Origin of the sequence: Legionella maceachernii (assembly GCF_900167045.1) — a bacterium.
GTDB classification, from domain to species: Bacteria; Pseudomonadota; Gammaproteobacteria; order Legionellales; family Legionellaceae; genus Tatlockia; species Tatlockia maceachernii.
In genome coordinates, this window is sequence record NZ_FUXJ01000020.1 from 1 (window position 1) to 57,671 (window position 57,671).

The following is a 57,671-nucleotide window of genomic DNA, read 5'->3' on the forward strand; positions in this document are numbered from 1 at the left end:
CTCCTAAGAGCTCATCCGGTATTAGCATGAGTTTCCCCATGTTATCCCAAACTTTAAGGCATATTCCTACGCGTTACTCACCCGTTCGCCACTCGCCACCCATCTAGTAAACTAGACCGTGCTGCCGTTCGACTTGCATGTGTTAAGCATGCCGCCAGCGTTCAATCTGAGCCAGGATCAAACTCTTCAGTTCAATTCCTGTGCTAGATCTCTCTAGCTTCTTTACTTCTTTCTTTTGCACTTCAATCACTCAAAGCGCCCACACAGTTTGTCTTCTATCTTCTTAATGAACCCGCCCCGTAGGCGTGATGCGTATTCTACTCATCCCTATCTCCTTGTCAAACACTTTTCGATTTTTTTTCAAAAAGACTTTGATCAGCCTGCTTTTTTCAAGCGCACCTTGGCTATTCTTCGTTTTCCAATTTGGAGGATGTACGAATGATCGGCGGAAAGGCTAATTGTTGTATCTACAATTCGCTCACCGTCGAGTTTTACAGCACCTTGATTAATTAATCTTATAGACTCTGATGTGCTTTTAGTCAAGTTAAGCTGTTTTAAAAGTTGGGCAATCGTCATATTTTCATCATAAGGAACAGTTTGCTCGGCCAAATCATCCGGAATTTCACCCTTCTGAAAGCGCTCAATGAACGCTTGATGGGCGGTTTCAGCTTGCTCCTTATTATGGAAACGGGTGATAATCTCTTTGGCAAAGTCAATTTTTACATCACGAGGATTAAATCCTTCTGTCACCGCTTTCTTGATTAAAGCAATATCTTTGGCTGATTTAAAACTCAATAAATCGATATAACGCCACATGAGCTCATCCGATATCGACATGAGTTTGCCAAACATTGAGTCGGCACTCTCGCTGATCCCTATGTAGTTATTGAGGGATTTAGACATTTTTTTAATGCCATCTAACCCTTCTATTAAGGGAGTCATCATCACTACCTGTGGTTCTTGCCCATAGTGCTTTTGTAATTCTCGCCCCATGAGAAGATTAAACTTCTGATCGGTGCCACCCAATTCTACATCTGCTTGTAAGGCCACAGAATCATAACCTTGCACTAGTGGATAAAGAAATTCATGGATGGCGATGGGCTGTCCCGAAGTGTAGCGCTTATTAAAATCATCTCGCTCTAACATTCTTGCTACTGTGGAAGTGGCTGCTAAGCGAATTAAATCAGCAGCACTTTTATTTCTCATCCATTCTGAGTTGAATCGAACGGTGGTTTTTTCTTTATCTAGAATTTTAAAAACTTGTTCTTGATAAGTCTTTGCATTCGCAATGACTTCTTCAGGAGAGAGCGGCATACGCGTCACATTTTTTCCTGTAGGGTCGCCAATCATGGCAGTAAAATCGCCAATAAGAAAAATCACTTTATGGCCAAATTGCTGAAATTGTCTTAATTTATTGAGCAGTACAGTGTGACCTAAATGCAGATCAGGCGCAGTCGGATCGAACCCTGCTTTGATCATTAAAGGCTGACTTTTAGACAACTTCTTTTCTAGTCCATCTTCGGGCAATATCTCTTCACATCCTCGAAGTAACTCATCGCATACTGACTCTTCAACTATCATGACAACAAAACCTTAATTTTAATGATTGACCTAACATCTTACAGCGGGTATCTTAGCCCGGTTATTCTATTCTCGCTAGAGGATAGAAAGAAGTTTAAAAACTTCTAGGTGGTAATGACTAGTCTTGGCTGTTTCATCAATCGAGAGATTGGGTTGAAGTACCTTAACTTAGCGGTCAGAACCAGAAGATGACTGTAAATTAGTAACTGTAAGTATTTTGAGAAGCGTAATCAATTCATTAATACAAACGCCCAAATATTTTTATCGTAATAAATTTTCTTTGGGTTGTTAACATTAAGGCGGACAGACATTTCGACCAAGATAGTAGAATTGTCAACGCGCCCTAGAGTAGAATTGACGACTGGCCAAAATAAACAGCATTCATCCAGGATGACAGTAGTAAAGGCGAAACATGGATCAACGACCCAATGTCTCATTAAAAAATTCAACTAAGCCATCTAAGCTTTTGGCTCTCATTGCATTGGCAATCGCCTTCGCCTTACCTTTTATTCTGGTAAAATCATTTCCACACAAGCAAAAAGCAAACTACAGCAATGAACAGGCTTTGCTTCCTCCTCAAACGTTGGAAACACCTTCAGAAAAACTACCACGGCTCACTAAGCGAGAGCCAGCACCTTTTACAAAGAGCTCAAAGCAGACGCCTCAAGTTTCTGCAAACAACAAACCTCAAACTTCCTCGGTATCACCTCCCGGGAGCCCAAAATCACAAACACTAACCTCTTCTGCTGCCAAAACAACCGAAATCAAATCCAAGCCAAGTGCTGTAGCACCAGTAAAACCAACAACTACATCTGAACAAGAAAACGAGTTAAAAACAATTAAAACACGCGCAGGAGACTCACTTGCATCCGTATTTAGTCGTTTAGGATTAACTTCGCAAACTCTGCAAACGATTATCAGAGAAAATCCTAGCACTAAAGTTTTAGCAAAACTAAAACCAAACCAACAATTACAGTTCTTGATTAAAAATCATACGCTGGAGAAGATGATAGCACCTATCTCAAGCACTCAGTTTATTGTTGTTACTCGTGACGGCCGGCACTACAGAAGTAAACTTAATTCTTATAAAACAACAACACATAATCACTACATCACAGCAACGTTACGTGGTTCTTTATATAGCACAGCAAAACGCCATAATATCCCTTATAAACTAATGCAACAAATGACTGAAATTTTTGCATGGGATATTAATTTTGCTAAAGATGTGAGAGCAGGAGATCAATTTACTATTATTTACAAAGCGCTTTTCGTCGAAGACAAGTTAGTTGGAGTGGGAGATATCGTTGCAGTAAGTTATAAAAACAGGGGGAAAGTTTTTCAGGCCGTATTACATACCAGCCGAAGCGGCCACTCTGATTATTACACGCCTCAAGGTACTAGCTTAAAGAATGCTTTCAATCGTTATCCTCTGCGCTTTAGTCATATTAGTTCAACATTTAGCCTCTCTCGATACCATCCTATCCTTCGATATCGAAGACCACATAAAGGAGTGGATCTCGCCGCTCCAATTGGAACGCCAATTTTAGCAACGGGAGATGGGCGTATTGATATTATTGGGCGACAAAGTGGCTACGGTAATATGATTAAAATTAAGCATAATAAAACCTACAGCACTATTTATGGCCACATGCTGAAATTCCAGAAAGGTTTATCTAAAGGCACTTTTGTTAAACGTGGACAAGTCATTGGCTATGTTGGCCAAACGGGCTTGGCCTCAGGCCCTCATTGTCACTATGAGTTTCATATTAATAACCAACCGAAGAACCCCACTACAGTTAATTTACCCAGAGGGAACGCGGTACCTACACGAGAAATGGCTGCTTTTAAAGCCAACACTAACACCTTATTAGCTCAGCTGAAGTTATATGAAACAGGGCGTTTAGGAAATCCCAGCAAAAGAAATGCAAAGGTAGGCTAAAGGCTGGAGTCTAAATGAGCTCGATTTTCAAACAGGCGAAACACAACAACATGTAATCATCAGCACTAAGCAAAAAGATAACGACAAATGATTACGCTGGCCACAACGCCGGCAAAATCCGCTAATAGTCCAGCAGGAATCGCATGCCTCGTACGCTTTATTCCAACTGCACCAAAGTAAACCGCAATCACATAAAAAGTCGTTTCAGTACTTCCCATCATCGTGGCAGCCGTTTTTCCAATCAGCGAATCCCCTCCGTGCTGATGGATTAACTCAGCCATAATCCCCGTTGAAGCACTGCCTGAAAAAGGCCTTATTAATGCCAGAGGCAATAGTTCAGAAGGCATTCCTAAAGCAGATAAGGCTGGCGAAAGCAAAGTCTGCATCAGCTCGAAAAAACCCGAAGCGCGCAGCATACCAATCGCGACTAGCATGGCAATTAAATAGGGAATAATGCTTATGCTGGTTTCAAATCCCTGTTTTGCGCCGGTTACAAAAGCATCAAATACATTAATTTTCTTCAATGCACCATAAAGCGGAATCCCCACAATAAAGGCAAGAAAAATCCAGTTTGAAAAGTGATCAGCAAAATTACTCATTGACTGCAGTTCCTTTGACTCGGTAGGCAGGTAATTTAGCTAATTGCCTTACTGCAACAATGGCCACCAGCGTTGAAATACTGGTTGCCACTAAGGAGCTAAAGATGACACTGCTTGGATGTAAGCTGCCGTTCGCTGCAAGAAAAGCAATGGCGGTAGCGGGAATAAGTTGAACGCTTGAGGTATTAATAGCCAAAAAAGTGCACATTGCATTGGTCGCTTCTTGCGCATGATTATTCAGGCGTTGAAGTTCTTTCATGGCTTGCAATCCAAATGGTGTTGCAGCATTCGCCAAACCCAACATATTGGCTGCAAAATTGAGCACTATTGCTCCCATTGCTGGGTGATCCGCGGGGACATCTGGGAATAACGGACGCAATATTGGCCTTAATCCTCTTGCTAAATGATTAATTAATCCTGATTCGGAAGCAATTGCCATGATTCCTAACCAGAGCGCCATGATACCCGCTAATCCGAGTGCAATTTCAAATCCTAGTTTTGCTGAATCGGTAACCGCATGAACCACCTGATCGAGGCGTCCCTGAGCTAAACCAACAATTAATGAAAGAAAAATCATTCCTAACCATATCGCGTTTAGCATTCTGTACCTCAATAGTAAAAATAGGTTAAAATATGCACTTTTTATCTCGACGGGAGAAGCTATGCGCTCAGTCTACTTTAAACAAACCTTAAAGAGCATTGTTTTTTCTACCTTTTTGTCATTTTTATGCTGTCAATCAATGGCAGCCGTCCATCTCAAACAACAGGAAGCCAATCCAATAATCACTGAACTATATCATAGCCTTGAGCACGTATCGAATCCTGATATGGCGAATCGACTTGATGTAATTAGCGCCCAATTTTTAGGCAAACCGTATATCTTAGGTGCTTTAGGAGAAGGTACAAAAGCCCACTTTGATCAAGAACCGAGATATCGTATCGACGGTTTTGATTGCGATACCTATGTCACAACTGTCCTTGCCTTAGCCTTGGCAAACGATCAACAGGGTTTTAAACAATGCATGATGAAAGTACGCTATAAAGACGGTAAAGTCAGCTTTATAACCCGAAATCATTTTACGTCCCTGGATTGGAATCCTAACAATCAACAGCAAGGATTTATTAAAGACATCACGGAAACATTCAGAGATAAAGACAATAAATCGGTCGCTGAAATAGCCACAGCATTGATTGATAAGCCATCCTGGTATCAACATTTTACCGATAAGAATATCCATTTAAATCCATCGGATGACAATGAACGCAGTAAACGATTAGCTGAACTTAAAGAAAGAGGCTCTAAATTACCTAAGCAACTGGCACAAGTGCCTTATTTACCCTTTACCGCTTTATTTGATGCACAAGGAAACCCTAATCAGTTTTTGTTTGCACAAATACCTAACGCATCAATCATCGAAATAGTACGGCCTAACTGGGATTTGCGCGAACAAATAGGAACGAACTTAAATGTTTCTCATTTAGGTTTTGCGTTTTGGAAAGGCGGCGTTCTTTATTTCAGGCAAGCTTCCTCAAAATTTGGCCATGTTGTGGAAGTTCCTCTCATCGATTACTTGCATGAAGCGCTGAGCAGTCCAACAATTAAAGGCATTAATGTGGAAGTGATTGTCCCACAATCTCCTTTATCCGATAACTGCACGGCTAATCCTGCTGTTTTTTGAAAATTCAATTTATAAAAAAGCAGGACAGGAATTCCTGCTTTGATGAATAAGGAAGTTAGATAAGACAATACGTTCCTATAGCAATGGTTCTGTTATAAGGCAATTTATAAAACTCAATATTTAAGTTGGCCGAATAATTTCTCATTAGGAAAGCAAATAGCTTCTCTTGCCAGTAAAACATCAAAGTTCTCTTTTTCTTAGAAGCAATAACATTGGGAATCTCGACTAGATAGGTAGCGGACTCCACTTTAAACTCAAAAGGAAGCAATTCATACTCAAGCGCTTTGGCTAAAGCCTTCGGCACAGAAATATTATCCATAAATCCATAATGCAACATTAATTTACAAACTCTTTTATCGATTTGGTTGATTTCAAAACGCTTAGAAGGATCAATATGTGGTTTATTTTCAACGACATAGCTTACAATTAATATATTCTCTGGTACCGCATAGCTCAGTTTTAAAAAATGCAGGAAACTTCCCCCGCTTGGATCATAGGTATCCGTAAGAAAAATGGCAGTTATGCCCGGCAAATGCCGTAGTGATTTATAATTGAGCTGTTTTACAATTTTACTGATATCCTCCTTTTGCATATAAAAGTTATCCTTCAAATATTGCAACCCTAAATTCCAGGTATACATAACGATACCAATCGACAAAGCAAAACAAACCGGAACCCATCCACCAGTCAAAAATTTATGCGCATTAGCGCCTAAAAAAACAAGATCAATCAACAGGAAAGGGGTAAATACAACAATCACTTTTGGCCACGACCAGCGCCAAATATGCCTTGCAGCATAGGTGACCATTGTTGTGACAAGTAACATGACTAAATTCACTGCGATTCCATAAGCGTGGGTCATGTTACTTGAATTTCTAAAAGAAAGAATAAGCAACATAGTGCCAATAAAGAGCACAAAATTCATTTGCGGAATATAGATCTGTCCCGCACGCTCTCTTGATGTTTGAATAACGGGAATACGAGGACAAAGGCCTAACAATATTGCTTGTTTAGTTAATGAAAAAGTGGCCGTAATGACCGCTTGTGAAGCAATTACTGTGGCTATAGTAGCGATAATCAGTAAGGGAATGGAAAACCAATTGGGTGCAATCATGTAAAAAGGATTTTCTATTGCCTCAGGATGGCCAATTAAATGGCCACCCTGTCCAAAATAATTAAGCAATAGACAAGGCAAAACAACAAAAAACCAGCTATAACGGATAGGATTTTTACCAAAATGGCCAATATCCGCATACAGAGCTTCTCCTCCTGTTACGACTAAGAAAACCCCACCCAGTAAAATATAGCCTTTCATCCCATGATGATATAAATAATCAAAAGCGTAGATAGGATGAATGGCCCGTAGCACCACAGGGTGTCTATAGATTTCTACTGCCCCAAGAATAGCGATGGTAATAAACCAAATGAGTAACAAAGGACCAAATGCAGCACCAATTCTTGCTGTACCGCGGGATTGCATGACAAATAAGAGAACCAAGATAGCACAGGAAAGAGGGACTACAAAATCATCAAACATGGGAGAAATTATTTTCAGTCCTTCAATCGCACTGGTTACTGAAATAGCCGGGGTCAGCATACCATCACCTAATAACAAACCAGCGCCAAAAATAGCCAACAGATAAAAAACATGTTCATATTTTGTTGATTTTTGTTTCAATAAAGCCAATAGTGCTAAACCTCCCCCTTCACCGTCATTATCAGCACGAAAGACAATCACGAGGTATTTAATTGAAATAACAAAGATCAATGACCAAAAAATTAATGATAAAACCCCTAAAATATCAACCTCGCTAAGAGGAAGATCGCCAAGTGTCTCTCGTAGAGCATAAAGGGGGCTTGTACCGATGTCTCCAAAAACCACACCTAAAGCACCTAAGGCGAGGGTCCAAGGAATTGTTCTTTTTTTCGTAATCAAGATTTAGTTATCCAATTCGCTGTTGTCTAAAACTATAAACTAGTATGAGTGTGTTGCGTAGTGACATTTAAATTATTTTCAATAAAACGAGCAAGTTAACATGACATCGATTGCGAAATGGGAATGGATGCTTAATAATGGAAAAATTCATCTATAGTAGGAGTGGGAATGTCACACAAGAGCTCGATTGGGCGCTTGGCCTTTGTTAGCCTGTTAGTTTTAGCTTTTAGTGGCTGTTTTCACCCCCCTTATAACAACTTTAAACCTTACCGTCGTGTGTACACAACCACGCCTCCAGCCACCATCCTTGGCTCTGCCGCTGTCGCTGTCGCTGGAGGGGCACCGGTTCTTGCGGGTGCGGCAATCGGTGCAGCCGTAGGTGCTAGCGTGGGTCTTTATAAAGACAGTAGACCCATGCTGATTAAACAATTGCGCAAACTCGATATGCAATATATTGAGTATGGCGATACAGTGACGATTATTGTTCCCACTGATCGCTATTATGTGTTTAACAATGCACGTTTGAATGATCTTTGCTTTGCTGGCTTAAATACCCTCATCAAACTCATTAAAACATTTCATAAATGTTGTCCCATTTATGTTGCTGGTTTTACTGATAATGTGGGTTCTCGTCACAGTAAAAAACTCATGTCTCAAGCTCGAGCTGAAACCATGGTCACTTTCCTTTGGGCCAATGGTATTTCTGCACGACGCTTGATTGCTGAGGGATATGGTGATAAAAACCCTGTTGGTGATAACAAGCTCATCCATGGTAGTGCGTATAATCGTCGCATTGAAATTCAAATATTCAAAGATTGTTCGACTCCTCAAGTTGAACCAGTCCCAATAGGCGCAACAAAATAGTACTTGCTGTTTGATGGCGTCTGGTAACGTTAGGTGTTAAATGAAATCCAGATTTATTGGCGGTATTCTTCTTATAGTTGGCACATCCATTGGTGGCGGTATGCTCGCCTTGCCAGTAGCTAATGCAGCAACAGGGTTTTGGCAATCTTCTTTTTTTCTTCTGCTTTGTTGGGCAGTAATGACATTGGGTGCTTTATTTATTCTGGAGACGAATCTGTATTTACCTCCGGGTAAACACATGGTTTCAATGGCAGCAGCTACTCTTGGTTCTCCTGGCCTTCTTACAGCTTGGCTGAGTTATTTATTTTTACTTTATACATTACTTTCCGCTTACATCTCTGGTGGGGCAGATGTTTTTGGCAGTCTATTTTCTCGAATAGGGATTCCTATTAGTGATTGGCTCGCGAGTACTTTGTTTACGCTTCTCTTTGGGTTGGTGGTGTATGGGGGGATACACAGCGTTGATCTCTTAAATCGTGGGTTAATGTTTGGAAAGCTGGCCATTTATTTTATTCTTGTTATTCTTATTACGCCTCATGTTCAATCGAATTATCTGAGTGGGGGCAATTATCAATACATTACTGGAACAGTAATGATTCTAATTACCTCATTTGGTTTTGCCATTATAGTTCCTAATTTACGGGATTATTTTAATGATGATATTAAAGCGCTTAGAAAAGTGGTGTTTATTGGATCATTAATTCCACTTTTGTGTTATTTGGCATGGGATGCAGTAATTATTGGGAGCTTACCTACTTCAGGGGACAATGGACTCGCTGCTTTAATGCACAACGAACACACCACTTCCGCGTTAGCAGCCACGCTTTCGCATACGGTAAAAAGTACAATTATTAGCTCATTATTTAATTTTTTTACTTCAATATGCATGTTGACTGCTTTTTTAGGGGTTTCACTTTGCCTTATAAGTTTTTTAGCTGATGGGTTAAATATGGTACAGCAGGGTCGCCAAGGATTAGGTTTATTTCTATTAACTTTCTTACCTCCTCTTCTGGTCGTTATCTATTATCCTGGTGCTTATATTCATGCTTTAAATTATGCCGGAATCTTTTGCGTTATCTTGCTTCTATTATTACCAGCACTGATGTCAGTCTACGGTAGAAAGAAATTTTCACCTTCTTACACTGTGCCGGGAGGGAAGTTGTCTCAATGGATAGTTATTATTTTTTCCATTCTTCTCCTCGTCAATTCATTTTGGCAATTGGTTGGTTTTTAATAAATACAACGCTGGACTATAAGAGAGATACCTCGAGAAGCATTGACAGTTAAGGTGGTTTTCACTTACTATATTGTTTTAATTTTGTACAGACGGACGGATCGTGGCTAATTCCAAATTTATTGGTGGTATCTTGTTAATTGTCGGCACCTCCATTGGTGGAGGAATGTTAGCCTTACCCGTTTCGACTGCAGAAGTTGGCTTTACCAATTCCATTTTTTTCTTAATCTTATGCTGGCTAATTATGACAGCCGGGGCACTTCTCATTCTTGAAGTAAATCTTCGCTTGCCGGCTGGCAGCAATATGGTTTCCATGGCTAAAACCACTTTAGGTTTACCTGGGCAGATTATTGCCTGGATTGCTTATCTTTTACTTCTCTATACGTTATTAGCAGCCTATATTTCAGGTGGCTCTGATGTTTTAAACGGCTTATTACAACGAGCGAATCTTAATTTACCAAACTGGATAACCTCACTTATCTTTACCTTAATGTTTAGTTTAGTGGTCTACGGAGGCATTCGCTCTGTAGATTACGTGAACCGTGGGCTTATGTTTGGGAAATTGGGGGTCTATCTGCTTTTAGTGGTTATCATTAGCCCCCATATCCAACTGACTGCATTAAGCGGTGGATCAATGAAAGCGGTAACAGGAAGTCTGATGGTATTGATTACTTCTTTCGGCTTCGCGTCCATAGTGCCAAGCTTGCGTGAGTATTTTCATGATGATGTGCACAGTCTACGAAAAGTCATTCTCCTTGGCTCATTGATCCCTTTGACTTGTTACATTCTATGGGATGCGGTCATTATGGGAGTTGTTCAGAGAGAAGGCGATAACGGCTTGATCGCACTTATGACAAATGAACATGCCACAAGTGGTTTAACCAATGCACTTTCAACCGCAGTCAATAGTCAATGGATAACAGGCTTCTTTAGCTTTTTCACTTCAATATGTATGGTAACTGCTTTTCTTGGTGTTTCAATTGGTTTATTTGATTTTCTTGCTGATGGGTTAGCTCTGAAAAAAACCGGGCTTCAAGGAAAATCCACTTTGGCACTTACTTTTATCCCTCCTTTAGCAGTAGTCCTTTTTAACCCTGGAATATACTTGCATGCCTTAAGCTATGCAGGCATTTGTTGTGTAATTCTATTACTTCTTCTACCTGCTTTAATGGCTTGGAGAGCACGTAAGATGGAGCCTGCTGGCGGAACCTGGATTATGCCCGGTGGGAATTTAAGTCTTCTGGTGGTTTTACTAAGCGCCCTATTCTTACTTATGATTGCCATGCAATAGGCAATACCAAAAGCTTCTCCTCTCCCATAAGCAGAGAGGGGTTAATTACCGGTTTTATTCAAATGACTCCGCACGACTTGAAAGAGCAGTTGACTTTTTTATCCAAAACATCACATTAAATATTTCTTCTAAAGATAGGAAATCAGGCCAAAAAGTCTGTAGGGCGACCAAAACTTCATAACCCAACTCAAGATTTGCAGCAATCATCTGATCAAAGAACTTTGCAAAAAAGGGTGTCGGCGAAGTCACTGTCACGGGTACTTCTAATGTTTCAAGCATTTTTGCAAAACACCGCTGAAAATAGCCTTCAAACATTTTTGGCACAGAAAGATTGCCATCAAAAATGCGGTGATCAGCGCTAACGGAAATAGGCAAAATATCTTGAGGCTCAAACTCTTGAGTTTCTTTATTCCATATCAGCTTTTTTTCTACATCAAATAAAGTAACTTTGATGGCTTCATTAGGGCGTAATGGGGATTTACCTTGTGTGTAACCACAGTGTCCAATATTACTTAATGTTACTATTGAATTATTCATCATAGGATAGTCATAAAACCCATTCGACAGATCCGAAAGAATATTATCCATGATTTTACTCAGATGCGGATGTTCTTTTTCAAGCTGTTCACGCTTTGCAAAGCAGTACACCATCATTTTTACTCGATTTCGGATTCGAGCGGCTAATTCCCGCATGGAAAGCTCATGGCAATTCTCAAAAATGATGGTACTTATTTGATCCTTACAATCAGGCAATTTTACTGCTAAACCGACATAACTTCCGTCAGTTTTAAGCCATTTAGGATAGTTAATGAAACTTCGCCATGACTCATTTTCATGCATACTTAGGCTCATTGTTTGCAAGATCAGCGTTGTGAGTGTTTCTGGAGGGTATTTTTTATTAAAAAAATCAATACAGCTGATATTAAGGTTAAATTCACCTACCATTGTTGGATCTTTAGGTTTCTCCCATTGCATCATGAGTAACTTACGAAGAGGTGTCATCTCAATTTCAGAAATTGTATCTGTGTAACGAAGAATTTTCGGAGAAAGTCCCTCAACAATTTTCATTAAAAATTGCCAATCGGAACCGGGTTTAAGATTAATCTTGCTCAGTTGTTCTTTGTGTTTATGATCCAACGCTTCAAAAAGGGATATTATCCCGTCTAAACCAAATAGTACCGAAAGCGCAGTGATGTATTTATACTGCAAAATATTGGTAATGAGTTGAGCTTCTAAGTGCTTGATTTTATCTTTTACCTCACCAAGAGCGGGCAAACCAATAGCTTGGTATAAATCGGCCTCACACACGTGACGATTCTCATCATTTAGGATGACTGCAAACACTTTGGGAGCAATACTGTGGAGCTCGAAGCACTTAAAAATTTCTTCAATCCAACCTTCAGCAAGTAAATTCAACAGTACAACCGCGATTTTAGGACACTCTTGATCACGAATAAAGTTGCAAATTATTTCTACGTTTTCATTATAAGTCGGTGGCAGTGAATAGGGTGCACAAAGCTGGTATACAATTTTCGTAAACACCAAACCATGAAAAATTTCATCAAGTAGCTGAGTATGCATGAGTTTCCTGTGCTCAGGATCATCCATTTTCGACTCAAATTTTAACGGAATTTGAATGGCTAACACTTCCAATTGCGCGAGCAAAGAAAAAACATAAATATAAGATAATTTTTCGTGCTTTAATTCGAATGGAAGCCCGTCTCTAAATAGGTCGTCCAATCTGCTTTTTATCGCCTCTTTTTCTTCTGTGGAAATTTGGTTCCAACCCTCTAAAATCCATTTTTCGGAGCCCCATGTTGGCCTAAGTAATTCGGCTAGCTCATCCATTCTTTATGTCCTAGTTAAATCGAAGTTCAGCATCATAACTAGTTCGAACAGAAAGCGTCAACTATCAGCTAAGCTCAATTTTTAATTTCCGATATGCTAGTTATTTTTCTATTATTGAGTAATACTGCTTCTTAAGTAATTAGCTTTTTCATTATGATTCCAATAAGACCATTTCTAAAGTGGGCTGGTAGTAAAGTTAACTGCATTGAAGCCATTTTAAATTCGTTACCTCCCGCCAATCGACTTATTGAGCCTTTTACGGGTTCGGGGGCCATCTTTATTAATTCCAATTACCCTTATTACTTATTGGCAGAAGAAAACAAAGACTTAATTGGTTTATTTCGTTGTTTACAGGATGAAGGAGAAGGTTTTATTAATTATTGTGCCGATTTTTTCTCTCTACAAAATAATTGTGCTGATAAATACTACTGGTTTAGAGAGCAGTTTAACAAAAGTACTAATATAAAATATAAATCTGCATTGTTTCTTTATTTAAATCGACACGGGTACAATGGATTATGTCGTTATAACCAAAGCGGTCTCTATAATGTCCCCTTTGGCCGCTATTTAAAGCCTTATTTCCCCCGCAATGAAATGAACTATTTTTTTCAGAAATCCAAGCAGGCTCAATTTATTCAGGGTGACTTTCGTCAGACTTTTGCTCAGGCCCAATCTGGCGACTTAATTTATTGTGATCCACCCTATGTCCCTTTATCTTCAAGCGCTTACTTTTCCTCTTACACCAGTAAGAAATTTACTGAGCAAGACCAGGTTGATTTAGCAAATCTAGCCTTGGAAAGCACGAAAAAGGGGATTACAGTTGTTATCTCTAATCACGACACTGAATTTACTCGCTATCAATACCGGCACAGTAAAATTATCTCTTTTCCAGTAAAACGCTGGATCAGCTGCCAGTCGAGCAATCGGTTCCCGGTGCAAGAATTGGTGGCCATTTTTCATCCATAGCTCAATAGCGCCATTTCGCGATAGAAAATTTATCTATCCTACTGACCTATTGAGCGAAGGTCCTTCATGAAAAAGGCAAGAATGGTAACTAATAGTAAAGAAATCGGCAAAATGGAAAGCGCAAGCTGATAATCAACTACTGTATAAACATGTTCTCCTGCAACAATGCCGCTATCACCAAACGTATCTAGCAATTTTCCAACTAAAGGCTGGAATATTACGCCACCTAAAGTGACTATCATATTAGTTGCAGCGAAAACAGTACCCGATAATTCAGCACCGGAATTTTCCTTAGCCATGATGAACACAATAATTTCGGTTGCACTGAAAACGCCATAGAGGAACAGTAAAATATTCAGTGAGATATAAGATAAACCTGGATAGTATAAAACCATACAGATACAAATAAAGGCCATTATTGCCCCTATCACCAGAGGCAAAACCCGTCGTCCTGTACTGTCAGATAAAAAACCAGCCACAGGTGCACCAACAGCCCAGCCTAAGAACATCGCTGAAATTGTTCTAGCAGCCTCCGCTTTAGTTAAGTGATGAGCTTGTTCTAAGTACGTTTTACCCCATAATTCACCAAAAACGGAAAGCGAGGTATACAAACAGGCTCCCACAAAACCAATTAACCATACCTGAGGGGATGAAAGAACGCGCCAAACATTATAGAAAAATTCGGGTAGTGGGTGGCTGTGAGGTGAATAACCCTCTGGGCCGTCTCGAACAACGAGGAAAATGATGACGCTAAGCACAGCGCCTATGGTTACCATCATGGTCAACACATGATGCCAACCCAGAGTTATGGCCATCTCAGTGATTTTTACTTCGCCATAAACCAGTCCTAGCATACCTAATGTGGTGATTAGTCCCGCGGCAAGAGAAAAATAGCGACGAGGTAACCAATGCAACGCAAGCGATAAAACGCCTACAAAGGCAAATGAAGATCCGAACCCAACTAAAAATCGCCCACTCCCGGCTATAAGTATTGAGGAAGTATCTGTGAACATCCATGAACCAAGCGTGCAACAAAGGCAAGCAAAGGTCAGTAGCCGCCTTGGTCCAAAACGATCCATTAACATGCCGACAGGGAGTTGCATAGGCGAGTAAGCAAAATAATAGAAAGCTGACAGTTGACCAAAAGTAGTTGCCGAAATATGACCAAATGCAGCGCTTAGTTCACTCTGCAATGCACCTGGGATAATTCTTAATACGAATTCATAACAGTAAAAGAAAGCACCTACTGCACAAACTAGGCTTCCAAAGAACGCCTGTCTTCTACTGATTCCAATTGCTTTAGTTATCTGCATTAGCATAAGTTTCCTTCAGAAAGAAGGTCAAAATGGCAGCAATGATGATACCAATTGGGATAATTGACAATGCAAATTGATAATCATCCGCAGTATACAATTGCTGCAGCTTATCTACAGGCACAGCCTGTAAGGACACAGTCATATGAGTTGCCAAACTTAAATCAAGTAACTTACCCACTAATGGCTGTAAAAACATAGCGCCTAACATCACAATCATGTTTGTCATTGCCATTGCGGTTCCTGCTGCCTCATTAGGGCTAAGCTCCCGGCCAACCGCAAAGACAATACATTGAGCACTGTATAAAAGACCTAGGAGAAACATCAATGCGTTAATATGAGTGTCTTTTAAACCAGGCAAATAAAGCACTATCATCATGACAATTCCTGCACCTGCTGCTCCTAATAACATGGGAGGCTTGCGGCGCTTTAATCGGTCAGAAATATAACCCATCAAGGGAGCACCAATCGTAAATCCAAGAAACAACAAAGAATTTGCAAAATCTGCGCTTGCTTGTGAAAGGTTATGCGCGTGTTTTAAATATGGAATCCCCCATAACTCCGCAAATACCGTCGTAGGTAAATAAACCAAACAGCCAAACAAGCCATTAATCCAAATTTGCTTATTTCGTGTGATGATTCCTAAATCAATCATACTTTTCTTTAAATTAGCAACTGTTCCGCTACGACGTTGATGGCTTTTTTTGTCACGGATACCGAACCACAATATCACAGTCAAAATAATTCCAGCGTAAGCAGTTAAATTCACTGTTTCACGCCAGCCAATATTCATTACCATACTGCCTAATAAGTTATCGCCAATCATTGCCCCAATAGTTCCTAGCGCTGCAGCCATTCCTGAAACCATAGCGAGTTTGTTTTCAGGCAGCCAAATGGTTGCAAGCTTTAAAACACCCACGAAGGCAAAGGCCGAGCCAAAACCCACTAAAAAGCGGCCGCTAGCAGCGATCCAAAACACTTTAGTACTCGCAAAAATGAAGGTTCCAATAACACAAATTAAGCAAGCGATGGTGATCAACAATCTGGGACCATACCGATCCAGTAAAACGCCAACTGGAATTTGCAAAGGCACATAGGCGTAATAATAAAAAGCGGATAACACACCAAACCCAGTGGCAGATAAATTAAAATGATCGCGAAGTGCATGCTCCATAACGCTGGGGGATATGCGCAAAAAATATTCATAACTGTAGTAAACTGCGCCGAGACCACAAATGAGCCAAGCCATTAATAGGTATTTTCTATTCGTACTCGTATACAAAACACACTCCTCATATAGCCAATTAAGGATGAGAATTAATTAAGAATCAGTAACCTGTTCTACTCACTCCACTCGCTCTAGCCGCCTTGGCAACAGCAAGTGCTACCCGATCTTTTAATCGAGGATCAATGGGTTTTGGAATAAGATAGTCTGGACCAAAATCCCAATTATTCATTCCTGGATAATTGTCTTTTACAACTTGTGGAACTGGCTCAAGAACCAGCTGACGAATTGCTTCAACAGCAGCAATTTGCATTGACTGATTAATACAAGTTGCACGCACATCAAGCGCTCCGCGAAAAATATAGGGAAAGCAGAGAACATTATTTACTTGATTGGGATAATCGCTGCGTCCGGTTGCGATGATTAGATCATCACGAACCCGGCGGGCAAGCTCAGGTCTTATTTCTGGATCCGGATTAGATAGAGCAAAAATGATGGGTCTAGGCGCCATTAATCGTAAAAGTTCGGCATTTAACAAGTCTGGTTTTGCAACACCGATAAACACGTCAGCATCCACTAGGGCATCAGCCAGCGTACGCTTATCCGTTGTACGAGCAAAAGCAAATTTATAGGGATTTAAATCTTCTCGTCCAGTATGAATAACGCCTTTAGTATCGAGCAATAGCATTTTTTCTTTATCTGCCCCAAGAGCAACTAATAAACGCATAGAAGCAATTCCCGCAGCTCCTGCGCCGATACATACAATATTCACATCGGAAAGTCTTTTATCTTGCAAATCAAGCGCGTTTAGCAAACCGGCTGCCACAACAATCGCTGTACCATGTTGATCATCGTGAAAAACAGGGATATCCAACTGTTCAATTAATGCTTGCTCTATTTCGAAACATTCTGGTGCTTTAATGTCTTCTAAATTGATACCACCGAAGGTTGGTGCGATGCGTTTTGCTGTAGCCACGAAAGCTTGAGGATCATCTGCATCTATCTCAATATCAAACACATCAATGTCTGCAAAGCGCTTAAAAAGTACTGCTTTACCTTCCATCACCGGTTTGCTTGCTAGAGGTCCTACATCGCCTAGGCCAAGAACTGCTGTGCCATTGGTCATCACCGCAACTAGATTAGCTTTCGCGGTGTAACGGAAGACATCGTCCGGGTTTTCAGCAATTGCGAGCACCGGCTCAGCAACGCCTGGAGTATAAGCAAGTGATAAATCGTCTTGCGAGTTAGTTGGTTTAGTCATTTGCACTGCAAGTTTTCCTGGATTTGGAAATTCGTGATAATACAGTGCACGTTGCTTTAATACATCTTTGTCCAAAGTGCTTACTCTCTTTTCAAACAACCCGGCGGAAAATCATATAGAAAAACGCCAGAGATGAACAGCCATTTTTAAAAAAATAGGCGCATATTTATTGCGCCCACTGCTATTTTTTTGTCTAAACAGATTAATCTTTGTATTTACCTGCCTTCTCTCAGCGTCAAGTCTTGGCCACGCGATCCAGAAATCTCTCACTACCCTGGATCCCACGATTAACCAGTGGTAGCAGGGATGTAAGGCATAAGGAGGATGAGCTACTCAGCACGTGAAATCAGAGCATACAGGCAATTTAATGCTTTTGTCTTACTCGCCACGTTTTTTATAGCGATCACGGAATCGTTGTACTCGACCACCTGTATCAACTAGTTTTTGTTTTCCTGTATAGAAAGGATGGCACTGAGAACAAACCTCAATATTGAGATCTTTGCCAAGTGTCGAACCGGTTTCAAAGGAATGGCCACAACTGCAGGTGACATTAATTGTTTTGTATTCTGGATGTATTGAAGCTTTCATACCACTCTCTCTTTCAAATCGAGTATCGCCACCCGAACCTTAAGTCAGGCACCATACTCACAGCTAAATGACGCGCCACATTAACAGAAATCAAATTATAGATCAATTTTTCTGTTTTGTGCCAGGCATAATCCTTAATTTGAAGCAACCTTCTTTTTGAAAAATTTCTAATTTAGTTACGGCAATAACTCAAGCTCTAACTCAACCCACACTGGGGCATGATCAGAAGGTCGTTCCCATTTTCTCGGTGCTTTATCAATTTGAGATTGTTTGCATAGCGCAGTTAATTCTTTATTCAAAAGCACATGATCAATACGCAGTCCCATATTGCGCCTAAATGCCCCAGCACGATAATCCCACCAGCTAAATAATTTCTCTTCTTGAAGAAAATTGCGAAAGCTATCCACTAATCCCATATCAAGCAAATCAGTAAATGCTTTGCGCTCAGCCGGACTGACAAACACGCAGTTTTGCCAGATCACTGGGTCATGAACGTCTCGATCATCTGGTGCTATATTAAAATCACCCACTACAGCAACTTTGGGATGCAGAATCAGTTGATGTTGGATATAAGCTGAAACTTTTTCTAGCCACATTAATTTGTAATAATATTTTTCAGAATTCAATTCAGAGCCATTAGGAACATAGAGATTAATAAGGCGAATTCCTGCTGTTGTCGCTGCTAAGATGCGGCGCTGAGGATCATCTAAACCAGGAATATCCGTGACGATATCTCTTATTGGGTATCGACTAATTATCGCAACCCCATTGTAAGTTTTTTGTCCGGCGTAGGCAAAATGATAACCCCGCTCAGCAAACGCTTCTTCAGGAAAATTTTCGTTGATGATTTTCGTTTCCTGCAACGCAAGAATATCAATCGCTGATGAGTCTAACCAGGTTAAAACCTGTTCGAGGCGAATTTTTAATGAATTAACATTCCAGCTTGCAAGTTTAAGCACACCAATCTCCCTCATACTCAATAATTAAAGGAGCATGATCAGACCAGCGCTCTTCTTTTGCAATGCTTACCTTTTTCACGCTACCCATTAAGCCGGGTGTAATCACTTGATAATCAATTCGCCACCCAATGTTTTTATCTCGAGCAGTTGGACTGCGATACGTCCACCAAGTGTATTGCTCTTCTTCCTGGTTCAGTACTCGAAATGCATCAATAAAACCCATAGGACCGAAAAGTTTATCCATCCATGCACGCTCTTCCGGTAAAAACCCTGAATTCTTTTGGTTGTTTCGCCAATTTTTCAAATCAATCTTTTTATGGGCGATATTATAATCACCACAAAGAATTAACTCCCGCCCCTCATTCTTAATCTTCATTAAATGCTTCTCAAAGCGCTCCAGGAACTCATATTTCACTTGCTGTCGTATTTCCCCACTAGTTCCGGAAGGAAGGTAAACTGAGATTACACTTAATTTAGGATAATCGAATTGCAAATATCGCCCTTCATTATCACAAAAATCAAACCCTAATCCTCTTACCACCCGCTTTGGCGATTGACGAGCATAGATTGCTACTCCGCTATATCCTTTTTTTTGCGCACTGTAGTATTCGCAAAAATATCCTTCAGGGTAGAATAATTCGTTTAGCGTTAATTGCGAATCTTGCGCTTTGGTTTCCTGAAGACAAACAAAATCTGCGTTTTGCTCCTTCAACCAGTCATAAAAGCCATTGCGCGCAGCCGAGCGTATACCATTGGCATTAAAACTGATTATCTTCACCGCCTTCCCCATAATAGAATCCTAACTTTTTCCTAGAGAAACAGCGATATACCCTAATCGCTTTCCTAGGTTTTTTGCCAATGCAATTTCATCTGAACTTAATGCATTCTCATTTGTAGCGCCCCCGACGTGCGTAACGCCGTAAGGTGTGCCTCCACTTATAGTACTGGTTAACAGTGGTTCTGTGTAAGGCAATCCGAGGATAAGCATGCCATGATGCAACAGGGGCAGCATCATACTCACCAGGGTAGTTTCTTGCCCGCCATGCATTGACGAGGAGGATGAAAACACACAAGCCGGTTTATTGACTAAATCTCCAGCCAACCATAATGGTGTGGTGCTATCTAAAAAATATTTCAGGGGTGAAGCCATATTGCCAAAACGGGTAGGGCTTCCTAAAGCAAGTCCCTGACAATAACGCAGATCATCTAAAGTTGCATAAGGAGCACCACTCTCTGGCACAGGCTTATCAACTGCTTCGCAGGTTGCTGACACCGGAGGAACTGTTCTTATCCGTGCCTCAATGCCGTTGACTGACTCCACTCCACGAGCAATATATTGGGCTAGTTGTGCTGTTTTCCCACTTCTAGAATAGTACAAAACTAAAACATACACTTTATCTGTCATTAATGAACTCCAGCACTTTTTCAGGTGGACGAGCAATGACTATTTTTTCACCAGAGACGACAATAGGTCGCTGCAAAAGTTGTGGGTGTTTAATCATTGCCTGCAGTACCGTCTCCTCATCTGCATCCGCTAATTGTAATTCTTTATAGATTGTCTCATTATTTCGAACTAGCGCTTTAAGACCCAAGTGCTTAGCAAAATGGCGAATACACTCAAGAGAAAGAGGTTGGCGCAAATAATCGATGACTTCAACTGTCTTGCCAGTCTTTTGCAATAATTGCAAACAGGCTCGAGATTTTGAGCAGCGGGGGTTATGATAAATAGTTATCATGAAAATATATACCTTAGTTCGAAATTCGTAAAAGTTAAGTATAACAAAGTTAGCCCTTGCACACAGGTCTTAGGCTGCTATGCTTTTTATAAAAGTAATACAGGATGAAAAATGCAAATAGAGGGAATATTACCTTCATGAATCTAAAAGAAAAGCTTATCAATAAGCTTTACGAGGGAATACGCTTTATTCGCTTTGTTGCAGAGCATTTTATTAATGATGACTGCACTTATCGCGCGTCTGCACTTGCTTTTACTAGTTTGCTTGCTGTTATTCCGCTTATGACAGTGGGGTTGGCAATTCTCTCCTCTTATCCTGTTTTTCAAAATTTAGCGGGACCTGTGCAAGATTTTATTTTTGAAAATTTTGTTCCTGCAACGGGAAAAGCAGTCCAAAATTATTTACATCAATTTGCTACACAAGTTTCCAATCTTTCTGTTTGGGGTGTGACCATTTTATTTTTTACCGCTCTGCTCGTTATGGTCACTATTGAACGGGCGATGAACCGAATTTGGCGGGCTCCTTCTTCAAGGCATGGTGTGTCTGCTTTCTTGCTCTATTGGGCTATTCTATCGTTGGGCCCAGTATTTCTGGGCTTAAGCCTAGCTGCTAGTTCTTACGTGTTTTCGATGCCCTTCATCAAAGATTACCCATCGCCGTCCGTTTTGCTGAGCCTTACCCCTTTTATTTTATCCTTGGTGGGCTACACCTTTTTATATGTAGTCGTACCTAACTGCCCCGTAAAACTCACTCATGGTTTATGGGGAGGGCTGATTGCTGCGATACTTTTTGAAACCGCTAAACAAGCTTTTGCCTATTATCTAACTCAATACAACAGTTACCGCTTACTCTATGGCGCCTTCGCCACGGTTCCTATTTTTTTCATTTGGGTTTACTGGCTATGGGTCATCACGCTTTTGGGCGCTGAAATAAGTTATGCACTTTCAGTACATCATCAGCGCCGCGTGGGCAAACCTCTGGATGGTTTTTCCCATGCTCTGCTTTGGTTGCAGCAACTGTGGCAAAGCCAAAAAGAAGGAAAAGGACTCAGCTTGGATGAGCTTATCAGCTCGACAACACATCCTTTTGCGATTGATATTAACAACATGATTAATACCCTGACTCGCTTAGGCTACATTCATACCACCAGTGATGGGTTATTCATGCTCAGCAAAGATCTAAGAGAGATCACTCTTTATTCATTGAGTCAACAGCTCCCTTATCACCTACCTACTCATACGGATCTAGAACAACTCAACTGTTCACCCTTGGATCATTGGCGACCCGTGTTTAGAAGAAACGATAGGGAGCTGAAAAAGACGCTATCCATTAACTTGCATGAATTATTTACTCAAGACAGCTCCGGTATTGACACATGAGGTCGTGGTAACGACTCGTTCGTTTGTTGAGAACAAGTTGCTAATGCCTGAGATAGAGTGGCAAAAACATTCTCTTCTCCGACTAATCCAATAATACCTCCCTTCTCTAACTTAGACCACACACGAGCATTTGCCCCTGCCACCATTACTCGCACCTGGTGCTTGTGCCGCTTTATGATGAACTCTTCCAAAGCTTGCAAACCTGTCACATCGATAAATGGAACCCAACCTAATTGAATAATCAGCAAGCTTGGCTCAGCAGGGGTTTTTGCAAGTGCTTGCTCAAAATTTTCAACCGCCCCAAAGAAAAAGGGGCCTTCCATTTTGAATACTTGAACATGCGCTGGAACTTCTTTTACTCCTAACGTTTTGAATTCATGATGCAACGTCTTATCATCCACCTGAAGCACTTCAACACTGTGTGCCATACGTCGCAAAAATAGTAAGGTTGCTAAGATAACACCGGCATTCACTGCAACAACTAAATCAACAAACACAGTCAATCCAAAGGTTAGCAATAACACGACAACATCTGCACGTGGGGCACATTTAACCATTTTCACAAAATGACGGGCTTCGCTCATATTCCAAGCTACCACAAACAAAATGGCAGCGAGTGCTGCTAACGGCACATAAACAGCCAAAGGCGCCAGGAAAAGGATAATGACTAATAAAGTCAGCGCATGGATCATTCCCGCAAGTGGACTAGAGCCTCCGTTGCGAATGTTAGTGGCTGTGCGCGCAATAGCACCTGTGGCAGCAAATCCACCGAATAAAGGGGCTGCAATATTCGCCAGGCCTTGGCCGATTAATTCTTGATTAGAATTATGTTGCGTGCCAGCCATTCCATCAGCAACAACCGCTGAGAGCAAGGATTCTATTGCGCCAAGCATTGCTATAGCAAAGGCAGGACCAATCAATTCAGTGAGACGTGCCAAACTAAGCTCAGGACAATGGAATGAAGGTAATCCTTGCGGAATCCCTCCAAAAGTACTGCCAATGGTCGCTACACCATCAAACTGAAAATAAGCTTCTAAACCTGTTGCCACCACTAAAGCAACTAAAGGGCCAGGCACGCGCTTCATCCCTGGCAATCGGTGGGAAAAAATAACCAGCAGCAATGATAAGACAGCAAGCGCTGTGGTTGTAGGATTCAATTGTGGAAATACCTGCAACAAAGACCAAAATTTTTGATGGAAATGCTCTCCAAAGACGGCAGGCAAACCAAAGAAATCCTTCCATTGACCGACCCAGATAATCATTGCGATACCCGATGTAAAGCCAACAATGACCGGAGCAGGTATGAATTTAATAACCGCACCAAATCGCACAAGGCCTAATAGAAATAGAATCGCTCCGGCCATTAAGGTCGCAATTTGCAGGCCCTCTATTCCATATTTGGCTGTAATGCCCGCCAGCAAAACAATAAAGGCCCCCGTGGGACCTGCAATTTGTAACCGACTTCCTCCAAAGGCAGAAACCAAAAAACCAGCAACGATGGCTGTATAAATTCCTTGCTCAGGCTTAGCGCCAGATGCGATAGCAAAAGCCATTGCAAGAGGCAAAGCCACAACGCCTACTATAATTCCGGAAATAACATTAGGTAACCAATTTTGCCGTCGTAATAAACCGGCACGGTAAGCTTCTAGCAAAGCGATCATGGTTTTTACTGCTTTTAATGATGAAAAGAACCCTATTATATCTGGAATGACTCTAATTAATACAGAATACTCAATAATTTTGGCTAAAGCCCTATGGATTAGACTTCCTCAAAATGCCATAAAGGGCTTTTCCACGTAATGTTTACTTAATATTCAACTGATACAATTAATTCATCAAGGAATCAATGTGAGCAAATTATGAATGATATCGTTAAGCAGTTAAATAATCTAGCTCGTTTAAAGGTATTAATGGATAATTCTTCCGAAAGCGCTCGCGCCATTTTAGCTGAAGGTGAGGCCGATAAACTCCAATCACAGCTCTCTTTTAGTTCTTATCCGGAAATCGAGCTTCGTTGGTTAAATTTTCAGCTTAAGAACCTCGAAGTGGACGATTCTGGAACGACGGAATATGAGCGAAAAGAAGCAGAAACCAGGCATGCAGCATATACGCTTTGCGCCTTTCGCTGTAAGGATTGTATTGAAACTTTTGTCGAAAATCACACGCAAGAAGCTAAAGAAGAGGGTAGCTTAAAAAAATTAATTAAGGAACAACACGAATCCATTTTTAGCCAATGCCTCGATCGTGCTACTCGCGAATACCTTCATAATTACCATAATGACCCGAGTAAACCTTTTTCCACAGAAGCTATTTTATCTCAAGCAACGGCCTATTACCGTGAAAAAATGGTTAAAGAGGCATTGATCGAATTTGAAACAATCACTTTTATCGAATATTACGCACGTCTTAAAGGTAATGTGCATAGAGGTGTGCTTGAACAACAATTCATAGAAGACCGATTAAACATGCGCGAGAGATATGTTGCACATGGGTATACTCTCGCCACTAAAGATCAAGATAAACCCTATGATTTAACTAAGTTTAGAACGAAAGAATTTAATAAATTTTACGAATCATTTTGGCAGCCTGAACCCTTAACGCCGGAGCATTTTAAAAAAGAGGCCTCTAGATTTTTAGAAACTCAATCTACTACTGATACCACTTTCGGTACCATTTTTTATTTGCATTTTAAAGGTGAAACTGAATTATTTACTGCCCAAATGGCACCGATATTCTCTCAAGCAGAGGAGTTTGCTCAATTGTCCGTGCCTGCCGTTTCAACTGAGACCCCTATTCCCACCGAAGATAAGAAGCTCATTAAGTTAAGGAAAATAGTAGAAAATTACCAGCAATACCTCAACCATCATAGAGCAGAAGAAGAAAAAACTTACCCAGACAGAGATCATCGTGCTGTTGAACAAAGACAATTGGCATTAGCAACGATTGCCCTGGTTGCTAATCAAAGTGAGGAACTTTCGCCGTCAGTGAAACAAGTCGTAAAAAACGCTGTTGAAGAAATTCAAAAAAATGGCCCAACCTGGTTTGAACGATCACTCCTAGATAAGATATTGGATGTTATTAGTTTAGGTGCACGACCTCTTTATCGATTGTTTACTTCCCAACAAAATCCAGCCGAAGCACAATTGAACCAGGCAGCAACCGGTGATTTGCCAGAAGATGATAATCCGGCCGAGGATGGTTCATCAGAGAGGCCTCAGTAACTATCGAAAAACTGTGAAATAAATCAGGGTCACAAGAAAGAGCACAAGTAAACTTCTTAGGTAGGGTGCTGTCGATTTATTTTTATACAATACCTCTAAATAGGCAATTGGGTGCCGGAAAAGAAAACTGCGGATGATTTTTTTACTCGCAGGCACAGCTCTACCTTCCAAGGGGTACTCATGGATTCTTACGCTTGGACCATCATTGGCTTCAATAATGACTCCATGCGATTTTTCAATGGGGATATTAATATCGACACACTGGACATCAAATCCTACTAATTTTAGATTTAATTGCGCGGCAGCACGAATCAATAGCCTGCTATTCTCACTATTTATATTTTTTTCAATGGATTTATAAGTACCGCCTCGGGTCGCATTGCAAGTATAACATAAGCTCACATGCTCATCCTTTTTCGGAATATAGTTGAGATCGACACCCAGTTCAGCTAACTTGATCTGACATTCCTCATCCACAACAATTGGACCTAGTGTATTGCTTTTTTTTACTCGTTGACTATTCGCGAAATCGATAAGTTCTTGCAAGGTGTGGTTACCATCCCCCACTACATGCGCAGGATAACGCTGAATGACGCCGAGAATGCGCCCGTTGAAAACCAATATGCGGTAAGAATTTAAATTCCCATGAAATTCTTCAATAGAGATGAACTCATAAACAGCAATAATATCATCCACGTATTTTCTTAATTGCTCTAGCGATTTGATATTACACAATACTCCCTGGCCTAATTTACCTGCTTGGGGTTTAACCACAAGAGGGAATTTTAAATCGGCTATTTTTTCTTCAAGCAAGCCGTCCTCATATTCTGAAATGTGGATAAAAGTGGCTTTAGGTACGGGAAATCCCCCTTGCTCAAGCAACTTATTCATTATGTATTTATTTCGAGCTACGTGTATGCAACTGCAATCATTAAGGGGAGTGCCACTACCACAAAAATAGTAATTTTTCTTTCCAAGTTTTAATCTAAACCCTTCAATCTGAGGTATTTCCTCTACCGGCAAAAAGAATTTTTTAGCACTTTCGTAATAGCAGCGTGCATTTTTATTCATTCGATCGTGATTCAAGAAAGAACTCCTAATGCTTGCAATCGGCTAAATCGCTAATGGATACCACCTCTAGGGTTTTCTGGCAATAACTGCAATACCTTCTCGTCCATCATACTGTGCTTTTTCCGGTAGGTCTTGACGTGCATACAATTCGGCCTTTTCGACAATAAATCCCACCCGTTCCACCTCTCTCGATAATATTTTTTCATCTAAAAAATGCAGTTTATTAGGGACATAACGCCGCAGCCTTTCCTCAAGGAGGTTTTTTAGATTAGTAAAATAACCTGGCCATTGTTCATTATCTTTTATTCTTTGTTCATAAATCGGAATAATTGCCTTATAGAGAGACCGGTAAGGCGGAGAAGCTAAAACGAATAATTTCGCGCCAGGTTTAAGCCAAAGAAACAATTTTTCCATCCCTTGCTGCAATTCGGCGGGCTCCAAATAACCCAGCATGCGAGAAATATAACAGCCCGCAATGCTCTCATTAGCCAAATTTAAATTGGATGGAAATTCCCCTGGCAGTAAACTGAGGCGATCACGGCATTCTTTGGGTGTGCGGTTATATAAAATCTGTAGATGGCGAGGTTCAATGTCATTCGCAATCACCGTAGCCCCTGCTGTCAAAGCCGCAATGGTAACAAAGCCATAAGCGGCGCCAAGCTCGAGCACGGGTGATTTTTGTTGTACTGCAAAGTGAATAAATTGTTGAGCGTAATCGTCAAGATAACTTGATACAGGTCCTCTTTGATTTAAAGTCATTACCAGGTATGTACTGATTGGCTCTGGCATGTTCAAATCATTGTGCTTTGATTCGTCCATAAATTCATTATCCCTTATAGGGTTTTCAATTAAAACAACAGTTTTTTGCAACAAAAAGTAGGCTGGGCCAAGGCTCCAACCTACAAAATCAACTTCTCTTGGCTCATTTTACTTATAAAATATAACGTGCCCAATCCTCATCATCGACCAGTTTCCCTAAGTGAGTATCGACATAAGCAGCATCTACATGCACGGATTGACCCGCTTTATCTGTGGCCTCGAAAGACACCACTTCTAACAAACGCTCCATCACAGTATAAAGGCGACGAGCCCCAATATTTTCGGTACGCTCATTCACTTTCCAGGCAACTTCGGCAATTCGTCGAATACCTGCCTCTGCAAAAGTTAAATTTAACCCCTCAGTCGCCATTAGCGCAGCATATTGTTCAGTCAAAGAAGCACTGGGTTCAGTTAAAATACGCACAAAATCTTCAACACTGAGTGCAGACAGCTCAACACGGATCGGTAAGCGGCCCTGTAACTCGGCAATGAGATCAGAAGGTTTGGCAACATGGAATGCACCTGAGGCAATAAACAAAATATGATCACTCTTAATCATGCCGTATTTGGTTGAAACGGTGGTTCCTTCAACCAAAGGTAAGAGATCACGTTGTACACCCTCACGTGAAACATCACCGCCGCTACCATTCTCTGCGCGTTTAGCAACTTTATCCAGCTCGTCAATAAAAACTATTCCATTTTGCTCAATGTTTTCGATAGCGCGAAGCTTAATGTCCTCTTCGTTAATTAACTTGGCAGCTTCTTCTTCACGCAAAATTTTCATTGCTTTAGCAACGGTTAAGCGACGTGTCTTAGTACGCCCGCTGCCCACTTGCTGGAACATCGCTTGCAACTGACTTGTCATTTCTTCCATGCCAGGAGGAGCCATGATTTCCACACCCACTGAATTCGCAGCAACCTCAATTTCAATCTCATTCTCATTCAGCGCTCCTTCACGCAATTGCTTGCGGAAAATCTGGCGCGTCGTGGATTCTTTTTCACTGGGCGCTAAACTGCCTCTTGCTGGTGGTAATAGTGCATCCAAAACCCGATCTTCAGCAGCATCTTCTGCTAAATTTTCAACTTTTTTCATCGCTCGTTCGCGTTCTTGCTTAACAGCAATATCAGCGAGATCACGAATAATAGAGTCTACATCACGTCCTACGTAACCGACCTCTGTAAATTTGGTAGCCTCCACTTTCACAAAGGGGGCTTGAGCAAGCTTTGCTAATCGCCTGGCGATCTCGGTTTTACCTACGCCGGTTGGCCCAATCATTAAAATATTTTTGGGCATAATTTCGTTGCGCAGCGTAGCATCTTTAATTTGCATGCGTCGCCAACGGTTACGCAAAGCAATCGCAACGGCTCTTTTAGCATCGTCCTGACCAATAATGTGCTTATCCAATTCCTGCACGATTTCTCTTGGAGTCATCATTGTATTATTCACTGTCAGTATCCAATTCTTCGATAGTTAAATTATGGTTGGTGTAAATGCAAATGTCAGCCGCAATATTCAAACTTTTGCGCACGATATCCAGAGCTGATAATTTAGTATTTTCCACTAAGGCTCGCGCTGCTGACTGAGCGAAAGGACCTCCAGAACCAATAGCAATTAATCCTTCTTCGGGCTCAATGACATCTCCATTTCCGGTAATGATCAGTGAAGCCTTACGATCGGCTACAGCTAATAGCGCTTCCAAGCGACGCAAAATTTTATCGGTGCGCCAATCTTTGGCTAATTCGACTGCTGCACGCACTAAATGGCCCTGGTGCATCTCTAGTTTTTTTTCAAAACGCTCAAATAAAGTGAATGCATCCGCAGTCCCCCCGGCAAAGCCCGCGATCACAGAGTCTTTATACAAACGCCTCACTTTACGCGCATTACTTTTCATGACTGTGTTACCCATGCTGACTTGTCCGTCGCCACCGATAACCACTTTCTTTCCCCGTCTGACAGACAGGATAGTTGTACCTCGATATTGTTCCAAAGCATATCCCCATCACAGATTGAATTTCTGAAATGGGGATTAACAAAAAAAAATCAATGGCCAGAATATAATTTTTTGTCCAATTTAAAGACTTTTCCAGACACGCCGAAGGTTGGGCCCTTAGCCAGCATTGCACTCTGCTTAAAATATTCAGTTTTGTTAGGCCAAGGTCCAACGGATTTTACTTAGGCTGATGCGAGCTGGCACTGATGACAAATTCCTTTTAATTCAATAGCACCTTGCCCAAGATGAAAGCGATTTTCTTTCGATAATTTATGCACTAAATCATGCATGGCTTGATCGTAGAGTTCATTGACTTGATGGCAATCATTGCAAACCATCAACACTTCGGAAGAATAATGTTTCTCAGGCTCATGACATAGCGTGTAAGATTGAATGGATTCAATTTTATGAACCACCCCACATTCAACAAAATAATCTAATACGCGATAAACAGTCGGCGGTTTAGCATTTTGTTTACTTTGTAATAACCTATCGAGAATTTCATACGCTTTTAACGGCTTGGTTGTGCCCCACAAAATATATAAAATGCTTTTGCGCAACGAGGTTAGCCGAATCTCAATAGTCAAACAATAATCTAGAAATAAGGTTGGATAGTTCATTTTATCGATAACTAAGAATTGAATTCACTCATAAAAGATATTCCATGAGATAAAGGAGTCATTTTTAAATACTCAGCTAAACTTTGGCCTATATCAGCGAAGCTATCGCGACGCCCAATAAAATGACTATTAATTTTAGGCCCAAAAACGAGAATGGGTACATGCTCTCGCGTATGATCTGTGCCCGGAAACGTGGGATCACATCCATGATCGGCGGTAATGACAACTATATCATCCGCCTTTAGAAGATCAATTAATTGGGGAAGACGTTGGTCAAACTCTTCGAGTGCATGCGCATAGCCAGCCACATCGCGACGATGGCCATAAGAAGAATCGAAATCAACAAAATTAGTGAAGACTAAACTTCCTTGGGGAGCGGTTTTCAATGCGTCTAAAGTGGCATCAAACAACGCATTGTTACCGTCTGCCTTAATCGTTTGCGTTATGCCTTGATGCGCGAAAATATCTGCAATCTTACCTATTGCTATGACCTCTCGCCCCGCTTCTTTTAATAAATCCAATAACGTTGGTGCAGGAGGTAAAGTGGAATAATCACGACGATTACCCGTACGTTTAAAACCACCTTGTTTACCAATAAAAGGTCTCGCGATGACGCGGCCAATTTGGTATTCATCCACTAAATGGCGAGCAATTTCACAAATTTCATAGAGACGATTTAAGCCAAAAGTTTCTTCATGTGCAGCAATTTGGAACACACTGTCTGCCGAAGTGTAAACGATAGGTTTACCTGATTTAATATGATCTTCACCCAATTCCTCAATAATGTGTGTCCCTGAAGCATGTTTTTCGCCTAGAACACCGGGTAAATTCGCCTGCTTAATGAAATCATCAATTAATTTTTTAGGAAAACACTTTGCTTGGTCAGGAAAGTAACCCCACTCAAAAGTTACGGGAACCCCCGCCATTTCCCAATGACCACTGGGGGTATCTTTCCCTAAACTTTGCTCAACCGCATAACCATAGTAGCCACGAGGTTCTTCAATCGCTGCCAAGTCAACCAATCGAACGCCCGAGCTGGCAAGAGCCGTATGATATAGTCCTAAACGGGTTAAGTTTGGAACATTCAAAGGACCTTGTCGTAAACCCACTTTATTGGCTAATCCTGCACTGCAAGCTTCATGTATATGGGCAAACGTATCAGCCCCTTCATCACCATAACGGTGTGCGTCAAGACTTGCTCCAATTCCCATGGAATCCATCACTAAAATACAGACACGCCCTAACATTTTTTTTATTCCTCTGTTTGTGCTTGGCGACAGTACGTTTCTTTTAATCCAAATAAGACCAAGAGAGCAATCACTAATCCGATTGGAAAAATCCATGCAGCATATTGATAATCACCCAATGAATACACCGGTATATCATCTAACATCCTCATTTCACCGTGTTGCATCAATAAATAGCTGAACAACACTTGGTATACCACACAACCGCCTTGAGTCAAAATGGAAACCACACTCACCGCTGAGGCGGTCATCATGGGCGAGCTGCTTTCGGCGACTAATGCATAGCTGATCACTTGAGCCGCAGTAAAAAAACCTAATAGAAAGAATAAAATCTTCATCACAGGTAAAGAAACAGGAATAAAAAGAATTGACAACATAGTAACCAAGGAAGCCAATACGCCTATTTTCATTGGCAAAATACGCAAACCCAATTTATCCGAGCACCAACCAATGATCGGCCCACCTACAATTGCCCCCAAAAATAACATTGAATTAACCACTGCAGCATCTGCTTTTGACACACCCATTTTCTGCATTAAATAGAGCGATCCCATCATAGCGCCATATACAGCAATGGCCATATTCATCAAGCTTGTATAGAGCGCAGCTCTTAGCGTTTGAGGGTTTAAGTAGGCTTTTTTGGCTGTAGCGAGCAAACTAATTTTTTTAACAGTACTTTGATTTTTATTTTTTACCTTGTCAATGATGCCAAAATACATCACAACGAGCATGATTGTTCCAAGCCAACCGACCTGAATCAATGCCTCACGCCAGCCGATTTGTGCAACCAACTGAGTGAGGGGATATTGCGCTATCATCCCACCCGTCATAGCAATGGTCACAATGATTCCTGTAACCAATGCCATACGTTGAGGTGGAAACCAACGAGAAGCAAGACGAATAGGCCCAAGAAAGCAGAAAGCGCTACCAATACCTGTAATGAAACGACAGAATAAAGCTAAATAGAACGACTGGGCTTGTGCCAAGATAAAAGTACTTAACACACAAAGCAACATGGCAACTAAAATTGTTTTTTTAGCTGAAAATCGATCAAGCACAAAGCCCGCAATAATCAGGAAAATCACGTTGGAGACGTAATAAATGCTTGATAAATAAGCCATTTTATCAGCTTGCACATGAAAATCTTGCATAATATTATCGGCAATGGATGCAAACATATTGCCTTGGATAAATTCATAAAAGAAAAATAAAGATGCACTAAAACAAACTAACCACGGTAATAATGTATTCTCTACCGGCTCACTCGTTTTATATTCTTCCACCATCCGCATAAAGGCCCCTCAGTACAAACTCTTGCAGTAAGTCTCTCGTGTTAATAAAACCGCTAGCAGTGCTGCTACAGCGGCCAAAGGAAAAATCCACATTGCATATTGGAAATCTGCTACCGTATAGTTTTGAGATGTAGCCCCTGCATGTTGCTGCATTAATAAACCAAAGAGCACTTGACCTATACCTCCCCCTCCCATAATTAAAACAGAAGCCATCCCTGTGGCAGCACCTGTATTTTCTGATGAATTACTTTCTGCAATTAACGGATAACTAATCACTTGTGTACTAGTAAAAAATCCCAAGGCAAAGAAAAGTACGCTTAATTGCGTTTGGGATAAATCAAGATTCATAAACAAGGGAATGACTGTGAATAAAGTAGCAAACGCACCGAGGATCATGAGAGGCTTACGCCGCCCCTGAGTATCAGACAACCAACCTACCAAAGGGCAACCAATGATACTCCCAATGAAAATTAAGCTGACAATGTTGCTCGCTGCCAATTCCGGCAGGCGGTGGACAACTTGCAAATAGCTCGCCCCCCATAATGCACAAAGCACCATAATTGGCAAATTTAATAAAGACGTGTAAAGACCTGCAAGCCAATTTTGTGGATTTGTAAGGGATTGTGAGAAGCTTGCAAGTACAGCAGGCTGCGGAGTGGTTTTCCTTGTTAAAGCGTGGGTTGGCCTATCCTGCACGACCAAATAAATCCAAAAAAATAATGCAGCACCAACAGCACCATCAATCAGTAAAGAACCCCGCCAACCATAGTATTCATTAAGATGCGCAAAAGGAGTATGCGCCATCATTCCACCAAGAAAAGCCATGGTGACAAGTAAGCCAATCACTAATGCCTGACGACGAGGCGGAAACCAACGGGAAACTAAGACCACACAAGAGAGAAAACAAAATGCATTACCAATACCAGAGAGGAAATGAAAAAAGCAGGCTAAAGCAAACGAGCTTGTCAGGCCAAAACCTACTGTACCGACAACACAAACAAGCATTGCAGTTAGAATGACTTTTCGCGTTGAAAAACGATCAAGGATAATTCCTGCAGGCAAAAGGAAAAGAATGTCAGCCCATAGATAAGTGCTTGACATCCAGCTTAATTGAGCCGCATCTAAATGAAAATCATCACGTAAAGGTTGATTAATCACATCAAAAATATTGAGTTGAAAAAACTCATAAAAGAAAAACAACCCGGCAGACAAACACACTACCCACGCCATTAAATCACCTCTAGGCAAAATTGCGCTCGAATCCACCGCGAGAGAGTCTGACAAGATTTCTCCTTAATATAAGGTAGTAAAATTGCGGCGCATTGTATCAAAATTCGCATCCAAATGGTATCTTAATTGAACAATTATTTCTCATATAATTCCTTGTGGACTTTGGCCATTTTTATAATATTAGCCAGAAATTCGTCATTAGGTGCCGATTTGCAAAATACTGAGTAAAGACCTAGTATGATAGAACTATTCAAAGGACTAAGGATATCCCCATGATTCCCGTAAAAGGCTATGCAGCAGAAGCAGCAAAAGCCCCTTTAAAGCCCTACTCTTTCGAACGCCGCGAAGTAGGTGACCACGATGTCCTCATTGATATTAGCTATTGCGGAATTTGTCATTCCGATATTCATCAAGTAAGGGATGAGTGGGGTGGCTCGCTATTTCCAATGGTCCCTGGTCACGAAATTGTTGGCATTGTGAATCAAGTGGGAAACAAAGTCTCTCAATTCAAAAAGGGGGACAAAGTAGGCGTGGGTTGTTTTGTCGATTCTTGCCGTCGCTGTAAAAATTGCAAGGAGGATCTTGAGCAATATTGTGATGAAGGATTGACATTAACATACAATGGCTTGGAGCGAGATGGCAGTCGCCTCTCACAAGGTGGCTATTCCACTAAAATAGTCGTCGATGAAAACTACGTGCTACGCCTTCCGCAAAATTTGCCTTTGGATGCTACTGCTCCACTATTGTGTGCTGGGATTACACTTTATTCACCGCTCAAGCACTGGCATGCAGGCCCTGACAAAAAAGTGGCGGTGGTCGGTTTGGGAGGCTTAGGTCATATGGGCGTTAAAATAGCCCATGCCATGAAAGCCGATGTGACGGTGCTAAGCCACTCTATGAAAAAAGAAGCAGATGCAAAACGCATGGGAGCTAGTCATTTTTACTCAACTTCCGACAGTAATACCTTCACTCAACTCGCTCGAACCTTTGATTTAATTATTTGTACTGTTTCCTCTGACATCGATTGGAACCAATACCTCGGCTTATTAAAGCGTGACGGTACCATGGTAGTCGTAGGAATTCCTGAAGATGAGGTACCCATCAATGCTTTCTCTTTAATTAAAAGCCGTCTTAGTGTCAGTGGGTCGATGATTGGTGGGATAAAGGAAACTCAAGAGATGCTTGATTTTTGTGGTAAGCATAATATTGCCGCTGATATTGAACTCATCCCCATTCAGAAAGTGAATGAAGCCTATGAGCGAATGTTAAAGAGTGACGTGCGTTATCGTTTTGTGATTGATATTGCTTCTCTTGATTAACAATTTGTCAATACATCCTAGGGCCCGCAAAATTTTTATGTTATAAATTCGCATTTAAATCTTAGGGAAGTTCGGGATGAATTATCGTCCAGACATTGATGGCTTAAGAGCAATTGCAATTCTATTTGTTTTATTTTTTCACAGTGGTCTGACGCTATTTCCCTCAGGTTTCGTTGGCGTTGATTTGTTTTTTGTCATTTCTGGTTTTTTGATTACCTCCCTTATCCATGAATCCATTCAGAATAATCATTTTTCGTTCGCCGAATTTTACAGCCGACGATTGTGGCGTCTACAACCCGTCTTCATTTGTCTCTTAGTGGTGGTCACCCTTTTTGCCTTGGTATTCTATTTGCCTGATGATTTAGTGCAATACGCCAAAAGTGCTCGCAAAACCTCCATTTTTACTTCTAACAGTTATTTTTCCCGTGTCACCACCGGCTATTTTGCTGCCGACAGCAATCAATTGCCTTTGTTGCATACTTGGTCGTTATCGATTGAATGGCAATGTTACTTCATCTTACCCGTGGCCATTTACTTATTGAATCAGGTCGTTGCGCAACGTCACTTAAGCAAACTAATTTATGGGCTTACGCTTCTCTTTTTCGCTTTGGCTTTTTATTCCTCGACCCATCATGCCGACAAAACTTACTACCAGTTCTTAAGTCGTATTTTTGAGTTCCTAATAGGCTCTTGTGTGGCCTTATCCCCCCGACCTGTTGCTTTAAACAAAATTGTTGTAAATTCACTAAGCTTGTTTGCCTTGCTCACCTTATTTTATGTCGCAACACGCACTCATATCAATTTTGGTTTCCCCAATGGGTATGCCTTACTTCTCTGTGTTGCTGCGGGTATCTTGATTGCAACAGGAAATCATCCTTACTCCCTTGTGGCTCGATGCCTGGCAACCAAACCGCTCGTTTTTATCGGCTTAATTTCTTATTCACTCTACATTTGGCATTGGCCTGTCTTTGCCTTTATTCATTACCTTAACATCGAAAATACCCATTTAATCCTCTCCTTAGCACTTTGTGCCAGCTTCATTTTGGCTTACCTTTCTTGGCGATTTATTGAAAAACCAACACGCAAATTCAATCATCTGAAATTGCGCTACAGTTTCATCTGTTTATTGTTATTTCCAATTGGACTCATTCACCTTGGTGCTCACATTATCAAAAAACAGGCCGGTCTTCCTGAACGATTTAATGAGGAAGTGGTAAGAATTTATGAGCAATTGAATCAATACAACAGTGCCCAGAGACCTTTATGCATTGGCAAACATAATATTGATATAAACTCCCAATGCACCTTGGGTGCAAAAAATGCCGACAGCAAGAAGGGCTTGATGATTGGCGACTCTTTCTCAAATCATTACTGGGGGTTCATGGATGTCCTGGCCAAAGACGCCAATCTATCAATTCTCGCTCAAGCCACTTCTTCCTGCCTCACTTTGCCTGGGATATTTCTCTACGATTGGTGGTCTTTTAAAAATGAGGTATATCAAGAATGCTATGAGCAAACGGCGCATTATTATGACATGATTAAAACCAATCATTATGACTTCGTCATTATAGGCCAAACTTGGAAGAATTATTTAGGGCATAACATTATTAACCACCGCCATGATACCTCTTCCCCTGAGTTAACAAAAAAACGCATTACTGTTGCCTTGGATAATGCTTTACAAATCATCACTCGCTCTGGTGCAAAGCCTGTTTTGATTAAAGGCACAGCTTCAACCAACGAGAATCTTCGTGATTGTTTTTTTCAACATGTTAAGCAACGAAAAAAATATGATCCTGAACAATGCGATTTTAGTTTGCAGGTTAATATTGAATTATGGATCAATCAATTATTCGTGAAAATGCAGAAGAAGTACCCGCAATTAATCGTTATTGATCCTAAAGAAATACAATGTGCGCAAGGCCGCTGTAGAGCGGATATCAACGGTGTCCCTGTTTTTCGTGATATAGGTCATATTACTGATTATGCGTCGTATCAATTTGGGAAATTGTATTTGCAACAGCATGGGAATCCGCTGTCAAGAGTCAAGAGATCTCTTGCTGTACTCAGATGACAAGTGAGTAAGGCTTATTGTCCTGAGCGTAACGAAGGATTCCTAAAGCAAAGTATTGGCAAGGGTTCAGGAGGTTCTTCGCTGTGCTCAGGACGGATACCTGCAGAGGCTTAATCGTCCTCATGACATTTTTTATATTTTTCAGCCATTTTTTCTTCTAGATCTTGAATTTTCTTCTGTAATTGCGTTTTTTGCGCATCAGTAAGAACGCTCATGATTTGGTTTGTTGCTGCAATTTTGGCCTTAATTATGTCACCAATGAGCTTGGTTTTTTGATCAACTAAGTTATCTACTGTGGATTGGTCCATATTAGCTGACATCACTTGCTGACTAATTTGCTTTCTTAAACCATCTAACTGTGTTGCTTTATCATTCACAGTGGATTTTAGCTGGTCCAAAATAGGTTTAATTTTTGCTTTTTGGGAATCATCAAGATTCAATGATTGAACCATGTCCTTAATGCCTTTTCCACAGTCCATAGAATCCGCAAAAGAAACCTGGCCAAATACTAAAGAGAAAACGAATAGAATCGTCCCTAAAATTTTTTTATTCATGATACTTTCCTTAGTTTTAGTTAATGTTAGATTCGTAGCTAAGTATAGACATTAAATTGACAATAAGAGGGTATTAATCCAATTTTTTTAGTCGCTCAATTTTATGGGGTTTAACCTTTTAGCGCAGTGCTCCTAGATCTCTACGGACAACCCGCGGGATGTAGAGGAGCGGATGAGTTCTTTACCATTATAGTACAGTAAGATAAATGAATAGTCTTTGCTCTCATTCCGAATGTTCGCAATTTAATAAGCCCTGTAGCTCATTAAGTGCTGTTTTGTCCTGTATTTTGATCAGAGTTACCCAAGCAGCAATCACTTTGTTATAGATCAAAATTCGTTTGAGTAATTGCTTATTTTTTTCACTCGCATCAAGTTCGTCTTTAATTTGTTGCTGTTTCTTATTAAGTATTTGCCAATAATCTATGGTATTCGCCAAAGTTTGATTTTGATTTTCTAATGCCCATTGCTTTATTATTTCATTACGATTTTTCCGATAGTTCACTAAATCTGTATCATTGTTTTTCATGGATAGGTATTGTAAGAAATAATTATCAAATTGGTAAGGATGTTCATATAATCGGTTAGTCACAATAGGCTGATAAAGCTCCTTTTCAAAAGCGTATTCTTTAGCAGAAAGCGTACTTATTTGATGCTCTTTAATAGCTTTTTGCCATACGGGCATTATTATATTAAGATAGGCATTCATCATACCGTCCCATACAATGTTTAACTCAATACTTTTTTGTTGAATTTGATGCTCTAATTGCTTTATTTTTTCTTCTTGATTGACTAAAGAAAGTCTGTAAAAATCATTCGCAAAGGGTACAATTTGACTTATTTTTTGTTCTGTAGCTTCTGTCATCGTAATGAAATCTTTTAGGTCAGGATTGTTGATTGCTGCCCTGTATTCACGATAATTCTGATAGATTTTATTAATCGTTTTGTTATCGTAATTAGTCAAGCGGGAAATAAATTGATCTTTAGAAAATAAATCAGCCCATTGCAATAAATAATAATCCGAAGTAGAGAGGGGAACATCGGCAGTCATATCCTCCAAAGCAGCATTGCGATGGGCAAAAAACATTGTTTTCGCAGGTTCTCTCATTTTTTTCCCATTCACTACATTGATACCGGTGTACCATTCTGTAAAAGAACGCTCGTAGCCTTGGTAAGTCGCACCATTAGCATCAGCCGTGCAACCACTGGCAATGTGATCAGGAGTAACTGCTGTAAAACCGCAGATTTTTGGATTAGCGCTAGGATATCCTTCTTTTTCGCTAACGGATAATTGATGAAATCCGCCTGAAAAGCATTGTGACATCTGAAAAATAACGTGTTGTGCTGGAATTTGAGTAAGCAAAGCGCTTAATTCATTTTTTGATAAACAAGCCTTATAAAAATCTTCGGCTTTTGTGTTATCAATGAGTGTTTGGTCGTAATGCCACAAGTCGATGCAATTATTCCCGAAAGGATTCGTTTCTTTGTCTTCAGAAAACGCATTAGGCATACCGTGGTCACTAACGAACATTAAAAAATTTTGATTCGGTGATATTGTTTTAATTAGCGGTGACATAAAATACGCACTGACATTGGCTTTTGTAGCGGGCTGATTATTGGGAATAATGCCAGCCAGCATGATATCAGTCTTGTTGTATTTATCCTCTTTAGTATTTTCAATTTTATGCACATCAAGTACTGGATTAGAGGTTGTGGCGTTATTACCCGCACCAAAATAGATACGTACAGCATCTTGGCCATATCTTGAAACTAAATCGTTATAAAGCGTTTTGGTTTGTAAGTATTGTGAATAATGATTTAAACCGGGATTATCTCCACCTGAAACCACGAGTATTTGCCCTTGAGCATGGATTTGGCAGCAAAGAAAAAAGAATGCGCAAAGAACTGGAGTTTTCATAGGGTATTCACGTCGGTAAAATGAACTGATTCACCTCTGATGAGAGCTCATGTCTCGTTCAGTGACAAAACTGTAATTATAAACTGTTTAACTACCGGTGAATACAATGATTTGCCCAAATAAAGGCATCCATCAAACCTTTTTCTTATTATTTCTTTGCTAAAAATTGAGATAATTCGTCTATTGTTAATGCTTTACTTATATAAAAGCCTTGCAGGAAATGGCATCCATACTCTTCTAAGAAACGATATTGCGCTTCTGACTCCACACCCTCAGCAATTACTCTAATATTCATTGCTTCTGCCATTGCTAGAATAGCTTTAACAATAGCCACCGAATTCGGATCTGAAGGCAAATCTTTGATAAAAGACTGATCTATTTTAATGATATCAATCTTGAATGATTTCAAATAAGCGAAGGATGAATAACCAGTACCAAAATCATCAATAGCAATTTGGATTCCCAGCATTTTTAATTCCCGCACAATTTTAATATTCGACTCAGTATTCGAAATAAAAACATGCTCAGTCAATTCGAGTACTAATTGCTGGGGTTGAATATGCGTTTCACGAATAATTTTTCTCACTGTTTGAACTAAGCTTCTGTTTAATTGAGGCGAAGCAATATTAATTGATATCGTTTTAAGTTCTTTCGCATTCAAATTAACGAATTCAGAACACGCTGTTTTGATGATCCATTTACCCAATTCAATAATATAATTCGATTCTATCGCGATGGGAATAAAACTCCCTGGAGAGATTAAGACCCCACTCGGATGTTGCCAACGAATAAGCGCTTCAACACCTACTGCATGCGCACCCGATGTTTCTATAATGGGTTGGTAGTATAAAACAATTTCATTTTTTTCTAACGCGTGATGTAATTCATTTTCTAAAATGTATTTTTTCCTTGTGAACACGGATTTCATCCCGTAAGAAAATTTAAAATTATTCCTACCAGATGCTTTCGCGCTATACATGGCTTGATCTGCTTTTCTCAGCAAAACAGTAGGGCTCCGACTATCTTTGGGGTAAATACTGATACCAATACTGGCTGTAATAAAAAATTCGAAATCAGTGATGCGAAATGGCTTGGCAACGAGATTTAAAATTTTAAACGCGATGCTTGCAACAGCGTCAATGGGAGTTACGTTAGTCAGTAATATAACAAATTCATCGCCACCAAACCTGGCCACCACATCGGTTTCACGAACAGCGTGGTTAATTCGTTTAGCCACTTCTTGTAACAGCAGATCACCTGTTTCATGGCCAAAACTGTCGTTTATTTTTTTAAAAAAATCGAGGTCGATAAACAAAATGGCAAAATGTAATTTATGCATTTTGCTTCTAATCACTTCGCTACTTAAGCAGTTTGAAAAACATTTACGATTCGCTAGACCAGTTAATATGTCATGCTCAGACAAATATAACAGATTTCCCTCAAGGTGCTTACGCTTGATAAACCCCCCGATCTGTTCGCCAATATTGTCAAACATATTGCTACAAGTTCTGTCAACAAGGATGCCTCTAGACCCAAATAGCAATATAACACCGAGAATTTCACCTCTAAACGTAATTGGAAATCCAAAACAACATAGCAAATCTTTAGGTAAGAGAGTCAAAAGCTGAGATTCCAATTCGAATTGGTTCAGGTCTTGTATAAATAGAGAGCGTCCCGCTTCCCATACATAACCCGGAAGGTCTTCACCCCGCTGAAAAACAATATCTTGGCTATTTCCTTTAATGCCCTTGCTGATTTTAAAACTGTGCCAAATACTGACATGTCTTAAAATATCTTGTTTTTGATCGACTGCCCATATCCCTCCAATTTGCCAATTCTGAAATTCACAGATGATTTTCAAAATATTATGCCCAGCAGAGATAAGATCAGTTGACTCAGATAAGGCCATTGCAACTCGATACTCAATGGCCATGATGATTTCATTTTGTTTGATGTATGTGATGTCATGAGCAATAACCGATGTACCAATGATTTGGCCTAATTTATTTTTGATGGGTGCAGCATTCGTAAGGATATTGATATTTCGCTTATCTTTAGTCAAGGCAACCATTTCATACCCTAGAATTTCTTTATCTTCTTTTATGATATGAAGCAAGTTCGTTGCTTCTTCTTTTCTTTCTGGAGGCAATAAAATTGACACATGTTGTCCTACCATCTCTTCAGCTGTATATCCAAATAATCGTTCAGCTCCTCGACTCCATAGGGTAACAATCCCGTTCAAATCTTTACTGTAAATGGCGTCGTTTGAAGATTTTAGGACTAAAGCATATTCATGAAGGCTTTTTTCAGCTTGATGCCGCTCAATGGCAGAAGTAATTGCTCGAAAAAGGGAAGCGCCGTCATAATGTCCTTTATTGATATAATCTTGTGCACCTTCTTTTAAACATGTAATGGCTACATCCCCGTCAAGCAGGTCGGTCAAGACGATGATTGGAATATCTATCACACTGCTTTGCATTTTTCGAAACGTGTCGACCCCATAGGAGTCGGGTAGCCCTAAATCAAGAATAATCAAATCAATATGATGACTATTTTCTTTATACAGTGCTATAGCGTCACCCAACGTTTGGATAACGATAAACTCCACATTAAGATGCTTTCCTTCGATCAACAACTCCTTGATTAACCGTGCATCGGCAGAGCTATCCTCTACGAGCAAAATGGATAAATTCCTTTTTAGATTCATTTAAGCCTTGTCCTGCATTTTTCAAATGCTTGCTTCCTTAAAATTATATAATATGGTGATGTTTTATGCTAAAAATCACTCAATATGATCACATTATTACCTGAAATAATCTCGATAGGCTTGCTTACCCTTATACAAGATAAAAACTAACCCATTAATAAATAATATTTTTTTGGGAACAAAAATAGATTTTATCTCACATGCTATACTAGCAATATCAAAAACAGAAAAGAAATCGGTATTAAAATAAAGGACCTACGATGAAACTATTTTCATCCCCTTCTTCTATAAGAGCCTTTTCTATTATTAGTATCTTGTTGATTCTTATAATCAGTGGTGTGATTTATTTTCAAATTTACCGATTAATTGATGAAAACGCTTGGGTTTTTCATACTCATAAAACCATAGAAACCGCAGAAAAAATGATGATTAATGTTAACACGCTTGAAAACATGCAGCGTGATTACCTTATTACCGGCAATAAAAATCGTCTTGACGGCTATAATGCGTTAATCCAACAGATTCAACAAAATGTTAAGGAGTTCACTGCGCTGACAGCGGATAATCCGCTTCAGCAAAATAGAATATCTAATTTCTCACAATTGTTTGAAGAGTATGTCAAATTATTAAATCAATCCATTCAAGCGCGTAAACAAAATGGCATGCAGGCAGGCATAGCCATAGTTGCCACCGATAATGTCAAATGGATGACAAATCAATTGACTCAACATACTTCACAAATCATCGATGAGGAAAGAAAGCTGCTCGATGTACGTAATCAAGTTGCTTTCAGTTCAGAAAGCAGAACCATCACTTTAGCACTTCTAGCTAATTTAGCAGCTATCGGATTACTTACTCTCTGTTTCTATTGGTTAAATAAAAATGTCAATGAAAAAACAATCTTAGAAGAACGCTTGCGCATATTCATGAATAGTTCCAAGAACTATGGTTTTCTTATTCTTAATCCAGAAGGTTACATTGTAAATTGGAATTTAGGAGCCGAACACATCACTGGGTATACCGAGAAGGAAGCAATAGGCAAACATTTTTCTATTTTGTTCCCTGAAGATAAAGTCAAAGAAAATTACCCAGCAAAAGAATTACAACTGGCGTTAGAAAGAGATTTTTTTGAAGTTGACGACTGGTTCATCCGTAAAAATGGTCAATCTTTTTGGGGCAATACCATTATTCGACCTATGTATAGCCACCAATCCTTAATTGGTTTTGGAAAGATCATACGCGATATGACCGATAATAAAAAAACTAACGATGAATTAAAAATGAACATACAAGAAAAAATTAAAATCAATGAGCAACTCAATACAACACTAGATGAGTTACAACGCTCAAACACCGATTTAGAACAATTTGCTTATATCGCTTCTCATGATTTGCAAGAGCCCTTACGAGTTATTTCGAACTACACAAAGCTATTAGAAAAACGCTATAAGAATAGGTTAGACGATGATGCGGACGACTTCATTAATTATATCGTCGATGGAGCAAAGCGAATGCAACAGTTAATTACCGATTTATTAGCTTACTCCAGAGTCACAACAAAAGCCAAGCCGTGCGAGCGAGTGGATCCTAATCTTTTGTTAGATGACATCTTAGCCGGTTTAAAAGAATTGATTCACGAAAAAGATGTGACTATCAAATACGACAAATTACCTATGGTATGGGCAGATCCCAGCCAATTAAGGCAAGTATTTCAAAATCTAATTGCCAATGGCATCAAATTCTGCACTCAGAAGCCTGTGATTACTATCACCGGTAAAAAAGAGAACGATTGTATTACCTTTTGCGTGGAAGACAACGGTATAGGCATTGCACCTGAATACCAAGAACGTGTGTTTGAAATTTTTAAACGGCTACACACTCGCGATCAATATCCTGGAACAGGGATTGGATTAGCTGTGTGTAAGAAAATTATTACTCAGCATGGTGGCGATATTTGGATTGAATCAGCCTTAGGCGAGGGTTCAAAATTCTTCTTCACTTGCAAACATCAAGGAGAACATCATGGAACAAATAACTAACCTTAGGTCGACTCATATTTTATTGGTAGAGGATAGTTTGGCAGATATTCGCTTAACTCAAGAAGCTTTAAAAGAGTGCAAACTTATATTAAATTTATCCATTACAACAGATGGTGAACAAGCCATGGATTTTCTTTTTCGCCGTAATGGTTTCACGGATGCAAAACGCCCTGACCTGATTATTTTAGACTTAAATCTCCCCAAAAAAGACGGCAGAGAAGTACTAAAAGAAATCAAATCAGATGATTCCTTGAAAAAAATTCCGGTGGTTATTTTAACAGTTTCTACTGAAGAGAGGGATATTCTTCAAGCTTACGACACCCATGTTAATTGCTACATTACAAAACCACTTGATTTAGATAAATTTGGTAAAGTTGTCCAATCTATCGAAAATTTTTGGTTCACCATTGTTTCGCTACCCTCTGATAGGCCATAACCAAGGTAAATGAGCGAAATCAATGGAAATTGCTAGATGGACAATCTTACCTTTTATCGAGTACAAGCCTTAACATTCGCTATAACAAAACTTGCTTCCCGCGGATCATTACTAGAAATTCTGACAGGTTTTCCATCCGCTTTAGCGTGCAAAACAATCTGCTCTGAATTAATTTTAACCCAAGGGGTTTCAAACAAAATATCCCCTTCCTTTTTTTCCAACTCATACTTGCCTAATAAATCACCAGATACATTTTTTAGCTCAACTACTACTGAGCGCGGATGTGGAAAGCTTGATAGTTTAAATGAAAATTTAGCTTCATTTGCCGCACCGATCACAGAGTAGATATAACTTATGGAATTTGAAACCCAGTTCCATGTTTCTCCTTGAGCATTAAATTCTGTGCCATACCCCCCTTCATTTTTTGCTAGCATCATATAGCTAGAGAGAGGAGGGTAGATTGCAAAGGGCTCAACCTCCAAAGGTTTTGGCTCACAAGAGGTATTTCTTGAGCTTATTGTAATCAACCAATCTTCCTTGTGGGGTTGTAGAGCCCTTTCATCTTCTGGCAGATTTCCTAAGATATATCCGTCGTCCCTATAGTCGCTCGCAATTTTTCGATCATACAAGACATAAGCGACCATCTGTCGAAGCTTATTGTGTGCTTGACCAAGAGCCACATAAGCTATCTTATCTTTAGGAATAGTCGACACTGCTGAGCGTAGCTTTAACAAGCTCTGAAATGGATTGCGGTCTTGTTTAGTTTCATCAATAAAATTTTGCGTCAAGTTTTGAGAGACAAAATAGTCTTGGTAAAAGAACCCCGCTGCAATCAAGCTCATATAAGTAACGGCAAAAAGAGGCCTCAATTTTTTCTTTTTTTGCCATAAAATGGCAAAGCCGATTCCGATTAATGCTAACGAAAAAGGGGCGGCATACTTGGAAAGTTTATACTGTAAAAAGGTATACCCAATCTCTGTACTCGAGGCAGAAAAATACCTGAATTTGATAAAAAATAATAGCAAAACAAAATCCACGCAAAGAAGAAAAATTATCGCGAGATTGCGCTTAGATTTTATTCTCATAAAACGAAACAGCAATACCAATAGTCCAACTAATAAAATCGGAAAAAGGTAATGACTTGATAAGTAATCAAGATAGTAAGGATCATCACTAAAAGAGGATTTCATCCCGAATGCATGGGCTAAAAATTGTATGGGTGACCAAAGAACCGGCCAACCAAAATTGGGTTCTTTGGTTAAGCTCAAGGTTTGCAACAAATTCTTAGCAATCCTGATTCCCTCATAGTTTAATAAAATGCATACCTGCAAGAGATAGATACTGAAAAAAAGTAATGTATTCTTAATCTTCTTTTTATGCTTGAGACAAACAATAAGGACAAATAAACATAACGCAATAGAGAATATTGGAAAAGGCTCATTATAAGCAAATAACATGGCTGCTGTGGTGAGAGACGCAGGCAAAGCATAAACTATTATTTTTGGCCAGACTTTGTCTTCACTAATAACAAAACGAATGAGCTGAGGAAAAAGTGCGGCAAATCCAGCAGCAAAGGCGAGTCCAAACGTTTGAGGAAAAAAGCCCCACTCAGCACCAAACAAAAATCCATTCATTGAAAAACAAGGAATAGCGGCTAGTGCTAGAATAAAAAATCGCTTTGCAGAAATAACCTGCCTTATAAGACCACCAATTGCAAGGCATCCAGTTACGAAAGCAAGCGACACTGTCGGCGTGTACGCGTAGTACGACCACTTTAACGCGAATAACGATTGAACATAGGCCAAAAAGAAAGAAGCACCCATTCGCGAATTTTGATACAACTCAATTTGTGACAAATAAGGGTAGTAACCTGATGCAAAGGGCTTCTCGGAAAAAGCATGGCCTTGCAACCATTGCCCATGTGCAAGATACGTAAAGGCATCTGTAAATGGATTGAAACCCTGGTAATGAATGATAGGCATTAATATGGGTAATGAGCAAACCGTTGCAAATACGCAGACTTGTACCCATTCCTTCACTAACTGCCGAGGATTTTTTTCATAGAAAATCGAAAAGACTAGCAAAGCAAACACAGAAACGAGAGTGTACCTCAAGCGAAAAGCCGTGAGCCAGCCATATAAAATCGCCATTAAGAGGAGGCAGGATAACCCCAATATTGGCGCCACATAAAATCCAATAGAATTATGAGTTACTTTCGGTAATAAATCTGCTGCCCGCCTACCCACGAGTGTGCACAGAAGCAATAAAATCCATAACTCTATTATTACTGACAAATAACTCATAAGAACTCCATAGAAATCGACAAAACCTTACACTTGACATTCGGTAATCGAAGTAGGTGTTTTAATAAACTCTTTTAATTGCTCCACTTTATTCAGTTGCTCCCACGGGAAGCCTTCTCGCCCAAAATGGCCATAAGCTGCTGTCTGTTGATAAATTGGATTTAATAGATTCAATTCATTTATCATGCCTTGAGGAGTCAAATCGAAGCAATGCCGAATCATTTCAACAATGCGATGGTTCGGCAATTTCTCTGTCCCAAAGGTTTCAACTCGGATAGAAGTGGGTTCACTCACCCCAATGGCATAAGATATTTGAATTTCGCACCGATCGGCAGCTCCTGCAGCCACGATGTTCTTAGCAATATAACGCGCAGCATAGGCAGCAGACCGATCCACCTTTGAGGGATCTTTTCCTGAAAAACAACCTCCACCATGTCTGGCCATCCCACCATAGGTGTCCACGATAATTTTACGTCCTGTAAGACCACAATCGCCTAATGGCCCCCCAATCACAAAGCGGCCTGTTGGATTAATGAAGTATTTTGTTTCTTTATTGAGCCATTTGCTTGGTAAAACAGGTTTAATGATTTCTTCCATTACCCCTTCTACCAACTCATTGTAACTGATGTCTGGTGTGTGTTGAGTGGATAACACAATCGCCTCCACAGCAACAGGGTGATCATTCTCATAGCGCAAGGTTACTTGTGATTTCGCATCAGGTCTTAACCAGGGTAGGATATTCTGCTTTCTCAAGAAAGCTTGACGTTGCATTAACCGATGCGCGTAAACAATGGGGGCTGGCATCAATACATCCGTCTCTCTATTAGCAAAACCAAACATCAGTCCTTGATCGCCTGCGCCTAAAACGTGGGAAGCATTGTCTACCCCACGCGCAATATCGGGTGACTGTTTACCGATTGCTGACAACACAGCGCAAGAAGCCCAATCAAAACCCATTTCCGAACTGTCGTAACCGATATTTTTAACAACACTTCTTGCAATCTCATCAATATCAACCCACGCATTAGTTGTGATTTCACCTCCAACTAAAACCATACCTGTTTTTACGAATGATTCACAGGCCACTCGCGCATAGGGATCTTTAGCGATGATGGCGTCTAACACCGCATCTGAAATTTGATCGGCGATTTTGTCTGGATGTCCTTCAGAAACAGACTCTGACGTAAATAAACTGGTTTGATTCATTGTTTACTCCTTGTATTATTATTTGGCATGTTGACGGTTCATCATCAAATCAACATCCAGGTGATAAGGTAATAGTGTGTTAAAAATACCCGTCTTCAGTAATAATTGCCGTGATCAATTCCCTCGGTGTAATATCAAAGGATGGATTTCTTACACTGACACCCTCAGCCGCCCATAAGTAATCTCGAAACCCTTTGACTTCATGATCCGACCTTTCTTCGATAGGGATGGCAGCACCAGTGGCAATCGATTTATCGATAGTCGACGTTGGACAAGCAACATAAAAAGGGATTTGATGCCTTTTCGCTAAGACAGCAACCATATAGGTACCAATTTTATTGGCCACATCACCATTTGCAGCAACGCGATCTGCACCCACAATGACAGCGTCAACCTCCCCTTTCATCATCATATACCCTGCCATATTATCGGTAATTAAGGTCACGGGGATGCCTTCTTGTACCATCTCCCAAGCAGTCAGCCTTGCGCCTTGTAAAAAAGGACGTGTCTCATCGGCGATGACTGAAATACGTTTTCCTGACTCTACTGCGCTGCGCAAAATTCCCAGCGCTGTTCCATGTCCTGCAGTGGCCAATGCGCCGGCATTGCAATGCGTTAAAACGCGTGCCCCATCCGCAAGTAACTTAGCCCCATTTTCACCTATCTTTCGATTAATACGAATATCATCTTCATAGAGGTCATGTGCTTTACGCAGCAATGCTTGTGCAGTCTCTGCTATGGATCGAGCACCCAGATGGCTATCTAAAGTGGCTCGCATTTGTTGAAGTCCCCAAAATAAATTAACTGCAGTTGGGCGACTTTCAGCAAGCTCGGTGAAGGCTTGCTCCATGCCAATTTTGAATGGCTCCAGGGCTTCGTCCTGTAATCGTAATGCTTCTAAAGCGATTCCATAGGCCGCTGCAACTCCTATAGCTGGAGCACCGCGAACTACCATATCACGGATCCCTTTCGCAACACCGGCTGCAGAATGATAAGCAATGTATTCAAATTGCTGTGGTAATACTCGCTGATCGATCATTTCCAAAACTTGATTGTTCCATCGAATGGTCTGTACGTGCACTTGTTCCAACATTATTCATCCTTAATCATTAAATAAACACACCTTTATGCAAAAGAGCAAAGTGAAAAAACGTCTATTCCTTCAGCTTCTAGACGTTTTCTGCCTCCCAATCCGGGAAGATCGACAATAAAACAGCAACTCAATACCATTGCTTTCATTTTTTTCATCAGTTCGTACGCAGCGAGTGCTGTTCCACCAGTTGCAATCAAATCATCAATAATCAAAATTTTTTCACCAGGCCCTACTGCATCAGTATGTACTTCAATAGTATCCGTGCCATACTCCAGACTGTATTCTTGTGACACAGTTTCATAAGGTAATTTTCCTTTTTTTCGAATAGGCACAAACCCAGTTTTCAGCCTGTCGGCAAGACTGGCGCCAAATATAAAGCCTCGAGACTCGATACCAACAATTTTCTCAACATTCGAGTGTTGGTAGCGCTCAGCTAATAAGGAAATGGTTTCATGAAAGGCCTTAGAACACTTTAGTAAAGTGGTAATATCTCTGAACATCACCCCAGGTACTGGATAATCTGGAATAGTGCGAATTTGGGATTCAATATTCATGCGCTCTCCTTTTTGCATAGGGTCTCACTCATCTTTTTCATAGGATTTGTACGTTTTAAATTTATCTAATACCAGCGCCATTTCCGCGGAGGATAAGATGTGCACGTGAGGCGTTTGTATTATTCGCCAATATTGCTCAGCTAAATTTTCCACCTCAATCACCAACGATAAAGCCTGTTTTAACCCTTCACCAACGACTATCAACCCGTGATTGGCTAGTAAACACGCTTTACGGCCCTCTAATGCCTTTACTGAATAATCAGATAATTCTTGGGTTCCGAATAATGCATAAGGCGCACAACGAATAGTGTCACCACCGGCCATTGCTATCATATAGTGGAAAGCAGGAATTTCAAGTTGCATGCACGCAATGCTTGTTGCAAACATAGAGTGGGTGTGAATGATGGCATTGATTTCCGGACGCGCCAAATAAATATCTTTATGAAAACGCCACTCGCTTGAGGGCTTTCTTCCAGATAATAGCTCTCCCTCCATATTCATTTCGACTAAATCAGTTAGCTCCATTTCTTGTGGTGGAATAGCCGAAGGCGTAATCAAAAACGAATTTTGACTGGAACGAACTGAGCAATTTCCAGACGAGCCTTTATTAAGTCCTATGTTAACCAGCTCTCGGGATAGATTTAATAAAGACTGCCTTAACTGCATACTGCCTCTTCAGATTTTTCTCGATTAAGCAATAAAGCCAATTTCTGATCCACCTCAACCTGTCGATGGGAATCCTGTGTCATGATCGCAAAGCGTAACGCTGACTTGCAAGCACAAGTGGCGGCAGCCTCGCCCTCGGAGGGTTTAGATAAAATGGCCTGAATTAATTGAGCAGCCTTTTTTGCATTCTCTTGAGCTGTTTTGATAATTTGTGAAACGGTTACCGAATCATGATCAGGATGCCAACAATCGAAATCGGTCACCATGGCTACGCTGGCATAACAAATCTCTGCCTCACGCGCTAATCTTGCTTCAGGCATATTAGTCATGCCTATAACATCGCAACCCCACTCACGATATAGCTTCGATTCCGCTTTGGTTGAAAACTGCGGTCCTTCTATTACCAGATAAGTACCGCCCGATTGCATTTCGATGGGCAAATTAGACGCAACTTGGGTGATATGTTTCCCTAAACGATGACACACGGGATCTGCCATGGAAACATGCGCAACACAACCCGTCTCAAAAAAACTCCTTTTACGCGCAAAGGTTCGATCAATGAATTGATCCACCACCACAAACATACCTGGCTTAAGGTGTGCTTGTAATGATCCAACGGCACTCATTGATACAATATCGGTCACACCTACTTTTTTCAAAGCGTAAATATTGGCTTGATAATTTATTTCTGAAGGAGGAATGACATGCCCACGTCCATGCCTCGGCAGAAAGGCGAATCGTGTGCCCTCTAATTCCCCTAACATCACCTGATCTGAGGGCCGTCCAAATGGGGTATCCACTGTGACCCATTCACATTGGATATCTCCCAGATTCGATAAGCCGCTGCCCCCAATAATTCCTATCATCATGCGCTAATCTCCTAAAATCTTTCTTTTTAACTTTACCTTAGTCATTTGATTTAAATGTTCAACCACATGCGGCCCAAACTTTTCGTTAACTAACGCAAGGTAATTAGGATGAGTAAAATATTTCATGAATGCTTCATCCCGAAACTTTAGTACTTCTGAATTGGTTAATACTTCTGTGCGAAGTGGGAATGTCTCATAAGCATGTTGAGAATAACCAATCCATGATTCGGGTAACTCCCAATTGTTTTGAACGGCGAGGTCATAAAGTTTAGAACCAGGGTACGCCATTGCACAATAGAAGTTAGCAAACTCACAATTGGCCTCAATTGCTAAATCCAGTGTTTCTTGCATCGATTCATACGTATCATCAGGTAAGCCAAAAATGTAATTACCAATCACATAGATGCCAGCAGCCTGGATTTTTTTAACGGTAGCGATGATATCAATGGAACCAAACCGTCCTTTTTCTACCCCGTCTCGAACATGTTTACTACCCGATTCAATACCGAGTGCCAACCAACGAACTCCTGCTCGCTTTAGCTTTTCTAAAAATTCATCTTTAACCGTATCGACCCGTGCATAAGCCCAAATATTTAAATCATAACCCCGCTCAATGATTTTATCGCAAATGCCCGTCACATGAGCTGCTTTCAGCACAAACATCTCATCGACAAACTTAATGTTTTTTATGCCATACTTGTTCACTAGCGTGTCAATTTCTTCAATAACGGAGTCTGGCGACCACATTCTATAAGAAGATCGTCCAAATGGCGCATTAATACAACAAAAAGTACATTTGTAAGGGCATCCTAAACTCGTATGAATAGACGCATAAGGTTTTCTATCAAAAATATGATCAAAACAATGCCAATTGTGTGCACGATATTTATCCATTGGCAATAAATCCCAAGCGGCCCCCGGCATTTCCTGGTCCAATTCTTTCATGAGTAAGCCTGGTTCATTGCGTTTCACTACTTCATTTTCCCAGTACCATAAACTATGCGCTTGAGAAAAATCGTTAGAACCTTCTTTTAATGCTTTTAAGGTATAGTAAATAGTCTCTGGACCTTCTCGGTCACAGACAAAATCCACGTCTTCTTCAAGCAAAGTACGCTCGGGTAAAGCAGCAGGGTGCGTGCCCGTCATCATGATTTTAGCTTCTGGCATCAATGCTTTAATTTCAGTGCAAGTTTCACCTGCTGCAACCATATTTTGAGTGGATGCGGAAGGTTGAAATCCATAAACAACCATGACAATTAAGACTGGCTTATGATGCTTTTCAATGTATTCAGCAACGCCACGAGGACTCATATTGTGTGCTGGCGCATCCACAATTGCCACGGTATGGCCTTTATTACGCAAGTAACCGGCGAACATAGCCGCTAATGAGGGAGGTTCGATGGCAGAAAATTCATTCCCCAGTTCCTGATAAACGGCACTACGATCGCCAGGATTAACGAAAACAACATCAACTTCTTTCCTCATTCTTTGCTCCCTAAAATTTCATAATTGTTCTAATTTTTATATTGATTTCATTTTTAAATAAAAAGGTTATAAATCCCACTGGGTTCGATAATCATTTTCGGCAAAAGCAAGTGAGCTCGTAAAGGCCGGTGAAATTACATTCAACCCATGCATCGACTGATCACTTTTTTCAAAGAGAGTCGTGAAAAACCCGTAAAGAACAACATTAAATGTCCTTTCAACTCCTCTAAATGATTTTTGCTCAATAGGATAGTAGTCTTACAGGAGAAATTATTTCTTCTAAAATGCTTAAATCCACTCAATGCCGCTGAATTTTGATGTTGTGAGCCTGCACTCTTGTTAGGTATTGCTGGCTCGATACACGCAGGCTCTTCTCTCAGGACAGGTATTCCACGCAGCAGCATCGCTCTACCATGCCTCTGATACGATAAAGGGTGATCAGTTCTACTATCACAAAAGAAAATACGGAAAGGAATATGTACAATACTCATTTAAAAATAAATCCCTATAATCCAGACTAACAAAATATTTTTTGGCCTAATATAACCTATTTTTTTATTGGGTGGTATTTAATTCTGTCTCTCTCTAGCCTCCAATGAAATACCCCATTCGCCCTTTGTCCGCAAGGAAAGACACAACGGCTAATTCTTAATTGAAGGGAGTTTGGATAACCATTCGATTTAATAGACCCCTTACATATGGATCCGGTAGTGATTGGAAAATGTTTAGGGCATAAAATGCCTAAGATTATGGCTACTTACAATAAGAATGAAATGTTGCCTCAAAGAGGGAGGCCTTTAACCCTTGTGTCCTTATCGAGACATAGGTAACAAAATATTCTGGAGACATAGGTTACACTCAATGGCATTTTGGAGAAAGAAATGCCTTGGAAGGAGTGTAATAAAGTGGACGAAAAGATTAAATTTGTAGCAAGGCTTTTAGATGGCGAGCAGATGAGTTCTTTATGCGAAGAGTTCGGTATTTCTCGAAAAACGGGGTATAAGATATTTGAACGTTATAAGCATAGCGGATTAGAGGGATTAAACGACCGCAGCAGAAGACCTCATCGTTATGCTAATCAACTTCCATTTCAACTTGAAAAAGAAATTCTCAAAGTAAAAAAAGAAAAACCAACCTGGGGAGCGCCAAAGATTCGCGAAAAAATCTTAAGACAATACCCCGATGTTAAACCACCTGCAATCAGTACGATTCATACTATCTTAGACAAATATGGCTTAGTGACTAGGCAAAAGAAACGTCGCTATAAAGCTCAAGGCACAGAGTTATCTTACGGTAAAAATCCTAATGAACTATGGTGTGCAGATTATAAAGGTGAGTTTCAGTTAGGAAATAAGCACTATTGTTATCCATTAACCATTACAGATTTTAATAGCCGCTACTTGCTTGCTTGTGAAGGTTTGGCTACCACTAAAGAAGTCTATGCAATTACTGTATTTGAGCGTGTTTTTAAAGAATTTGGTTTACCGAATGCTATTCGCACTGATAATGGAATTCCATTTTCTTCACAAGCTTTATTTGGTCTAAGTAAGTTGTCGGTGTGGTGGCTGCGATTGGGAATCAGCATAGAACGAATAAAGCCAGGAAATCCTCAAGAAAATGGACGTCACGAAAGAATGCACTTAACGTTGAAAAAAGAGACAACAAAACCGGCAGGAGAAAATTTCCTACAACAACAAGAGAAATTTGACCGCTTTATTCATGAATATAATAATGAGCGGCCACATCAGGCTTTGCAAATGCGTTATCCCGCTGAAATTTATGTGCCTTCACATAAAGAATATAAAGGATTACCTGATGTTGATTATCCTCTTCATGACAAAACTATTACAGTAACTCATTGTGGACGCGTTTGTTTAAAGGGAAAGAAAATAAACTTAACAAGTGTTTTAGCAGGGCAAAATATCGGTATTAAGGAGGTCGAAGATAATATTTGGTTAGTAAGTTTTATGAATTATGATTTAGGTTATTTCGATGAGCAGACATGTAAACTGGAACCCTTACCCAATCCTTTTGGGCCCAAAGTGTTACCTATGTCTCCGGTATAATTTGTAACCTATCTCTCCGGAATAGACCTTGCTAAGACTGGTCGGGACGGAAGGATTTGAACCTTCGACCACTAGCACCCCATACTTAAAAAGCGTGTTTTCAAACAATATCATTTGGCATCAAAAAATATCAATAACTTATTGTATTTTATAAATTTTTCATAATGATATACTTCAAAAAATATCAAACGATTTCATGTGAGAACTCACGAAAGTACACCTAGAAGTACACCTAATTTTTAAGTTGTGCAATGATGGAAAGAAACTTTACAGACGCATATATTCGATCTTTGAAACCCCGTTCTGCTCGTTATGAAGAATTCAGAGATGGTGGTTTTGGCATCCGTGTCACCCCCAAAGGGCTAAAAACATGGTTGTACCGTTATAAAATCAATGGCCAAAGGCACTTCATAACCATAGGTCACTATCCTGCTATGAGTTTATCAGAAGCCAAAAAACGTTTTATTGATTTAAGCGACATGCGCCATGGAGAAGTGAACCCCAAGGAGCATATTGAAGAGCAAAAACAGAAAGACCAAAGCACAGTAAAAAATCTGGTGCTCAACTGGTATACAAACTACATTGAAAAACACCGCGCCCAGCCTCTGCAAGTCTGGCAACACATCAAGGGAGATATTATTCCACTATTAGGCAATAAAAAACTCGAACACTTAAAAACGAGGGAAATAACTCAAGCTCTCGATAAAATTGTAGGTCGTGGCTCACCCGTTCATGCCAATAAAGTTCTGAGCACACTAAAGCAAGCCTTCAACTATGCTGTAAGCCGTGGCGAAATGCTTCTAAACCCTGCAATGACCATACGAGCCAGAGACATTGGCGGCATAGAAAAACCCAGAGAACGCTATTTAACCCTCGATGAAATAAAAACCTTATGGCAATTCCTCGACAGCGAAGAACACGGCACCTCTTTTCAGATTCGAGCAGCCTTAAAAATCATCCTGCTTACAGGCGTAAGAACAGGCGAAATCCGAGTAGCCAAGTGGTCAGAATTCGATTTTGAAAACTCCTTATGGACTATCCCTGCCGAAAACACCAAAACCAATATCGTCATGAGAATTCACCTCACAGAAATGACTAAAAAGGTATTACGAGAACTCAAAGCCCACAGCGATTCAGAATACGTCATTACCGGCGCAGACGATCAAAGTATTTTATCCGACCGAGCTATGCCAAGAGCAGTAATCAGAATACAATCATGAGTAGGCATCCCCCACTGGACAGCACATGATTTAAGACGAACCTTTGCAACTCAGCTTGGTGAAGCGTTACATGTTGATCCAGTGGTGATTGAAAAATGTTTAGGGCACAAGATGCCTAAGATCATGGCTACTTACAATAAGAATGAAATGCTGCCTCAAAGAAAGGAAGCCCTTATTCGGTGGGAAGAACGTATTAAGCAACTTATAGAATCAGACTCCCCCAAATTAGCTGTATATTGCAAAGCTGCATTAAACAAAGCAGAAATTACGATTGGATAAAAATTTATGATAAAAAATCTAATTACACAACAAGAAGGAAAAACACTCGAGTTTAAGAGAGATTTATCATCACCAAAATCACTACTTAAATCTATCGTTGCTTTTGCAAATACAGCTGGCGGTCACCTGATTATTGGTGTCAATGATGAAAGACAAATAACAGGTGTTGAGCATCCATTAGACGAAGAGGAACGTCTATGTAATCTGATTGCTGATTCTATCTCACCACGCCTTATACCTAGTATTGAATTGGTAACACTAAATAATAAAACACTGCTGGTAATTGAAGTATTTGTCAGCAATACAGGACCTCATTGGATCAATTCAAAGGGATCAACACAAGGTATTTATGTCCGACTAGGTTCCACAAACCGTCAAGCAGATCAAGAGCTTATCACAGAATTACATCGTCGCTCAGAAGGAGTAAATTTTGATGAAATGCCCATGCCTGAGCTTTCTGTCGATGATGTTGATATAACGAAAGCTCAAGAACTATTTTCAGATATTAAATCGCTGAATGAAAAAAACCTCCTGACTTTAAAGCTCATCACTTCTCATCAAGGAAAATTAGTTCCAACAAAAGGCGCGATATTGTTATTTGGAAAAGAACGCAATACATATTTTCCTGATGCCTGGGTACAATGTGGCCGTTTCATTGGTAAAGACAAATCCCGTATTTTCGATCATGTTGATATCTATGACTATCTTCCCAATGCAGTTGAGAGCATCATGATGTTTTTGAAAAAGCACGCTTTACGTGGCGCTGATTTTTCAGCAGTACAAAGAAAAGATATTTGGAGTATCCCTCTTCTTATGTTGCGCGAAGCTGTTATCAATGCACTTGTTCATACTGACTACTCTCAACGTGGTGCGCCAATTCGAATTTCCTTTTTTGACGACCGTATAGAAATAGAGAACCCTGGAATTCTTTTGCCAGGACTAACAATTGAAGATATGCGACAGGGTATATCAAAAATTAGAAATCATGTCATTG

General features: G+C 40.3%; 47 protein-coding genes, 1 rRNA gene and 2 pseudogenes (1 of these 50 running past the window's edge). 16 read left to right on the forward strand and 34 right to left on the reverse strand.

The features are described 5' to 3' along the window. A 16S ribosomal RNA gene (locus B5D33_RS14045) occupies nt 1-193 on the reverse strand; the annotation flags it as partial. Between the two features lie 182 nt (nt 194-375). Continuing rightward, on the reverse strand, nt 376-1,581 hold the full coding sequence (tyrS, locus tag B5D33_RS14050) for a tyrosine--tRNA ligase (RefSeq protein ID WP_058451790.1): 1,206 nt from the start codon (nt 1,579-1,581) through the stop codon (nt 376-378). A gap of 412 nt (nt 1,582-1,993) precedes the next feature. Here tyrS and B5D33_RS14055 point away from each other — a divergent pair, with 412 nt between their 5' ends. Beyond that, on the forward strand, nt 1,994-3,523 hold the full coding sequence (locus B5D33_RS14055) for a peptidoglycan DD-metalloendopeptidase family protein (RefSeq protein ID WP_058451791.1): 1,530 nt from the start codon (nt 1,994-1,996) through the stop codon (nt 3,521-3,523). Nucleotides 3,524-3,588: 65 nt separating this feature from the next. On the opposite strand, the gene B5D33_RS14060 is transcribed toward B5D33_RS14055, so the two are convergent. After that, a complete protein-coding gene (locus tag B5D33_RS14060) occupies nt 3,589-4,122 on the reverse strand; it encodes a spore maturation protein (protein WP_058451792.1) in 534 nt (177 codons plus the stop codon). Continuing rightward, a complete protein-coding gene (locus tag B5D33_RS14065) occupies nt 4,115-4,723 on the reverse strand; it encodes a nucleoside recognition domain-containing protein (protein ID WP_058451793.1) in 609 nt (202 codons plus the stop codon). The genes B5D33_RS14060 and B5D33_RS14065 overlap by 8 nt, the downstream gene beginning before the upstream one ends. Nucleotides 4,724-4,784: 61 nt before the next feature. On the opposite strand from B5D33_RS14065, the gene B5D33_RS14070 reads away from it, so the two are divergent. Next, nucleotides 4,785-5,801, forward strand: coding sequence for an N-acetylmuramoyl-L-alanine amidase-like domain-containing protein (locus B5D33_RS14070; protein ID WP_058451794.1), 1,017 nt, complete (start codon nt 4,785-4,787; stop codon nt 5,799-5,801). A gap of 55 nt (nt 5,802-5,856) precedes the next feature. Here B5D33_RS14070 and B5D33_RS14075 read toward each other — a convergent pair whose 3' ends face one another. Continuing rightward, entirely contained in the window at nt 5,857-7,734 is a 1,878-nt protein-coding gene (locus B5D33_RS14075) for a potassium transporter Kup (RefSeq protein ID WP_058451946.1), read from the reverse strand. A gap of 171 nt (nt 7,735-7,905) precedes the next feature. Here B5D33_RS14075 and cmpA point away from each other — a divergent pair, with 171 nt between their 5' ends. The 3 genes from cmpA (at nt 7,906) to B5D33_RS14090 (ending at nt 11,126) form a co-directional block, all read left to right on the forward strand. Further along, nucleotides 7,906-8,601, forward strand: coding sequence for a C-OmpA-like family protein CmpA (gene cmpA / locus B5D33_RS14080; RefSeq protein ID WP_058451795.1), 696 nt, complete (start codon nt 7,906-7,908; stop codon nt 8,599-8,601). A gap of 40 nt (nt 8,602-8,641) precedes the next feature. Beyond that, on the forward strand, nt 8,642-9,835 hold the full coding sequence (locus tag B5D33_RS14085) for an amino acid permease (protein ID WP_058451796.1): 1,194 nt from the start codon (nt 8,642-8,644) through the stop codon (nt 9,833-9,835). Between the two features lie 103 nt (nt 9,836-9,938). Further along, the gene (locus B5D33_RS14090; RefSeq protein ID WP_058451797.1) at nt 9,939-11,126 is read left to right on the forward strand and encodes an amino acid permease; all 1,188 of its coding nucleotides are present in this window, start codon (nt 9,939-9,941) and stop codon (nt 11,124-11,126) included. A gap of 54 nt (nt 11,127-11,180) precedes the next feature. On the opposite strand, the gene B5D33_RS14095 is transcribed toward B5D33_RS14090, so the two are convergent. Next, nucleotides 11,181-12,974 (reverse strand): 2-oxo acid dehydrogenase subunit E2, encoded by a 1,794-nt coding sequence (locus B5D33_RS14095; protein WP_065239985.1) that lies wholly within the window; start codon nt 12,972-12,974, stop codon nt 11,181-11,183. Nucleotides 12,975-13,127: 153 nt separating this feature from the next. On the opposite strand from B5D33_RS14095, the gene B5D33_RS14100 reads away from it, so the two are divergent. Continuing rightward, nucleotides 13,128-13,940 (forward strand): Dam family site-specific DNA-(adenine-N6)-methyltransferase, encoded by an 813-nt coding sequence (locus B5D33_RS14100; protein ID WP_058451798.1) that lies wholly within the window; start codon nt 13,128-13,130, stop codon nt 13,938-13,940. A gap of 38 nt (nt 13,941-13,978) precedes the next feature. Here the strand turns inward: B5D33_RS14100 and B5D33_RS14105 are convergent, their stop codons facing one another. The 8 genes from B5D33_RS14105 to arsC form a co-directional block, all read right to left on the reverse strand. Continuing rightward, complete coding sequence (locus B5D33_RS14105) at nt 13,979-15,253, reverse strand: MFS transporter (RefSeq protein ID WP_058451799.1); 1,275 nt, start codon at nt 15,251-15,253, stop codon at nt 13,979-13,981. After that, nucleotides 15,240-16,502: an MFS transporter gene (locus tag B5D33_RS14110; protein ID WP_058451800.1), complete on the reverse strand. Its 1,263-nt coding sequence runs from the start codon at nt 16,500-16,502 to the stop codon at nt 15,240-15,242. The genes B5D33_RS14105 and B5D33_RS14110 overlap by 14 nt, the downstream gene beginning before the upstream one ends. Nucleotides 16,503-16,581: 79 nt before the next feature. Further along, complete coding sequence (locus B5D33_RS14115; RefSeq protein WP_058451801.1) at nt 16,582-17,814, reverse strand: malic enzyme-like NAD(P)-binding protein; 1,233 nt, start codon at nt 17,812-17,814, stop codon at nt 16,582-16,584. Between the two features lie 303 nt (nt 17,815-18,117). Then, a complete protein-coding gene (gene rpmE / locus B5D33_RS14120; protein ID WP_058451802.1) occupies nt 18,118-18,327 on the reverse strand; it encodes a 50S ribosomal protein L31 in 210 nt (69 codons plus the stop codon). 176 nt (nt 18,328-18,503) lie between these two features. Then, on the reverse strand, nt 18,504-19,286 hold the full coding sequence (gene xth, locus B5D33_RS14125) for an exodeoxyribonuclease III (RefSeq protein ID WP_058451803.1): 783 nt from the start codon (nt 19,284-19,286) through the stop codon (nt 18,504-18,506). After that, complete coding sequence (locus tag B5D33_RS14130) at nt 19,279-20,064, reverse strand: exodeoxyribonuclease III (RefSeq protein ID WP_058451947.1); 786 nt, start codon at nt 20,062-20,064, stop codon at nt 19,279-19,281. The genes xth and B5D33_RS14130 overlap by 8 nt, the downstream gene beginning before the upstream one ends. 21 nt (nt 20,065-20,085) lie before the next feature. Next, entirely contained in the window at nt 20,086-20,691 is a 606-nt protein-coding gene (wrbA, locus tag B5D33_RS14135) for an NAD(P)H:quinone oxidoreductase (RefSeq protein WP_058451804.1), read from the reverse strand. Continuing rightward, nucleotides 20,681-21,022, reverse strand: coding sequence for an arsenate reductase (glutaredoxin) (arsC, locus tag B5D33_RS14140; RefSeq protein WP_058451805.1), 342 nt, complete (start codon nt 21,020-21,022; stop codon nt 20,681-20,683). The genes wrbA and arsC overlap by 11 nt, the downstream gene beginning before the upstream one ends. Nucleotides 21,023-21,159: 137 nt before the next feature. Between arsC and B5D33_RS14145 the strand changes: the two genes are divergently transcribed. Further along, on the forward strand, nt 21,160-22,401 hold the full coding sequence (locus B5D33_RS14145; RefSeq protein WP_058451948.1) for a YihY family inner membrane protein: 1,242 nt from the start codon (nt 21,160-21,162) through the stop codon (nt 22,399-22,401). Here the strand turns inward: B5D33_RS14145 and B5D33_RS14150 are convergent. Further along, the gene (locus B5D33_RS14150; protein ID WP_058451806.1) at nt 22,374-24,062 is read right to left on the reverse strand and encodes a SulP family inorganic anion transporter; all 1,689 of its coding nucleotides are present in this window, start codon (nt 24,060-24,062) and stop codon (nt 22,374-22,376) included. The genes B5D33_RS14145 and B5D33_RS14150 overlap by 28 nt on opposite strands. A gap of 198 nt (nt 24,063-24,260) precedes the next feature. On the opposite strand from B5D33_RS14150, the gene B5D33_RS14155 reads away from it, so the two are divergent. After that, nucleotides 24,261-25,622 carry a hypothetical protein gene (locus B5D33_RS14155; RefSeq protein ID WP_058451807.1) on the forward strand — a complete coding sequence of 454 codons (1,362 nt, stop codon included), beginning with the start codon at nt 24,261-24,263 and terminating at the stop codon, nt 25,620-25,622. Here B5D33_RS14155 and B5D33_RS14160 read toward each other — a convergent pair whose 3' ends face one another. The 8 genes from B5D33_RS14160 to B5D33_RS14195 all read right to left on the reverse strand — a co-directional run bounded on the left by B5D33_RS14160 (nt 25,623) and on the right by B5D33_RS14195 (nt 33,946). Beyond that, nucleotides 25,623-26,708 carry a UDP-N-acetylmuramyl peptide synthase gene (locus tag B5D33_RS14160; protein WP_234802519.1) on the reverse strand — a complete coding sequence of 362 codons (1,086 nt, stop codon included), beginning with the start codon at nt 26,706-26,708 and terminating at the stop codon, nt 25,623-25,625. It abuts the gene before it with no gap. Nucleotides 26,709-26,759: 51 nt separating this feature from the next. Beyond that, complete coding sequence (locus B5D33_RS14165) at nt 26,760-27,512, reverse strand: class I SAM-dependent methyltransferase (protein ID WP_133141008.1); 753 nt, start codon at nt 27,510-27,512, stop codon at nt 26,760-26,762. 112 nt (nt 27,513-27,624) lie between these two features. Continuing rightward, on the reverse strand, nt 27,625-28,947 hold the full coding sequence (hslU, locus tag B5D33_RS14170; protein ID WP_234802520.1) for an ATP-dependent protease ATPase subunit HslU: 1,323 nt from the start codon (nt 28,945-28,947) through the stop codon (nt 27,625-27,627). 4 nt (nt 28,948-28,951) lie between these two features. Beyond that, on the reverse strand, nt 28,952-29,500 hold the full coding sequence (hslV, locus tag B5D33_RS14175; protein WP_058451809.1) for an ATP-dependent protease subunit HslV: 549 nt from the start codon (nt 29,498-29,500) through the stop codon (nt 28,952-28,954). Between the two features lie 185 nt (nt 29,501-29,685). Further along, on the reverse strand, nt 29,686-30,123 hold the full coding sequence (locus B5D33_RS14180) for a transcriptional repressor (protein ID WP_058451810.1): 438 nt from the start codon (nt 30,121-30,123) through the stop codon (nt 29,686-29,688). 11 nt (nt 30,124-30,134) lie between these two features. Continuing rightward, nucleotides 30,135-31,370 (reverse strand): phosphopentomutase, encoded by a 1,236-nt coding sequence (locus tag B5D33_RS14185; protein ID WP_058451811.1) that lies wholly within the window; start codon nt 31,368-31,370, stop codon nt 30,135-30,137. Between the two features lie 5 nt (nt 31,371-31,375). Beyond that, nucleotides 31,376-32,662: an MFS transporter gene (locus B5D33_RS14190; protein ID WP_058451812.1), complete on the reverse strand. Its 1,287-nt coding sequence runs from the start codon at nt 32,660-32,662 to the stop codon at nt 31,376-31,378. A 9-nt stretch (nt 32,663-32,671) separates the two neighbouring features. Continuing rightward, the gene (locus tag B5D33_RS14195; protein ID WP_058451813.1) at nt 32,672-33,946 is read right to left on the reverse strand and encodes an MFS transporter; all 1,275 of its coding nucleotides are present in this window, start codon (nt 33,944-33,946) and stop codon (nt 32,672-32,674) included. A 218-nt stretch (nt 33,947-34,164) separates the two neighbouring features. On the opposite strand from B5D33_RS14195, the gene B5D33_RS14200 reads away from it, so the two are divergent. Together B5D33_RS14200 and B5D33_RS14205 are read left to right on the forward strand one after the other, a co-directional pair. Then, complete coding sequence (locus B5D33_RS14200) at nt 34,165-35,211, forward strand: NAD(P)-dependent alcohol dehydrogenase (RefSeq protein ID WP_058451814.1); 1,047 nt, start codon at nt 34,165-34,167, stop codon at nt 35,209-35,211. 76 nt (nt 35,212-35,287) lie between these two features. Beyond that, complete coding sequence (locus tag B5D33_RS14205; protein ID WP_058451815.1) at nt 35,288-37,285, forward strand: acyltransferase family protein; 1,998 nt, start codon at nt 35,288-35,290, stop codon at nt 37,283-37,285. Between the two features lie 110 nt (nt 37,286-37,395). On the opposite strand, the gene B5D33_RS14210 is transcribed toward B5D33_RS14205, so the two are convergent. From B5D33_RS14210 to B5D33_RS14220, 3 genes are all read right to left on the reverse strand, one after another. Beyond that, complete coding sequence (locus B5D33_RS14210) at nt 37,396-37,839, reverse strand: Spy/CpxP family protein refolding chaperone (protein WP_058451816.1); 444 nt, start codon at nt 37,837-37,839, stop codon at nt 37,396-37,398. A 223-nt stretch (nt 37,840-38,062) separates the two neighbouring features. Next, nucleotides 38,063-39,754: a hypothetical protein gene (locus B5D33_RS14215; RefSeq protein WP_058451817.1), complete on the reverse strand. Its 1,692-nt coding sequence runs from the start codon at nt 39,752-39,754 to the stop codon at nt 38,063-38,065. Nucleotides 39,755-39,902: 148 nt separating this feature from the next. Continuing rightward, entirely contained in the window at nt 39,903-42,461 is a 2,559-nt protein-coding gene (locus B5D33_RS14220; protein WP_058451818.1) for an EAL domain-containing protein, read from the reverse strand. 260 nt (nt 42,462-42,721) lie between these two features. Between B5D33_RS14220 and B5D33_RS14225 the strand changes: the two genes are divergently transcribed. Further along, nucleotides 42,722-44,500 (forward strand): CHASE3 domain-containing protein, encoded by a 1,779-nt coding sequence (locus B5D33_RS14225; RefSeq protein WP_058451819.1) that lies wholly within the window; start codon nt 42,722-42,724, stop codon nt 44,498-44,500. Continuing rightward, a complete protein-coding gene (locus B5D33_RS14230; RefSeq protein ID WP_058451820.1) occupies nt 44,484-44,936 on the forward strand; it encodes a response regulator in 453 nt (150 codons plus the stop codon). Before B5D33_RS14225 ends, B5D33_RS14230 begins: the two co-directional genes overlap by 17 nt. 53 nt (nt 44,937-44,989) lie before the next feature. Here the strand turns inward: B5D33_RS14230 and B5D33_RS14235 are convergent, their stop codons facing one another. The 8 genes from B5D33_RS14235 to B5D33_RS16420 form a co-directional block, all read right to left on the reverse strand. Beyond that, nucleotides 44,990-47,239, reverse strand: a complete 2,250-nt coding sequence (locus B5D33_RS14235; RefSeq protein ID WP_058451821.1) for a hypothetical protein — start codon at nt 47,237-47,239, stop codon at nt 44,990-44,992. A gap of 27 nt (nt 47,240-47,266) precedes the next feature. Continuing rightward, entirely contained in the window at nt 47,267-48,445 is a 1,179-nt protein-coding gene (gene metK, locus B5D33_RS14240) for a methionine adenosyltransferase (RefSeq protein WP_058451822.1), read from the reverse strand. Nucleotides 48,446-48,524: 79 nt separating this feature from the next. Next, nucleotides 48,525-49,538: an S-methyl-5-thioribose-1-phosphate isomerase gene (gene mtnA, locus B5D33_RS14245; protein WP_058451823.1), complete on the reverse strand. Its 1,014-nt coding sequence runs from the start codon at nt 49,536-49,538 to the stop codon at nt 48,525-48,527. 32 nt (nt 49,539-49,570) lie between these two features. After that, nucleotides 49,571-50,092 carry an adenine phosphoribosyltransferase gene (locus tag B5D33_RS14250; RefSeq protein WP_058451824.1) on the reverse strand — a complete coding sequence of 174 codons (522 nt, stop codon included), beginning with the start codon at nt 50,090-50,092 and terminating at the stop codon, nt 49,571-49,573. A gap of 24 nt (nt 50,093-50,116) precedes the next feature. After that, the gene (locus B5D33_RS14255) at nt 50,117-50,758 is read right to left on the reverse strand and encodes a class II aldolase/adducin family protein (protein ID WP_058451825.1); all 642 of its coding nucleotides are present in this window, start codon (nt 50,756-50,758) and stop codon (nt 50,117-50,119) included. Then, nucleotides 50,749-51,627 carry an S-methyl-5'-thioadenosine phosphorylase gene (locus B5D33_RS14260; protein ID WP_078767477.1) on the reverse strand — a complete coding sequence of 293 codons (879 nt, stop codon included), beginning with the start codon at nt 51,625-51,627 and terminating at the stop codon, nt 50,749-50,751. The genes B5D33_RS14255 and B5D33_RS14260 overlap by 10 nt, the downstream gene beginning before the upstream one ends. 3 nt (nt 51,628-51,630) lie before the next feature. After that, nucleotides 51,631-53,112: a B12-binding domain-containing radical SAM protein gene (locus tag B5D33_RS14265; protein ID WP_058451826.1), complete on the reverse strand. Its 1,482-nt coding sequence runs from the start codon at nt 53,110-53,112 to the stop codon at nt 51,631-51,633. Nucleotides 53,113-53,252: 140 nt separating this feature from the next. Continuing rightward, nucleotides 53,253-53,603, reverse strand: coding sequence for a hypothetical protein (locus B5D33_RS16420; protein WP_133141009.1), 351 nt, complete (start codon nt 53,601-53,603; stop codon nt 53,253-53,255). Nucleotides 53,604-53,798: 195 nt separating this feature from the next. Here B5D33_RS16420 and B5D33_RS17100 point away from each other — a divergent pair. The 4 genes and pseudogenes from B5D33_RS17100 to B5D33_RS14280 all read left to right on the forward strand — a co-directional run. Then, nucleotides 53,799-53,912: pseudogene (locus tag B5D33_RS17100) on the forward strand (tyrosine-type recombinase/integrase); the annotation flags it as partial. 81 nt (nt 53,913-53,993) lie between these two features. Continuing rightward, nucleotides 53,994-55,178, forward strand: coding sequence for an IS481 family transposase (locus B5D33_RS14270; RefSeq protein ID WP_058451827.1), 1,185 nt, complete (start codon nt 53,994-53,996; stop codon nt 55,176-55,178). Nucleotides 55,179-55,429: 251 nt separating this feature from the next. Then, nucleotides 55,430-56,677 (forward strand): annotated as a pseudogene (locus tag B5D33_RS16685) (tyrosine-type recombinase/integrase). A gap of 6 nt (nt 56,678-56,683) precedes the next feature. Continuing rightward, a protein-coding gene (locus B5D33_RS14280; RefSeq protein ID WP_058451828.1) for an AlbA family DNA-binding domain-containing protein crosses the window boundary here: on the forward strand, nt 56,684-57,671 show its 5' portion. The gene runs 464 nt beyond the window's last position; 988 of the gene's 1,452 nt are visible here — the first part of the coding sequence; its start codon is at nt 56,684-56,686; the stop codon falls past the right edge of the window.

Excerpts from the sequence above, each read along its gene's own strand:
- B5D33_RS14250 (WP_058451824.1), bottom strand. The coding sequence starts at position 50,092 with ATGAATATTGAATCCCAAATTCGCACTATTCCAGATTATCCAGTACCT.
- arsC (WP_058451805.1), bottom strand. The coding sequence starts at position 21,022 with ATGATAACTATTTATCATAACCCCCGCTGCTCAAAATCTCGAGCCTGT.
- B5D33_RS14255 (WP_058451825.1), bottom strand. The coding sequence starts at position 50,758 with ATGCAGTTAAGGCAGTCTTTATTAAATCTATCCCGAGAGCTGGTTAAC.
- B5D33_RS14225 (WP_058451819.1), top strand. The coding sequence starts at position 42,722 with ATGAAACTATTTTCATCCCCTTCTTCTATAAGAGCCTTTTCTATTATT.
- rpmE (WP_058451802.1), bottom strand. The coding sequence starts at position 18,327 with ATGAAAGCTTCAATACATCCAGAATACAAAACAATTAATGTCACCTGC.
- B5D33_RS14105 (WP_058451799.1), bottom strand. The coding sequence starts at position 15,253 with ATGCAGATAACTAAAGCAATTGGAATCAGTAGAAGACAGGCGTTCTTT.
- B5D33_RS14200 (WP_058451814.1), top strand. The coding sequence starts at position 34,165 with ATGATTCCCGTAAAAGGCTATGCAGCAGAAGCAGCAAAAGCCCCTTTA.
- B5D33_RS14265 (WP_058451826.1), bottom strand. The coding sequence starts at position 53,112 with ATGAGGAAAGAAGTTGATGTTGTTTTCGTTAATCCTGGCGATCGTAGT.
- B5D33_RS14220 (WP_058451818.1), bottom strand. The coding sequence starts at position 42,461 with ATGAATCTAAAAAGGAATTTATCCATTTTGCTCGTAGAGGATAGCTCT.
- B5D33_RS14150 (WP_058451806.1), bottom strand. The coding sequence starts at position 24,062 with ATGATCGCTTTGCTAGAAGCTTACCGTGCCGGTTTATTACGACGGCAA.
- mtnA (WP_058451823.1), bottom strand. The coding sequence starts at position 49,538 with ATGTTGGAACAAGTGCACGTACAGACCATTCGATGGAACAATCAAGTT.
- B5D33_RS14100 (WP_058451798.1), top strand. The coding sequence starts at position 13,128 with ATGATTCCAATAAGACCATTTCTAAAGTGGGCTGGTAGTAAAGTTAAC.
- B5D33_RS14205 (WP_058451815.1), top strand. The coding sequence starts at position 35,288 with ATGAATTATCGTCCAGACATTGATGGCTTAAGAGCAATTGCAATTCTA.
- hslU (WP_234802520.1), bottom strand. The coding sequence starts at position 28,947 with ATGATGACTCCAAGAGAAATCGTGCAGGAATTGGATAAGCACATTATT.
- B5D33_RS14215 (WP_058451817.1), bottom strand. The coding sequence starts at position 39,754 with ATGAAAACTCCAGTTCTTTGCGCATTCTTTTTTCTTTGCTGCCAAATC.
- B5D33_RS14190 (WP_058451812.1), bottom strand. The coding sequence starts at position 32,662 with ATGCGGATGGTGGAAGAATATAAAACGAGTGAGCCGGTAGAGAATACA.
- B5D33_RS14095 (WP_065239985.1), bottom strand. The coding sequence starts at position 12,974 with ATGGATGAGCTAGCCGAATTACTTAGGCCAACATGGGGCTCCGAAAAA.
- B5D33_RS16420 (WP_133141009.1), bottom strand. The coding sequence starts at position 53,603 with ATGAGTATTGTACATATTCCTTTCCGTATTTTCTTTTGTGATAGTAGA.
- B5D33_RS14210 (WP_058451816.1), bottom strand. The coding sequence starts at position 37,839 with ATGAATAAAAAAATTTTAGGGACGATTCTATTCGTTTTCTCTTTAGTA.
- tyrS (WP_058451790.1), bottom strand. The coding sequence starts at position 1,581 with ATGATAGTTGAAGAGTCAGTATGCGATGAGTTACTTCGAGGATGTGAA.
- B5D33_RS14110 (WP_058451800.1), bottom strand. The coding sequence starts at position 16,502 with ATGGCTTGGCTCATTTGTGGTCTCGGCGCAGTTTACTACAGTTATGAA.
- B5D33_RS14260 (WP_078767477.1), bottom strand. The coding sequence starts at position 51,627 with ATGATGATAGGAATTATTGGGGGCAGCGGCTTATCGAATCTGGGAGAT.
- B5D33_RS14230 (WP_058451820.1), top strand. The coding sequence starts at position 44,484 with ATGGAACAAATAACTAACCTTAGGTCGACTCATATTTTATTGGTAGAG.
- B5D33_RS14185 (WP_058451811.1), bottom strand. The coding sequence starts at position 31,370 with ATGTTAGGGCGTGTCTGTATTTTAGTGATGGATTCCATGGGAATTGGA.
- metK (WP_058451822.1), bottom strand. The coding sequence starts at position 48,445 with ATGAATCAAACCAGTTTATTTACGTCAGAGTCTGTTTCTGAAGGACAT.
- cmpA (WP_058451795.1), top strand. The coding sequence starts at position 7,906 with ATGTCACACAAGAGCTCGATTGGGCGCTTGGCCTTTGTTAGCCTGTTA.
- B5D33_RS14055 (WP_058451791.1), top strand. The coding sequence starts at position 1,994 with ATGGATCAACGACCCAATGTCTCATTAAAAAATTCAACTAAGCCATCT.
- B5D33_RS14270 (WP_058451827.1), top strand. The coding sequence starts at position 53,994 with ATGCCTTGGAAGGAGTGTAATAAAGTGGACGAAAAGATTAAATTTGTA.
- wrbA (WP_058451804.1), bottom strand. The coding sequence starts at position 20,691 with ATGACAGATAAAGTGTATGTTTTAGTTTTGTACTATTCTAGAAGTGGG.
- B5D33_RS14085 (WP_058451796.1), top strand. The coding sequence starts at position 8,642 with ATGAAATCCAGATTTATTGGCGGTATTCTTCTTATAGTTGGCACATCC.
- B5D33_RS14060 (WP_058451792.1), bottom strand. The coding sequence starts at position 4,122 with ATGAGTAATTTTGCTGATCACTTTTCAAACTGGATTTTTCTTGCCTTT.
- B5D33_RS14145 (WP_058451948.1), top strand. The coding sequence starts at position 21,160 with ATGAATCTAAAAGAAAAGCTTATCAATAAGCTTTACGAGGGAATACGC.
- B5D33_RS14065 (WP_058451793.1), bottom strand. The coding sequence starts at position 4,723 with ATGCTAAACGCGATATGGTTAGGAATGATTTTTCTTTCATTAATTGTT.
- B5D33_RS14155 (WP_058451807.1), top strand. The coding sequence starts at position 24,261 with ATGAATGATATCGTTAAGCAGTTAAATAATCTAGCTCGTTTAAAGGTA.
- B5D33_RS14070 (WP_058451794.1), top strand. The coding sequence starts at position 4,785 with ATGCGCTCAGTCTACTTTAAACAAACCTTAAAGAGCATTGTTTTTTCT.
- B5D33_RS14235 (WP_058451821.1), bottom strand. The coding sequence starts at position 47,239 with ATGAGTTATTTGTCAGTAATAATAGAGTTATGGATTTTATTGCTTCTG.
- B5D33_RS14165 (WP_133141008.1), bottom strand. The coding sequence starts at position 27,512 with ATGGACGAATCAAAGCACAATGATTTGAACATGCCAGAGCCAATCAGT.
- B5D33_RS14180 (WP_058451810.1), bottom strand. The coding sequence starts at position 30,123 with ATGAACTATCCAACCTTATTTCTAGATTATTGTTTGACTATTGAGATT.